Below are 51,177 nucleotides of genomic sequence, written 5' to 3'. Positions count from 1 at the left end.
GATGTCTTGGAGTGACAGACCTCTTCTACAGCAGCTCCGCTGCCTTGCTCCCCGGCCTTGACGAACAGCCCCCACGCCTAACTGAACGGCGTTGCTTCTAGAGCGCATCTGCGCGGCCGGGTAGCCGATTCGTTGCCGTGACGGAGCGCTTCAGTTGCCCAGGGAGCGTTCGAGTTGGCCGCTTGAGTGTTGTGCGTCGATGGCTTGGCTGTGACTCAGCACGCCAACTGTCGTGTCAGCACGGCATCTGTCGTCCTTGACGGCGAGGGTGCGCGATGCCGGCATGGAGCCGACCTGGTTAGGCTTCGCTCATGCCGAGCCGGCACCGATCGCAGGCCCAGTGCACCGCACTCCTAGTAGGGTCCTGGCGTGCCGCTTTCTACTGCCCCGAAGCAATCCACGTCTCGGGCCATGCTCTCGTTGCTGCCGCGACCGCGTACACGTCGCCAGCGGCTCACCACCGCCATCGGAGCCAGTCTCGTCGTGATCGCCGGGGGTACGTGGCTTCTGCTGGGCACCGGGCCCCAACCCGGCGACCACGCCACCATGGTCATATGCGCCGTCGACGGCTTCACCTTGCGCGCCGACGTAGACGCGGACGGACACCTGGACGAGATCAACGAGGGCACCACCTCGGTGGTCTTCCAGAGAGACGATCACCAGACCACCGTCAGGGTCGACGATGCCCGCGGGTTTTGGCAGAAGCTGCGAGGCGCATCGAAGGACGACATGGCGACGCGGGGAGCCTTCGGCGACTTCGACGGCGACGGTTACCTCGACTTGGCCATCTTCTACAGTCAGCGCGACGAGGGCGACTCAACGCGAGACAACATGGTGGTGCACGAGGTGCATTACGGGCCTCTTGCGCGCGACCTGAGCAGCGACCGGACCGGCACCATCCGACTTGGGTCATCATCGTTCGTGCACGAAGCACGGGCCATCGACACCAGCCACGACGGCCGCGCCGAGCTGGAGGTCTTCCAGTCGGGCGGGGACGGCTCCGTCTCCCGCTACATCGGCCGGCAGGACAGGGGCGGCGTGTCCGTAAGCCGTGAGAAGACCGACTCCTATGGGGTGTCGGACCGGCCCTACCGCGAACCCAACGCCCTCGCCTACCGCACCTGCGACGATCGCTAGTGCGCCAGTTCACCCACTGAGCGGTGTGCACCGCGAAGTTGCAGGTCACGGGTCTGGTGTGCGCGGGCTTCGGGACACTTGGGCTGGTCGCGCGCGTGTCACTTCCGTCAAGATCGTCGGTCACCGGGAGACTTCGCGGTTCGTCAGGACCAGCAGTGCTCTGACCGGCGCGGTCGCCCACCTGGGGTCGGTGCGCACCTTGCCGAGCACGCGCCAGTTCTTGAGATGGGCGAAGCCGTGCTCGACCAGCGCCCGGACGGCTGCGAGGGCCTTGTTGGACAGCTTCTGCCCCCGTGTCAGAGGCCGGTTGCGGGCGGCCTTGTAGCCAGTGATCACTGCCGGGTCGGCGTCGGGATCGCTGTCGTCGAGTCCGACGAAGCCCAGGTCGGCGATCGCGCCGAGGCCGGCCGGCCGCAGGTGGGCGGTGAGCTTGTCGTGACGGCAGGCGGTGATCTCCGAGGTTCTTCCGGGTCTGGCCGCGGAGACCCACAAAGGCCGGCCACGATCGTCGGTGAGTGCGATGACGAGCAGGCCATGACATTTGTGCTTGCCGGAGTAGTTCTTCCGGTTCTCCCCTCCGGTACGTTGCTGGGTGCGGATCAGGGAGCCGTCCAGCAGCATGATGCCGCCTCCCTTTCGGGTGATCTTCTGGAGGGCCCGGTCCAGGCGCGGGGCGCGGGCGGCCAGCAGGCCGACGACTTCCCTGACCCACCGTGTCACGGTGGTGCGGTGTATCCCGTTGCCGCCCGCCAGATCGCCCGGCCGCTGGTCACAGCGCAGTACCGCCAGCACGATAGTGGCGATCTTCCCCGCGGGCAGGGCCCGCCAGGGCGAGCCGATCTTCTTCAAGTGACCGCGGATCAGGTCGGCGAGATAGTTCAAGGTGGCGCTCGACAGCGGCAGGCGGGCGGTGTAGATCTCCCGGCGTACCGGCCCGGTCACGGATCGTAGGAGCGGCGCTGCGACGAGCGCAGCAGAACCCGAGAACGGCTCCGGACCGCAGGTCAGACGATCTTCACCGCGGACACCCGCCGACCACCAGCGCGAGTATCACTCTCACCCCTCACACCAGACCAGTGACCTGCAACTTCACGATGCACACCGCTCATTGCCCCCTTGTCCGTGGAGCGGACGGTGTTGTCAGTAGCTCGGGATACGGTGCACAGCGCGGCATCCAACGCGGGGGAGTGACAGCCGTGTCCACACCGCCACCCCCGCGTAGCAGAGCCGTATTCGTCGTCAAACGTGGTCCCGCGAGCGCGGAGGAGCTCGGCTGGCCGGGGACCTTGACCCATGTGATCGTCATCGGGTGATGATGGCCCATGACCCGCGCCCTCTCGACGCCATCTGTCATCCCCGCCGGCACTCTCGCCGCCGCCCCGCAGCCCGTGCTCCCTGTCGCCGGCGGCCTGTTGCTGCGGCCCTGGGACGCCGCCGACGCCCCGGTGTTCCTTGCCGCCTACCAGGACAGCGGGATCCGTCGTTGGCACACGCGCCGGCCTGCATCCGAGAACCAGGTCCGCGAGTGGTTCGACGGCTACCGCCGGGACTGGGCGCAGGAGAAGGCCGGGCACTGGGCGGTAACCCGCGACGACGGCGAGGTACTGGGCCGCATTGCGCTTCGTGGCATGGACTTCGATGACGGCATCGCCGAGTGCGCGTACTGGGTGCTCCCGGCCGTCCGTGGCGCAGGGGTTGCCTCCCGTGCGCTCACAGCCCTGAGCACCTGGGCCCTGGACGAGACCGGATTCCACCGCCTGGAGCTGGACCACTCGACCCGTAACGAGGCGTCCTGCCGGGTTGCCGCCAGGTCCGGATTCGTCTTGGAGGGCACCAAGCGCAGCGCTGCCGTCCACGGCGACGGCCGGCACGACATGCACCTGCACGCCCGCATTCGGGGCGACGAGCAGCGCGCCTAGGGTCTGCTGACGAGGGGCGTGGTGAATCACGCTCAGGCGATAGGCCGCCATGAACTCTCCCATGCCGAGCGGGAGTTCAACCCGCAGTCGCTGCCCCACCCCTTGCCCGGGCGGAAGCGCTCGGACGGTCGAACGGTCCTCGCAAGACAGCACCAGCACACGCCCCGGGCACCGCTCGCCGACGCCCGGGGCTTTGTTCCGGTGCGCGCGGGTCCGACTGATCCAAGTGATGCGGCCCAGGCCTGGCTGCACCGCGCCAGGTCCGGCGGGCTCCCCTCCTCCAAAGAGTGCAACTCCAGTGGCTCGGACACCGTCCGCGTTCCCGCCGCACCTGCACGGTCACCGAGCCTGGTGTGAGGTCGGAGAACTCGATGGCGTGGACGGTACGCCGCCCGTCCGCCATCACGCCGACGTCCTTCACGCGAACCGGTTTCCCGTTGCACGTGACGGACTCCACCGTCTGGCGCTCGGCCCCGAGATCGAGGTTCCATCCCGTGGCCATCATGTGGACCAGTGGCACGAGCCGGGGTTCCTCCCTCACCGGGGGCGAGTTCGGACGAGTGGCGCAGGCGACGGATGACGACCAGGTCGCATTGGCGGCACCGTGGCAGAACCGCTTGTCCGCCGTCTCCCACGCGCGACCGGGGGCGTGCCGACTTCGTGGAGGCCGACCTCGACGGTAGCGCGGGGGCCTCCCGTGAGCTGGCGCAGCGGGCAGGTGAGGTGCTGGGCGGCCGCATCGACATCCCGGTCAACAACGCCGGCATCTACCCGGCTGCCACCACGGCCACCACGGACGAGGAGACCTTCGACGAGGTCTACGCGGTGAACGTCAAAGCGCCGTTCTTCCTGACCGCGGCCGTCGCCCCTGCCATGGCGCAGGCCGGCGGCGGAACCATCGTCAATCTCGGGTCGTGGATCGCCCGCCTGGGCGTTCCGGTCGGCGCTCTCTACAGCTCGACCAAGGGCGCCATGGAGACCCTCACCCGGGCATGGGCGGCCGAGTTCGGGCCGGCCGGGGTGCGGGTGAACGCGATCTCGCCGGGCGTGATCCTCACGCGTGCCGCGGGGGAGAGCGAACCCCACCCGGCCGAGATCATGATGAAGGGGACTCCGGTCGGGGATGTCGGTGGCCCGGACGCCATCGCACACGCCGCTGTGTGGCTGGCGAGTGACGAAGCTGCGTTCGTGCACGGCACGGTGGTGGACGTCGACGGAGGCCGCACCGGAGTCGCTGTCATCGCCGCGTGATTCCTGCGTGCCCGGGCGGTGCCGCCGGCGCCGCGCTGCCCCGGCGCCAGGGGCACCGGTGGCGGGCAGCGCGAGGGCCGGGGCCGCGGCCGAGCCGGCCGCACTTGTCCGGCGTGAGCTTCTGCGGTTGCCGTGGGGCAGCGAGTACATGGATGGCTGATCGGCGGGTCGGGGCAGGCCCGGGTGGCGGCTCCCGAACCGGAGCGGTACATGGCACAGAACGTGCGCACGAGGTCCGGGCCAGGTCCGGGTCCGGGTCCGGGTCCGGGTCCGGCGGCGCCGACTGCGACCCGTACGGCACCGCTTCCCGGCCGAGGTCTGTCGTCGGGGAGCGGTCAAGGCCGGCCGTGGAACGCGACCGGAGAGCACGCCAGGGCATGGGACGGGGGCGGAGTCCGCCCGCGGGCTCCGCCCCCGTCATTGCGTTCGGTTCCCTGGTGAACTGCGCTGATCAGCGCTTCGTGTAGGTGGCGGTTACCTCGACCTCGACCAGCCATCCCTTCACGGCCAGCGAGGCGACCTCCATCGTCGCCCGTGCGGGACGGGCCTTGTTGGCGAGCAGCGGCGACTTGGGAGCGGACGTTCCCAAGGGCACGGGCACGACCTTCTGCGACGTCAGGTCGATGTTGGCGAAGTACTGCCGGTACGCGCGGTTCCAGCCCGCGTAGTCGGCGGTCTCCGCGTCCGGCGGCTTCATCAGGTAGCACTTCATCGTGATGACGTCGGCCGGAGTCAGGCCCGCGTCCTCGAGGTTGGTCCTGATGTTGCGCAGCACGACGAGCGCCTGCGCTTCGGTGACCGTGACGCCCTCGGCCCCTTCGGTGAGGGCGGGGTCGGTGTAGCGTTCGGGACTGCCGTCCGGTGCACCGGGGTTGAGCGCGGACGGTCCGAGGCCGCTGCTCTGGTAGACGGCCACCTGCCCGCCCATCGCCACTCCACTGGCGATGGCAGGGTTGGACTGCCCCTCGGGCAGCATGACGCGTACGTCCTTCGGGCCGGGCCACCAACCCCGGGCCCCGGCCAGGGCGGTGCCGCCGGTGAGCAGTGAGGCGATCAGGACCGTGCCCGTGAGTACCGTCGTACGCCGCTTCATGCGGCCATCACCCTCTCGTGGATGTCGGTGACGACCTTGCGGGCCGAGGTGAACGCGCCGTGCTGCCAGGCGATGACATGGCTGAGCCAGTCGCCGGCGAAGTAGACGTGCCCTGCGGGCTTGTTCAGCAGCGCGTACTCCGGGCCGTTCTGCGAGGGCCAGCCGACCCACCCGCCCTCGACATCGGGCGTACGGTGCCAGGCCACACTGAAGGAGCGGTCGAGCTCGGTGCGGTACTTGTCGCCGTGGATCTTCACGCCCTGGCTCACCGCCCGCTCCACTCGCGCCGCGTGCGGCAGGTTGCTGTACGCGACCGCGTTGGCGCCGAAGTTGTAGTAGCCGATCAGCGTTCCGCGGCTGCCCTGGTAGCCGTACGAGGGGTACCAGATGGTGGCCAGGTCCGTGTCGGTCGGTGTGATGCCGCCGTAGATGTGCTGGTCCGTCTCCCACCAGCGGCTGCGGTACTCGAGCCCGATCTTGCCGACGGGCGTCGCGACGGGGTACTTCAGCGCCGCGGTGATGTCCGCGCCCAGGTTGTGCTTGACCCGTGCCATGACCATCGGCGGGATCGCCGCCACGACGAAGTCGGCGCGCCGGGTGCGGGTGCGGCCCTGGGCGTCCTGGTGGACGACCTCGGCGCCGTCCTGGAGGTCGTTGACCTCCAGGACATTGGCGCCGTACGTGATCCGGTCCCGGCCGATGGCCTTCGCCAGCGCGTAGGGGATCGCGTCCATCCCGCCCACCGGCTGGAACATCAGCATGGCCTGGTCGTAACCGAACTCGAAGGAGAAACGCTGCCCGACGCCGCTCGCGATGACGTCCGACAGCGACGGCACCGGGCCGAGGACCGTGCCCTCCTCGGACGCCGCACCCGGCTCGACCGTGTAGCCGCGCCGGTCGGTCCCCGTGTAGGCGAAGCCGTCCGCCTTGCCCTTGATGGCGCCGAAGTTCTGCAGGAACGCGATCAGCCGCTCCTTGTCATCGGCGGTGAGCTCCCTGTCCAGGGCCCCCCGGTCGGTGGCCTTGGCGAGCAACTCGGAGACGTAGCCGTAGACGTCGGCCTTCGCGGTGCGCCAGCGCATGGGCGTGCCCGCGAGAGCGGCGCCCTTCTCGTGGTAGATATACGCGTTGGCGTTCAGGTTGGTGAACACCTCGAGGGGAACGTCGAGTTCGCGACAGTACTCGAGCGTGACGTGTGACTGCGGCAGCCGTGCCGGTCCCGCGTTCATGTACTGGCCCTTGGAGAACGAGGCCGTCTGGGTGCGCCCGTCCAGGTCGGTGAGCGTCGTGCCGCCGCGGACCGTCCAGTTGCGGCCGCCGGGGCGGTCCTTGGCCTCCAGGATCTGGCACTTGTAGCCGGCCTTGCCGAGCTCGTACGCCGTCGCAAGACCCGCGATGCCGCCGCCAAGTATGAGGACAGTCTTGCTGTTGCGTCCGGTGAGCGTGAAGTCGCTCCTGCGGGGCGCACGGTATTCCTCGGCTCGTACGTCCGGGACCGGTGCCAGGCCCAGCGCGCCCATCGCCGAGTACAGGACTCCGGCGCCGCCCGCGATCCCGACGGATCTCAGGAAATTACGGCGGGATGCCTCTGCAGCCATCATTCTCCTCCTCACGCGCAGCCGCGGCACGAAGAATCGGCCGGGGCGGATCGTTTGATCAACCCGGTCACGTGGAGGGTGAGTTACTGGTGAGACCGGAGGTGTTTTCAGAGCCTCCGTCAGGAGTGTTACAGGGCCATGGCAATGGCGTATCCATGGCATGAGCATGGTCGCGTGCTGCCGCGACCCGAGCCGAGAAGGGGAACGGAGGCTTCTGCGCCCGGGCGGAGGCGGTCGCGTCACGAACCCCGGTGAGCGGTGGGGCGTCGACTTCGACTTCGACTTCGACTTCGATGGGCTGGATGGACATCACGCCCACCGAGCTGCCTGCTCGCCCACAGGGTGACGGTCGAGTGGCAGACTCAGGCTCCGGTGATCTGCCAAGGGCACGGCAGCCGGACCCACGGCTGTCCCGGACATGTCCGGACGAGTCGCTGACCAGCCTGGACGGTTCCCTCCCTGTCCGGGACAGCCTCTCGCCGTTGCGGCCCCGGGTCGACGGCAGCAAGCTCTGGACCGCCGTCGAAGCACGACAGGGGTGCCGGGCACGAGAAGTCCTGACCCTCAGCAGACAAGGAGTCACACAGTCCTGACGGCGCTCAGTAAACGCGTACCGGGTCAGGCCTCCCGGGAGCCGTACGGCCGGAGAGTCGCAAGGCAGCGGGTCAGGGCTTTTCGTGCCAGACCATTGCAACTGGTGGTCCGCCTCTTCTGCGGACACCGGCTCTCCAGGCTTCCGCGGTACCTGGGCGGCGGCCTGGATCCGCTCCCGTGCCCGCAGCCAGGCATCCGTCCGTCACTCATCGCCGCACGCCCTGATCACCAGCTGCGGACGGGGTAGAGATCATCGTGCCGAGATGCGCAACCGAACAACGGGCGCAACCTGGGCAGGTTGGCTCCGCAGCCCGCACGAGCCGGACGGGCACATGAGGTGCGCCCCATGGCTCGGGGCTCGATCGCGCCGCCGTAGCGTGTCGAGATTCCCCCCACAGCCGCCGTCCGGCGCGACGGCCGGGAACACCGAGTCCTGCCCGAACGCTGATTCAGTCATGACCTCACACTCACCTCAGACAGGGCCCGAAAGCCGGAGCAGGGGCCACCGCATCACCGTCGAGCGAGGAACCGAGCACGTCCGCGTCGTACGGGACGGCCGGCTGCTCGCCGAAAGCCGGCAGCCCCTGGTCCTGCGCGAGACCGGCTGCCCGGTCCGGTACTACCTGCCGCCCGCCGACGTACGAACCGATCTGCTCATCCCGTCCTCCGCGACCTCCCACTGCCCGTTCAAGGGTGACGCCTCCTACTGGTCGGTGCCCGGCGCGGACGACGTGGTCTGGTCCTTCCTCGATCCGAAACCAGTAGTGGCGGCCATTGCAGGCCACTACTGCTTCTACGACACGGAGGTGGTGAATTGAGGGAGGGCCCACGGCCTGGGGGCGCGTCCGCCGCAGAGGACTTCGACGCGGTGGGCGCGCGCTACGAGGAGGTGTTCGCCGACGTGCCCGGACAAGGTGCGGCCCTGGACTGGCTCACCGGCTCCCTGGCCGTTGTACGGCCTCCTGGTGACACCGATCGCGGAACGGATCTTGCGGATCTTCCGGTCCTTCACGACCTTCTTCGACCGCGAATCGATGCGTGCCTTCCTGGTGGCGACGCTGTTCGACGGCGACCGGAGGGATGAGGACGCCGCTCCCGCCGCCCTGGAACGGACGGGGACGACCGCCAAGGCCTGCCGGTCAAACGCCCTGGGCCGCGGGCATCTCCGATCACTCGATAGCCGTTGCTCTCTGGTGATGGGCGGTCCCGCCGTGTAGCGTCATCGGTAGATGTCGTGGTTCGCAGTACCTGCCCGCGCTCCGGCGTGGGCGCTTTGCTGTGCAGTGCCTGAGGACCAGGGCGATCACCTCCGGATCCGCGCGGTGCGGATCCGTTATCGACTGAGAGGCACCGGCATGGCCAGCGGAACCGTCAAGTGGTTCAACTCCGAAAAGGGCTTCGGCTTCATCGCTCAGGACGGCGGCGGACCCGACGTCTTCGCGCACTACTCCAACATCAACTCCAGCGGCTTCCGCGAGCTCCAGGAAGGCCAGGCCGTCACCTTCGACATCACCCAGGGCCAGAAGGGCCCGCAGGCGGAGAACATCACTGTCGCCTGATCCGGCGCCAGGCACTGCCGGGCCCCTGGAGCGCACGCTCCGGGGGCCCGGTGCATCCCGCCGCGCTGTCGCGAGGTCGGACTGCCGGTGCACCGGCCGTGACGACTGTGCACCGGCATCGACTGCATCGGCTTCGAACCAACTCCGACCGGGCGGCCTACAGACCGAGCAGCCGGAATGGTGAGTGAGTTCTTCAGCCGGCATACCGGTGGCCTGTTGGCGGATCTGAGGGGTTCACTTCGCGGGTGCAGCAGCGCGCGTCTGCGTGCCACGGCTCACCGGGTTCGTGGACGGCCACAAGATCGTTGAGTGGAACACTCCACGTCGGCGAGGCAGGCTGTACCCATGGGGTCGCTCCTCCGCCCGCCTCCTCGACCAGGAGCGGGCGGTCATAGCAGGGTCCTGTTCAGGCTGGCGCAGTGTGTGCCCTTCGCGATCGCGCTGGGCGTGCTGGGTATCGAGTTTTCGCCCGCACACGACCTGGTCACCGGCCCTCTCCTCACCACGACGCCGGCACTGGCCGCGCTGACGATGGGCCCGGTGGGCACCCTCTCCGCGGCAGCGGTCGCTCTGGGCGTGAATGTGACCACCGCGACCTTCCACCAGGCATGGGGCACCCAGCTGGTCTTCGGCAACTTCCTGGGGCTGCTCGTGGCGTCCGTGGCCAGTGTCATTCTCAGTAACGCGGCGCGTACGCGCAGGCAGAGCGAGCTCGACCAGATGCGCCGGATCGCCGTGGCAGCTCAGGAGGTCGTCCTGCGGCCCATCCCGGAGCGGCTGGGCCCGGTGCGGGGGGCCAGTCTGTGCCTCGCGGCCGGGACGGGTGCACAGATCGGCGGCGATCTGTACGAGGCTGTGCACACGCGGTTCGGCGTCCGGCTGATCGTGGGGGACGTCCGGGGCAAGGGGCTGTCTGCCGTGCGGGCGGTCGCGGTGGCGTTGGGCGCGTTTCGGGAGGCCGTGCACTACGAGGACGAGCTGGCGGAGGTCGTGAACCACTGCGCGGCTGCTCTGCGACGGGAGGCCGCCGTACCGGGTACGTACTCTCAGGCAGAACTTCCCGAGGTTCTGATGGAGGGGTTCACCACCGTACTCGTGGCCCAGGTGTCCGACGAACAGGTGGTGCAACTGGTCAACCGTGGCCATCCGCCTCCGCTGATGCTGCACCAGGGCAGGGTTGAGGCCCTGATGCCCGCTTCGCCACAGCCGCCTCTCGGGCTGGAAGAACTCGTCACCGGCCCTCTGGCGAAGCCCGAGAGCTATCCGTACGTACCTGGCGACCGACTGCTGCTGTACACCGATGGCGTGATCGAAGCCCGCAATCGCGACAACGAATTCTTCCCCCTGACAGAGATTATGGAGGGGACACGCGCAAGCACCACTCCGTCGGAGGTCCTGGAAGAAGTGCACCAGGCATTGATCCGCCACACCGAGGGTCACTTGGCGGACGATGTGGCGATGATCCTCGCTGACCGGCTCGACGAAGAAGCCGGCAAGCAGACCGGCCCAGCCGCGTCATCCTCGAGCGACAGGCCGCAGTGACTACCTCCTGCGATGCCCTTGGCGGCGGCTTGCTGGGCTCTCACTGCTACACCCTGAGCACAGCTCCTGGCGAAGTTCGCCGACTGAACGGTTGTGCACGCGCCTCTTCGGCGCCTACGTCTGAAGGCGCCTACGTCTGAAGAGGGACGCGGACGCCGATGTACGCAAGGCTTGCCGGAATGGGCAGTTGTGGGAGCACGCCGCAAGTGCGGGGCCGGCCACTCGTTCTCCGGCTTCGCACCGGCCATGTGCACCCGCTTCCAGGCCGTTCTGCTCGACCCCGAACGGATGCAGACACTGCGCGAGTTGATGCGCGAACCCGAGGTCAAGGCGCCGCGAGCCGGGGCCATCCCGCTGGAGGGCATCGGGGAGACGGTCCGGGCGATGCCCCCGGACCGGCCACCTGTTCGCGGGTGCGGCGTGCGGCGCCGAGTTGACCGCACCCGTGTCGCAGATTGCGCTTCCCGACCATGCCCGCCACGGGTACGGGCATGTCCTGCTCCCCGCGCTGATGGAACCGGGGACGTTCGCCGTCGGCCCGGAGCCTTCCGGGCCGCCGTGGCGGCCATGGAGCGAGATCGGGGTGGACGAAGCGGAAGCCCAGGGTGTGTTCGCGCCGGTCTACGCCCTGTCCTTCCGGGCACGGGGAGCGATCGTCGTCGCCCCGGGGAACACCCGCGGTACGACCTCGTCCCCGAGCGATGCGGCGGCTACTGCATAGGGCTGGACGGGAGTGACGGTCCGAACCTGGCATGCGCGCAATGCGGTCGGGCGGTGGCGACCCGCATCGACGACTGGTCGTACGGGCACGCGGTGTGGCTCGCCCCGCACGCCGTGCGCCGCCTCCCCACCGACGATCCCGCCCGGCCGGCCCGTCGACCGGGAGGCGCTTGCGCAGGACCGGCGGAGCACACCGCCGGTCGGTCCGGGAGCCGGTCCGGGAGATCGGCAGAGGACCAGCCGTCAGGGGCATGGAACCCACGGTGGGAGGCAGCCGTCGGGGCGGCGCCGGCCCACCTGCTGGCGGCCTCGGCGGGCGCACCCGTGGCCGTCCCCGACGGCCTCGTCGCGGACACGTTGGGCCGCGCGCTCGACGCGCTGTTCCCGCCGGGGCCGCCGGCGAGGAAAGCGGCCCTGGCCCGACCGGGTCTGCCTGCCGCTGCCCCCGTCCCCGACATCGCCCTGGTTCCGCGCCATCCGCAGACGGGCAAAGCATGGCAGCCGTCCGGCACCGCGGCCCTCGTCCCGTTGGCCGCCGACGTGTGGATGCATCTGGCCTTCCACCGCGAACGGTTGCCAGTTCCCGTGACAGGTGGAATGCCCGACGGCGTCTTCCGTGACGATCCGCTGCCGCTGCATCCATGGCAGCTGTGCCGGCCTGATTCGGGAGTGTTCCTCGACACGCTGGCACGGTTGCCCGCCGTCCGTCAGCCGTGGCTGCGCAGGATGCACGACCAGGCGAAGGAGCACCCGTACGCTCGCCCGTTCCACCTGTCCTGTTGCAAGGCCCTTGCGTGCGTGAGTCCACCCCGCGCGCAGGTCCTCCGGTGGCTTCTTGGCCTCCCCTCTGTGCCCCAGGGCGGTCTGGTCCGTGCTCGCGGTTGCGTGCAGCGCAGATGGGGGTTGCGGTCTCGGACGTCAGGGGATGCCGGCGCCAAGGCGTCCATCCTGGCGACCTCGTGCGCAGTGAGGACGCGGTCGGACGGCGCGCACGCTCCGCTCAGGTGGCGATGTTCCGCAGGGCCGCAGCGAGCACCTTGAGGTCCAGACCCACAAGGTGGTCGAGGAAGTGCCTGCGTACGGCGCCCAGGTTGGTTGGCCAGGCCTCCCTCAGGCGGTCGAAACCGGCGTCAGTGAGGACGGCGTTCCAGCCGCGGGCGTCCTTTTCGCTCCTGACCCGCTGGACGAGCCCCTGGCCTTCCAACCGGTGCACGACGCGAGTCATGCCGCTGAGCGACATTTCGCAGGCGGTGGCGAGATCGCTCATGCGCAGCTGCCGGTCGGGAGCCTCGGAGAGGTGCATCAGGGTCAGGTACTCGATGACGGGCAGCCGCTGCTCGCGGACCATGTCGGCGTCCATGGCACGGGGCAGGGCGTAGATGACGCGATTGAGACACCGGACCACGGCCTCTTCGTCCGGGCTCAGCGGCTGTACGCCTTCCGGGGCCTGCGCCGGCTGCGGTGTGGCGGTGGACATGACTGCATCCTACTTACTTGCTTGACGAAGGGTCCATAGGTAGGTGCTTCGCGTAACAAGTATTCGTGGCCGGGCCCGCTGGAGTGCCCGTCGGGCACGGCGGGTCATCCGGCGGCGCACCCCTTGCGTGCTGCCGTCGACCAGCTGGTCCGGGCCGCCGCGCGCCGTGCTCACCCGGATCCGGTCGGTGCGGCCACGACCGGGTCGGCGCCGAACCACGCCGCCGACGACCGACTTGAGTATCGGCTGCACCAGCACGGCCGTCCCGTCGCCCGGCTGGGCGTTCGAGGACGGGCGCAGGGGCCGTACCCGCCGGGCGGAGGCGAGCACGGTCTGCGCCGCGGCGGTGAACTCCTGCCGCCCCGGCACATCCAGCACCGACTCGAAACGCCCCGCCATGGAGGAGTCCTCGGTGTCCTCGTACACCGAGGAGGAGCGCACGACGACAGGACGTTCCTGGCCCTGTGCACCGGCCAGTGCCCGCCAGGTGGAGCGCACCGCCTCCGGCCCCGTGGGGGCCCCGGGCGCCCGCTCGGCGGGCACCATCACGAACCCGGGCAGTACGGGCGGTCCGGCCACGGCGGCGCGGGCCGGACGGGCGGCCTTCGCGCCGGTGACGGACGGGTCTGAGCGCCACATCCTGGGCTGCTTGCCGATCAAGCGGCACGACGCGACGACGGTGCCCGCCGCAGGGGCTTGGATTCCCATGTTGGTGTTCGCCTCACTTGGTTGACTTGTCAACTATAAGCGATGTGCTTGATGCGTCAAGTATGTGAAGGCGTGAGGTGGAAGGGCGCGGACCGCGAGCCCGTTCGCCGTCGTGGGCTTCGACGGCTTCGGGGGCATCGCATTGGACGGCGCCACACCGCCCGCCCGGCCGCCCGGATGGCCGGAGAGCCTTCGCCGGTTCGTCGAGGTCGAGGAGTGCGTGCCGGCCCGGGAGCCCGGGCCGTGCTTGTTCGGCTGGGGGCATCACCTCGAGCGGATGCCGCAACCGGCTCCGGATCCGGTGCCCGCTCCAGCCGACGCCCGGACCGCCCGGACCCGGCCGGGTCCGGTTCTTCGATGTCCTCGACGACGACCTCCCGGTCGCCGAGCCGGCCCAGCTCTCCGCGACGGGTGGCAGTTCCCGTCACGCGCTGGTCGTCGAGGCCCAACTTCGCCCGAAGTCTCCGTACCCGCGTGCGCTCGCGATTCCGACGTCGGTCTTCGCCGCACCCGAGGACTGGGGTACCGCGGCACTCGGACGGCGTATCGTGGCCTCGCGCCCGTCGTCGGTGATCTGGATCGTGCTGCTACCTGCAAGATCGTCACTTCTGCGGGCGCGGATCGCCGCCGAGAACAAGGTCGCCGAACTCCTTCATGTGGTTGCGGAGTTGCGCGCCGGCAACCCGTCCTCTCGCATGGGGCGACGCTCGTGAGCGCCGCGTCCGACCGAGACCGACGAGCATGCCGCGGGCGGTGGAGCCCGAGGGCAGCGGCACCGAACACAGTACGCCGACGCATCGGGACCTGCCCGGCCGCCGGACGGGGCGTGGGCCCGAGGAGCGACGGCCAGATTCAACAACACGGCAGCCCTTCGTGCTGGGAGAGAGCGGAGCGGATCGGTCACCGAAGCTGCCACGAACGGTGGAGAACCGTGATGGGATGGCGCCGTGAGCCGCGCTGCAGAAGACACCAACCGCCGCATGCTTCGGGCACGGGATGCGATGGACCGCGCCTACGCACAGCCGCTGGACGTCCCTGCCCTGGCCCGGATCGCCCTTGTGTCGGAGGCACACTTCACGCGCACCTTCCGAGCCACATTCGGCGAAACGCCGCACCGCTACCTGCAGCGGCGTCGTGTCGAGCGTGCGATGTTCCTGCTCCGGGAGACCGACCACAGTGCGACGGACATCTGCTTCGAAGTCGGCTTCGGAAGCCCGGGAACCTTCAGTCGCACGTTCCGCGCCATCGTCGGCCGGTCACCGAGGGCGTACCGCAAGGAAGCGGTGGCCGCGGACGTACCGACGTGCTTCACGATGGCGTGGACGCGGCCGCGCGCCTGACCGTCCGCACCACCTGCACCGTCCGTCGGCCGAGCAGTTTTGGATAAGTTTTCCTCCGGCTTGCCCAGTAGCGTGATGCACATGTTCAACGCCATCACGCACTCGCAGATCTATGTCCTCGACCAGGACGACGCCGTCGACTTCTACGTCGGCAAGCTCGGCCTGGAGGTCAGTGCCGACGTCGACCTCGGCTTCATGCGCTGGCTGACCGTCAGCATCCCCGGTCATCCGGAGCGCCAGATCCTGCTGGAGAAGCCGGGCCCTCCGGCGATGTCCGATGAGACGGCGCAGCAGGTCCGTGAGCTGGTGACCAAGGGCGCGATGGGGGGCTCGCTCATCTTCAGCACGGACGACTGCCGCAAGACGTACGAGACGCTGCTGGGCCGGGGCGTCGAGTTCACCGAGGAACCCACCGAGCGTCCGTACGGAACCGACTGCGCCCTTCGCGACCCCTTCGGCAACAGCATCCGCTTCACCGAGCCGAGGGACTGAAGGCTGTCCTGCGGGTGACGAGCGGAGCCAGAGCCGGATCGCTGCAACGGTGACGGTGCCGTGAAGACGCATGCCCGCTCGCGGAAGCGGTTCGCCGGCGCACGGAACCGGGCGTGGAGCCAGACTCGTTTGTCACCGTTGCTCCGGCCCTGGTCGGAGCAACGGCCTGCTCCGGTCCTCACCCGCCGGGTCGAATCGGGGCCGAATCGGGTGGCCAGGTCGCCCCACGGGCCAGCACACCCTCGCGCCACGATGGTTGGCCTCAGGTTGGCCGGAGTCCGGCACGCCAAGGGCGTCCGCGGTCGACGGCGTGCTCCCGGCGTCGTCGGCCGGACCGAACGATGAGCCGAACGCCGTCTCGCTTACGCCTTGGTCAGTTCGCTGCCGGGTCATGCGCGCGGCTCTGGGCAAGTGAGACGTGGGTCAACATCCGGCCGGCGGGGCGGACATGCCCGTGATTCCGCGCTTCTTGTAGGACCAAATCTGGCCTGGTTGAGCCCTGGTGTCGTCACACCGCGATGACCTGCAGGAAGGGGCGAGAGCGATGGAACACACTGCACCCGAGGGCTACACCAGCGTTGCACCGTGGGTGGTCACCGACGACACCGGCGCACTGCTTGACTTCATCACCGCCGCGTTCGGCGGCAAAGAGCTCGCACGGGTACCGGTCGAGGACGGCAGCACCGGCCACGGCGAGATCCGAGTCGGCGACACGGTCGTGTTGGCCTTCGACCGACGGCCTGACTGGCCTGTGATGCCGGCGCTGCTGCGGGTCTACGTTCCGGACGCCGACGCCGCCATGGCCACCGCTGTCGCGCACGGGGCAGAGGTCATCACCGAGGCTGCTGACAGCGCGTGGGGAGATCGCGGCGGCCGGGTGCGTGACCCGTTCGGCAATATTTGGTGGGTGATGAGCCGGCTCGAGCACATTGCGCCGGACCGGGCCTGGCAGCGAATGTCCGAGCCGAAGTACGCTGAAGCGCTGCGCACGGCCCAGGAGACTCTCGACGCCGCGCTGAGCGGCCGGGAGTCAGGGGTGGCAAGTGCCCCGCAGCCTCCGACCTGCTGAGCACATCTGCCAACCTGACTGCGGCTGCCGGACGTTGAGGATCGCAGGATTGCAGGATTGCAGGATTGCAGGATTGCAGGATTGCAGGGACATGCCGAGCTATTCCCAAAAGGTCGGCATGGCACGCCGGTTGGGACACACTGGGTGATGTGAACGACGAAGCTCCTGGTAGACGGGTTCACGACCAAGATCCGCCGTTCCGCCAAGAGCTTCGCGTTCTTGTCCACCCATCGACGATCGAGCTGTCCAGCACGCACCCGCGTCACCGTGCGGTGGTTCTTGCCGATCCCGACACCTGAACGCACGGGCCCTCCTCTTGGACGGAGAGCGGAGTCCGGGACGGACACGGACGGATCGCACCTCACGCGTGGTGCTGCCGTAGCCTCGATGACGTTCCGAACGAGGCCGGCGAGCTGCTGCAGGGACCCCTGGGGCAGGCCTGTGGTCGGTCCGGCGAAGCCGAAGGCAGCGCGCGCCCGGTCGCCTTCATGGTCGGCGAACAGCGCGCGGTGAGTGCGCTGTTCGCCGACGTACTGGTGCAGCACGACCGCTGCGCCCAGGCCGAGTACGGGGCTGCGCGGCAGCCGGTGCACCGGCAGGACATCACGCTGCGCGGCGGCGGAAAACCTCACCGGGAACGTCGATCACCCGCATGGAGGACGACGGGAAGAGACCGGACGGACTTCCGTCGCAGACACCTGGACGCATGCGGTCGCCGGCTTCAACGAGGTCGAACGTGCGTCATCGGATCGGTCCCGGAAATCGGCCCGGCAGGACCGACGCCCAGCCTCACGCTCCGACCGGCTGCTTTCAGCCACTGGCGATCCTGACCCGTGCCGTGCGCAGCCGCTGCGCGACGAGCGCAAGCGCACAGAGGGCCATGACAGTCGCGCTGTAGACGACCGACGTCTCGTGCAAACCCACGCTTGTGGTGGCGACCCCAGCGACTACGGCTGGAATGCTGAAGGCGAGGTAGGAGATCACGAACGCGACGGCGAACAGTTCGCCCCGCTCGGCAGGCTCGGCGATCCGGGCCAGCGTGCCGAAACTGGCCAGGGCCGAACCGCCGAAGCCGATGCCGGCGAAGACGGTGCCGAGTGCGGCGATCGTGAGCGAGTTTGTCTCCACCCCGGCCAGACCCACTGCCGTCCCCACCAGCAGGAAGGTCGCTCCCAGGGCCAGAGTGCGCTCGTTGGGCCAACCACGCAGCGCGAATGCCGTGACCGAGGCAGCCCCGCAGAGCAGGGCGACGACGAGCCCACCGATGACGTGGCTGGACAGGCCGAACAGGTCGGCGGCCACTGATGACCCGAGTGACAGGTACAGTCCGCCAAGGGCCCAGCTGGCTATGAGAATCGGCACCAGCCCGACGAAGTCTGCGCGCAGCCGCGGAGCGACCCTCAGGCGAGGCTGCAGTGAGCGGACCACCCCGGGTCGGCGCTGTGCCGTCTCGGGCAGTGCCGCGATGAGCAGACCGGCGAGGATCAAGCCCGCGAACAGCAGCGCGTACACCAACCGGGTCGGGTGTGGCCCGTACTGCGCGAGGACTCCGGCGCCCAGCGCCCCCAGGCCCAGTCCGAATGTCGGGGCCGCACCCGTGATGACGCCCGCGCGATGTGGCGCGTGCGGCGGGTTGAGATCAACCAGGGTCGCCCCAAGTGTCGTCATCGCCACGCCGGTGGCGACACCCTGCACGAAGCGGGCCGTCAGCAGTATCGAGACGTCGTTGGCGACGATGAACAGTGCCATCGCCACTGCCTCGAGGACGATCGCCGAGGCCAGGACCGGTCGGCGGCCGATGTGGTCGGACAGCGCCCCGAGCACCAGGAGCGCGCCGATCATGCCGACGACATACACCGCGAAGACGAGGGTCAGTGTGGTCGCCGAGAAGCTCCATTCGTGCTGGTAGACCACGTAGAGCGGGGACGGAGCACTCGAAGCGGCCATGAACAGGACGAAGATGCCCGCGATGGCGGCGAAGGCGACCGGCCGGCTCAGGCCGTACCGCCCTTGGCCGGCCGGTGGGGCACCTGTGGGTGAGGCGGACGGGGTCTCCTTGCGGAGCGTGAGTGCGTCGGGCATGCCCTCTCCGAATGCAGTGATCAATGCGTTAGCGACTTCCGCGCTAACGCAGTGACCGGTGCGATAATTTCCCCTATGACCCAAGCAACAGCCCAGGCCCGTCCCGGCGGCCGCTCCGCGCGGGTGCGGGCGGCCGTGCATCGCGCCGTCGGGGAGATGCTCGCCGAGGGGCCTGTCGAGGCAGTGACCATCCCCGCCATCGCCGCACGTGCCGGCGTGCACCCGACCACGGTGTACCGGCGCTGGGGGTCGGTGGCCCAGCTGCTGACCGACGTCGCCACCAGCCGGTTCAGCGGTGACGTCGTGGTGCCCGACTCCGGTTCCCTGGCCGGTGACCTGGAGCGCTGGATGGTCGACGTGGCCACCGACCTCGCCGACCCGGACGCCCTCGCCCTGATGCGCGCAACGATCGGATCGGGTCCGGAAGGCGGCAGCGCCTGCATAGCCGACCGGCAGGCCCAACTCGGAGCGATCATCGAGCGGGAGCGAGCCCGAGGCGGCAAGGTACCGAGCCTGGAGCGGGCCATCGATGCGCTGCTGGGTCCGCTGTACTACCGAGCCGTCTTTGGTGGCCAACCAGCGCCGACCGAGTGGGCGCGGGGCCTGGTGGCGGCGTTCCTCGCGGCGATCTAGCCAGCCGGCTTGTGCGGTGACCGGAAACGATCACCGGCTCGTCGCTGTGGATCTCGCTGCAGGTGAGGCTGGTGTGGTTGCCGACGGGGAGTGGATGCGGTCGAAGCCGGTCGGGTAGCGGCTTTCGGGGTGGGCGACACGACCGTGGGTCCTTCAGCCGCCGCCGTGCGGGACACAGCCGAGTTTGTTCAGGTGACGTGGATCAGCTCGCCCGGACGTTCACCGCTCGTAGCGGCAGGGTTGATGCGGGCAGGCCGAGCATCGGGCCGATCCGGGCCGGGCCGGTCATGTCGCCCTTGCGGCACAGTGCCTGACCGCCAGTGTTGATGCCGCAGACGACGCGGCGTCCTTCTGGGGCCGTGTGGGGTCCAGGGCTGGGGGGCGCTTTCCGCAGGAGTGAACCTCACATCGTCCGCCGGGACCACGGTGTTCTGGTCATCGACGAATGCCACGCGCGCCGGGCGTCCGGCGCCCGCCGAGCGTCGCAGAACGGTCGGCCCCGTGGCCGGTGCCCGATTCTCGTCGCCCCACTGCTGGAGCGCGGCCAGCACCAGACGCAGCTGCTCGCCGGCGGGAGTCAGATGGTAGCTGTGGCGGGTCCGGGTGCCGGGCTCGCGGTAGGGCCTTCTCTCCATGACGCCCGCGTCCCCAAAGACGCCCAGGCGGTTGGTGAGGACGTCGGGAGCGCGACATGGCGGACTACGTCGACTCCTCCGACAAGGTCGACCCCGCCTGGGTGGCCGGCCTCGCCCTGGACGCCATCCAGGCACGCGCTCCGGAAGTTGTGGCCGACGAGGGGAGCCGCAACGTCCGGTCCGCACTGTCCGGCGGACTCGACCTGCTCTACCCGGGCCTGTCCGCAACAGGCCGACGCCGAACGCGATGCGCCACGGGCAGGCCGAAGAGCCTCAGGCACGTGGCAGTTGATGCGGCCGGAGCTCCACACCCCCTGGGCCACGGTCCGAGCGACGGCACGTCCAACGCCTCTGCCACGACCTGTCAGCCCTGACGGGTAGAGCGCGGGTGGCCCATGGTCGCTCCTTTCCTCGCGCGGGCTCGGTCGACGCACCACGCGCCCACGCCCACGAGCACGGCAGCCCCGGCCGCGTACACAGGCAGCCACTGGGTCGTCGTGGCTGCCAGACAGTCGGCAACGGCGTCGTGGCTCTGAGCGTCCCGGGCGTAGGCCAAGGCGGCGCTGTCGCGGTCGGCCAGGTCCGCCAGCGCGGCCTGCGCCCGGATGGCCTCGTACGCACCCAGCCCGATGCAGCCCTCGCGGGTGCCCGGCATCGGGAACAGCCGCGACCAGCGCTGGAGCACGGGGGCCAGGGCAATGGCCACGCACAGGCCGACGACCAGCGAATACGCGACCAGATTCCACAGGTAGGACGACCGGACACCGGGCGTCCACGCAGGCAGTCGGTAGAACGAGAAGATCACCGCAAGAAGCGTCACCCCGATGTACGTGGAGAACCACTGCCAGGAACCCTCGGCGAGCGCGGCCGTGAGCACGGCGGCGAGTGCGATGCCGATGACGCCTGGCCGACCGGCGGTGTCATGGCCCGCGCCGATGGACACCGATGTCGGGGTTCCTTGAGGGCTGCGGTCGTTCACGGGCCTCTCCTGCAGGTTCGGAGAAGATCAGGATCCGGCACCTCGCGCCCCCTGCATGGCGGCATGCCGAACGCCCGGCACACCCCGCCCGGTCGGCGGGGGCACCCCCAGGCCGGGACTGCCGGCAATGGCCGTGGAGGAGCCTCAACAGCCTCACCGACGGTGGACGAGCCGGCACACCCGAGGCGATGCGGGGCCGCGGCTTTGCAGAAGGGCATCGATGCGAGCCGGTTGGCCCCGGCCCGGTCCGTATCGGTGGGTTTCGGGGACGGCGTCGTGCTCGCCACCCGCGGCTGCGCCCGACTCTGTTTCCCGCCGACTGTGCTGAGGAGCCGGGGCAGCGGCCGGGGCCGGCCGAACATTCCACAGCTCCGAGCGCTGCGTAGCGTTCGTCGCGGTTGTTCCTGGGTAGGGCGACAGTGTGAGTTATGTGAGTCCCGGCGAGGAGTACTCGCGCGACAGCCGGTACATCACCACCCGGATCACCGCCGACGGACGCGACGGCTTCCCCGCGGAGCCCGGCCGCTACCGTCTGGTGGTCAGCCGTGCTTGTCCGTGGGCAAGCCGGGCGGTGATCGTGCGGCGGCTCCTCGGGCTGGAGACGGCGCTGTCGATGGCGATTGCCGGGCCCACGCACGACGAGCGCAGCTGGACGTTCGACCTCGACCCGGGCGGCCGTGACCCGGTGCTCGGCATCGAGCGGCTGCAAGAGGCGTACTTGGCCCGCGACCCCGGCTACGACCGGGGCATCACGGTGCCGGCCATCGTCGACGTGCCGACAGGCAAGGTGGTGTCCAACGCCTTCGCGCAGATCACGATCGACATGTCGCTGGAGTGGAGGCCGTACCACCGCGACGGGGCACCAGGGCTCTATCCGCCCGCGCTGCGGTCGGAGATCGACGCCGTGAACGAGGTGGTCTACAGGGACGTGAACAACGGCGTCTACCGGGCTGGGTTCGCCGGGTCGCAGGAGTCCTACGCCGAGGCCTACGAGCGCCTGTTCGCCCGGCTCGACTGGCTCTCCGAGCGGCTCGAAAGGTCCCGCTACCTCGTCGGTGACACGATCACCGAGGCGGATGTGCGGCTGTTCACCACGCTCGTGCGCTTCGACGCCGTCTACCACGGCCACTTCAAATGCAACCGGCAGAAGCTGTCCGAGATGCCGGTGCTGTGGGCGTACGCGCGGGACTTGTTCCAGACGCCCGGCTTCGGCGACACGGTCGACTTCGACCACATCAAGCGGCACTACTACGCCGTGCACCGCGACATCAACCCGAGCGGCATCGTGCCGACCGGCCCCGACCTGTCGGGCTGGATCAAGCCGCACGACCGTGCAGCGCTGGGCGGGCGACCGTTCGGCGACGGTACGCCGCCCGAGCCGGTCGCGCCCGAGGAGGCTGTGCCCACCGGCCACACGCCGCTTGCTGCCTGAGGCGGCGTCCTGAAGCGGCGTCCTGAGGCGGCGTCCACGAACGGGCGGGGTCCCGGTGAACCGGGGATGTTCGAGGATCTTGCGTTCTGGCAACGCGACCGAAGCCCGGCCCCGTGGTTCTCATCCGCCGTCAGCGAGGCGGTCGGCCGGGAGAGTGCCGGAGGTGACGCCGTCGGCCTTGGCTGCGTCGGCGAGGGCCTCCGCGGCGGCTTTTGCGGCCTGCACCGCGTCGTCGGCGGCCTTGTCGGCAGCCTTGTCGCCGGAGGTCCTCTCGCGAGTGGCCGGTGACTGTGGCAGCGCCTCGCTGAACGCGCGTGACACACCCTGGAGGGCGGACGTGACCTCGCTGGGGATGACCCAGAGCGTGCTGCCCGGACCCTGCGCGAGTTGGGGCAGTATCTGCAGGTACTGGTAGGCGAGGAGCTTGGGGTCGGGATCGTTGCGGTGCACGGCCTGGAACACCTCGTCGATGGCCCGGGACTGGCCCTCGGCCTTGAGGATCTCAGCGGTCCGGTTGCCCTCCGCACGAAGGACAGCGGACTGCTTGTCGCCTTCAGCGGTGAGTATCTGTGCTTGGCGCTGTCCTTCGGCCCCGAGGATCGCGGCCCGTTTGTCCCGCTCGGCCCGCATCTGCTTCTCCATCGCGTCCTTGATGGACTGCGGGGGGTCGATGGCCTTGATCTCCACCCTGTTGACCCTCAGCCCCCACTTGCCGGTGGCCTCGTCCAGCACTCCACGGAGCTGGTTGTTGATGGTGTCGCGTGAGGTGAGAGTCTGTTCCAGGTCCATCGACCCGACCACGTTGCGCAAGGTGGTGACCGTGAGCTGTTCGACCGCCTGAAGGTAGTTCGCGATCTCGTAGGCGGCGGCTCGTGGGTCGGTGACCTGGAAGTACACGACGGTGTCGATCTCGACGACCAGGTTGTCCTCCGTGATGACTGGTTGCGGTTTGAAGGAGACGACCTGTTCCCGCAGGTCGATCTGCGGATGGACGCGGTCGATGTAGGGGATGATGACGTTGAGTCCGGGTTTGAGTGTGCGGTGGTAGCGGCCGAGCCGTTCGACATTGCGGGCGCGTGCCTGGGGCACGATGCGCACCGCCCGCAGCACGGTGAAGACCGCGAAGAGTGCGACGATCAGGCCGGCGACGAGGAGCGCTGAGGCTTCCATGGTTCACTCCCGGGGGTAGACGAGTGCGGTGGCGCCGCTGATCTCCATGACTTCGACGGTCGTCCCGGGAGGAATCACCAGGGTCTCGTCATAGGCGCGGGCCGTCCATTCCTCGCCGCCGATGCGGATCCTGCCGTCCAGGCCCGTCACCTCCGAGACGACGTAGGCGGTCCTGCCGACCAGCGCGTCCACGCCGAATCGCTCCACCTGGGGTTGGAGCGTGCGGCGCAGTACCGCGGGGCGGACGAACAGGACGCTGGCCGCAGCGACGACGGTGAACACCAGGAACTGCAGGGGCAGCGGAAGGCCGAGCGCGGCGGATCCGGCCGTGACCAGCGCGGCCCCGGCCAGCATTCCCAGCGCGGCGGTGAGAGTGAAGACCTCTGCCGCAGCCAGGATCGCGGCAGTGATCAACCAGATCAGCCATGGATCCATTGGCTCCTCCTGACGGGCGCGGGTGGGCGAATGGCTGGACGAGGGCCCTTGGCCGCCGATACGGGGGCTCTGTGCACTTCCTGGAGGGAGACCTCCCGCGAAGCGGAGCTGTGCCGGTGTACCGCGCCCCAGGCGACTACCTCACAATTCTCTATAAGGGGTCTACCCGTACCAAAAGCAGAAATAGGGGCATTTACATGCAAAGCTGCAGTTTTTACGCCGATTCGTTGCCGGCTGTCGGCACGCCCATGGCATGCGGCGTCAATGTTTTGTGCCGTTCTCGATCATCGCCGGCACTGCCGTGACAGCCGCATCTCGGTGTGAGCCCGTCAAGCCGGCGCTCAGTCGCTCAGGGGGCGGTGGAACAGCCGGGCCAAAGGCTGGAAGTGCCGCTCGCCGAGTGATCCCGGTCGCTGCCCGCGACACCTCCCGCCCTTGCCCTGAATACGGGCACGTCGCGCAGGAGAACCGCCCCACACAAGAGAAGTTCGAGTGCACCCGGTGCGGCTTCCTCGCGAACGCCGACCACGTAGGCGCGCTCAATGTGCTCAACAGGGCCGGGCTGGTCCTCTGCGCGGAGGTTTAGCCCCTCTGACGCAGGAAGCCCGCGATCTTGGTCGTGGGCGGAGTCACGAGGTTCCATCAGGCGGCGGGCAGGTCACCTGGGTACGGCAGGTACCGCGGCATGTTTCGGTAGAATCGTCGGCCGTCACCCGCCTCAGGGCTCAAGCGGGGCTGATCGGGCATGCGTTGGGATCCGACAGGAGCCAGTGGACCCGAACGGGCTGTCGTCTGCTGTCACCCGCGCACGCGCCATGGCAGCTGCCGTCAACCTCGGCCACTCCAGGCCGGCGTGATACCCACAAGCCGGTCGGGCGACATGCCCGGCCCAAACGCCCTTCGAGCAGGTGCTCTTGACCCTCGCATGGATGCCTGCAGTGCCTGACATGATCCGGGTCCATGAGTGAGCGTTCCTTGTCGCAGGCGTGGCTGTCGTCATGGGCGACTACGGTCGCAGGTGCGCTGGACAGGATGACCGAAGGCTTCGAGGGCAAGCACGGCTTTCCCCCTGGGACCAACCAGGGGAACTGACGAAATGCGGTTCGTGGAGTGACGAAAGGCCGCCCGGCCGTCAGCCGGCCGGGCGATCGCGCTCATGGACTTCGAGATCCCCGAGCCGGCACCGCTCTCGACGACGAGCAGCGCCCCGGGCCGGCAGATGGTCGTCTTCTTCGGCCACCACCGCTGGCTGTGCCATGGGGCCGAGGTGGCCTTCGAGGATGGTCTGGGTGATCGGGGGGCGGTTCCAGAGAGCGAGGAGTTCGTTGGCGAGGGCCACGATCGGCGGCGTGCCTGCGCGGGCCGGGGCAACGCGTCCCGCCCCGACGATTTCGACAGCCGTCACTTCGTCACCGCCGACCGCCGCGGCGGCCCGGGGCGTGTCGACGCGGCGGCGTACGCCTCGGCGGCCCGGACATCCTCGTTCGCCGCACGGGAGATACCTGCGCTACGCACGTTCTGGGTGACTTGCCGCGCTTCAGGCGATATGCGATACGTGGAGTGAGGCCTTTCAACGCTCGCCGGGGACCCCCTGTCGGCCGTCCTGGAAGAGGGGAGCGCCGTGACAGGAGCGAACGAGGCCGCCGGGCGTGTGATCACCGGGCGCTATCGGCTCCTGCGTCGTCTCGGCGCCGGCGGCAAGGGGCGGGTGTGGCTGGCCTACGACCAAGAACTGGCGTGCGAGGTCGCGCGCCGGGCCGCCCCTGGGACCGCTGCCGCGCAAAGGCGACGAGGCCCGGCTGCCGCCCCACCCGCCGCGGCCCAGACACCGACGGGCCAGGTTCATTGCGGGGGTGGTGCTGGTGGCGCTGGCCGCGGCGGGCGGCGGCATCTACCTGACACAGTGCCGCTCCCCGGGGCCTGAGCCCCCCGCACCGACATCCGTGCTCTCGATCCGGGTCGGCGACTCCCCGCAGGGGGTGACGGTGTCCCCGGACGGGCGCCGGGTCTACGTGGCCAACTTCGCCTCGGGTTCGGTGTCGGTGATCGACGTCGCGACGAACCGCACGGTGGGCAGTCCCATCCCCGTCGGGGCCACCCCGGAGGGGGTGGACGTGTCGCCGGACGGGCGCCGGGTCTACGTGACCAACAGCTCCTCGGGTTCGGTGTCGGTGATCGACGCCACGAGGAACCGCACGGTGGGCAGTCCCATCCCCGTCGGCGACACCCCGGAGGGGGTGGACGTGTCGCCGGACGGGCGCCGGGTCTACGTGACCAACGCGAGCTCGAGTTCCGTTTCAGTGATCGACACCGCGACGAACCGCACGGTGGGCAGTCCCATCCGCGTCGGCCGCTTCCCGGAGGGGGTGGCGGTGTCGCCGGACGGGCGCCGGGTCTACGTGACCAGCCTGGGCCGCCCGGCCTCGGTGTCCGTGATCGACACCGCGACGAACCGCACGGTGGGCAGTCCCATCCCCGTCGGCTCCCGCCCGGAGGGGGTGGCGGTGTCCCCGGACGGGCGCCGGGTCTACGTGACCAGCTCGGGCTCCGACTCGGTGTCGGTGATCGACACCGCGACGAACCGCACGGTGGGCAGTCCCATCCCCGTCGGCTCCCGCCCCGCGGGGGTGGCGGTGTCCCCGGACGGGCGCCAAGCCTACGCGGCCAACGCTGATTCGAGTTCCGTTTCAGTGATCGACACCGCGAGGAACCGCACGGTCGGCAGCCCCGTCTCCGTCGGCTCCCGCCCCGCGGGGGTGGCGGTGTCCCCGGAAGGGCGCCAGGTCTACGTGGCCAATGGGAGCTCGAGTTCGGTATCGGCGATCACGTTCTAGTGCACGTCCGAAAGCCGGGGCTGCGCCCGGCCGATTCGGCGGACCAGCAGCATGGCCATCGCCCGGAAAGGGAATCGTCTCTCCGGACGCGCGACCGACCCGCGCGGGCGTGGGGCGGTCTTTGCCGGGTGGCCTTCTCGGCCGGGGCCTCACACGGCGTCTTGCCGGGTACAGGCCCGGACGGTGACGGCCTGGGCCGGTTCGCTGTCCGCAGACAGGGACAGGTGTTCGGCGCAGTCGCTGCGCAAAAGGTGCGCCAGGACCTTGGCGCCCAGGTGGTCCGGACTCATACGGCTCAGGGCGTGGCGGTCGTGGTGGCGGGTGGTCAGCAGGTTGATCACCTGGACGGAGCGGCCGGGTGGCGTGCAGGCAGGCGGTCGGCAGGGCGACAAGGAAGCGGCCGACAAGCCGGCCGATTCCGGGCGCGCAGCCGCGCAGAGCGGAGTGACCGCGTAACCGGGTAGCAAGACCGACGCGCCCAGCAGCTGCCCGCCGTGGCAGTGGTGCCGACGGGGATCGGCTCGCGAGAGTCGTAGCACGCGGCGCATCGGAATCGTGCCGGTGCCCTTTCCTCGCAGCCGACAGAGCTCTTCGACATCGGGTTCTGTTGTTGCAGGTCAGGTGCGCCCTCTCGGACATGCGGTCACATCTGGGGCACGCTCTTCGGCGCAGCGTGAAACTCCTGGTCAGTAACAAGACCCGGTCAATTTATGGCGGTGTACAGCCCGGCGGATCCCAGATGCGATTGTGGTTCTCGTCGTAGTGGTAACCCGTGCAGGAATCGAGTGGTGCCGCGCTTGACGATTCCGCCGTGGCCTTCGTTGTCTGAGGCACCGCCTCGGCGCTCGCCACGCCCACCGTTCCGGCGAGCAGCGCAGCCGTGCATGACGCTCCGACGAGGTGCCGGATGCGCTTCCGGGTGCTTATCGCCATAATGATCTCCTTTTCGGTCGGTATGTCACCTATGAACCAGCGTGGGAGCTGGCCCTGACGGTGTCAAACGGCCACCGAGGAAGTTCCCTCCTGAAGTCGCAGATGGGAGGTGAGCCGGCCGAGCCAACCCCCCGCCGGGCGCGGCGTCCTGCGCCCGCAAGGGCGGCGGTTGGCTTGCCCTGCTCGGCGGAGGCTGTCAGGTGCGGGAGGAAGGCGGCGATGACGTTCATGAGGCCGGTGATGTTGAGGTCGATCTGCCGCTGCCACTCATCGACCTTGAGTTCCTCGATGCTGGAGACGAGCTGGACGCCGGCGTTGTTGAACACGAGGTCGGCCTTGCCGAAGCGGTCGGCGACCTGATCGGCGGCCGCCTGGACGGCGGCGCGGTCGGTGACGTCGACCGCCAGGGCGAGAGCGGTGCCGCAGGAGGCCTCGATGTTCTTCACGACACCGTCCAGCTTGTCCTTGCGACGGGCGAGCACGACCACGGTGGCGCCAAGTTCGGCGAGGCGTTCGGCGGCGGCTGCGCCCATGCCATTGGAAGCGCCGGAGACGACGGCGACACGGCCCCGCCAGAGGGGAGCCGGAGAGGAGAGCAGACATGACAGGTTCCTTCGAGTGTGTGGTGGAAGTGGCGAACGCGGAACCGGCGGAGGCGGATCCGTAGCGGGCCAGGGATGCCCGGCCGGGCCGGGGGAGTGGCTGACCCAGCCGGGCTGTCGTGAGGCTCCGCGCACATGGGCGACGCATGTACCCCGGCGCTCAGGGGACTTACGCGGCGTCGTCGTGTGCGGTGGCCGCGGACTCCTCGCGCCAGGGGGCGAGGTCGTTGTTGATCTGCCGGAACTTGACCTCGAGGCGCTCGAGGGTGTCGCGGCCCAGGTAGAGGTGGGTGGGGAGCTTGTCGCCGGAGGTGACCTCGACGATGAGGGCGGCGCCCTTGACGGGGTCGCCCAGCTGGGCGTGGTTGGCCTTGTCGATCCAGTCCAGCGTCACGTGGGCGGGGGTGTCGTCGTAGTCGGCGATACGGTTCGCGGCCAGGGACAGCGAGCTGGTGTCGAGGAAGTCGGTGCGGAACACGCCGGGTTCGACGACCATCGACTGGATGTCGAACGGTGCTATCTCGGCGGACAGGGCCTCGCTGATGCCGGCGACCGCGAACTTCGAGGCGGAGTACATGCTGACGCCGGGCTCGCCCTCGAAGCCGGAGCGGGAGCCGATGTGCACGAGCTTGCCGGAGCCCTGCTTGCGCATGACGGGCAGGACGGCGCGGGTGACGTTGATCAGGCCGAAGACATTGAGCTCGAAGAGCGAGCGGGCCTTCAGGCGGGCGATGCCGAACATGGGGTGGTGGACGCCGTCGCCTTCGAGACGGCGGAATCCCAGGCGCGGCAAGGGGGCGGTGCAATGCCGGTCGAGGGCACCGGGACCGGGGGAACGGCACAGCATTCGGCCGGGGCATCGGAGCTGGTCAGCGACATATTGCGGACCCCGGCCGAAAACACCGGCCGCAGGTAAAGTGGAACCAGCCTGGCAGACGCTTGCGCGCAAGCGTCTGCGTGCCGGGAACGCGGCGGTACTGGATGGCCGGTATGGGTGCTCCCTCGAGAACTCGTTCCACAGCAGCAGACACCCCTTTGGGACCGTCGACCGCCGTGATCGTGGTCGACGACGCAGGGGTGGTACGGGGATGGAGCGAGGGGGCCGCGAAGCTTCTCGGCCACTCGACACCAGAGGCGCTCGGCAAACCGTTGTCGGACCTCTTCCTGCCGGTGCAAGGTGCGGCGCATCAGGCGGGCACTCCTGGCCTTGCCACCCGGCTCGGGTCACAGCAGGGCTGGGACGGCCTGCAGGCCGTACGCCATCGGGACGGCCACCGCCTTGACCTGGAGATCAAGATCCTGCCCGTCCAGGCCTCCGGCGAACGCTCGATGCGCCTGATCCTCGCCGCCGACATGGCTCGTACATGGTGGTCGAGCGCCAGCCGCTCGCTGCTGGAAGGGATCACCCGCACCGCGCCGGTGGGCATGGCCATGTTCGACACCGAGCTGCGGGTCATCTGGGTGAACGACACCATGGAGCACCTGTCCGGCGTCCGCCGCGAGCAGTTTCTCGGGCGGCGCCTGGGAGAGGTCCTGCCGGACCTGGATGTGGAACACACCGAAGCGGAGATACGCCAGGTTCTGGAGACCGGCCGCCCCTCGATGGGCCGTGAGTACTTCGGCCACGTCCTGTCGGAGCCGGATCAAGTCGCCTACTCCACCTCGTGTTTCCGTCTGGAGAGCGAGGACGGGGAATTGCTGGGCGCCTGCTTCATCGTCCTCGACACCACGGACCACTACCGCGCCCGGCAGAAGCTGACCCTGCTGAACGAGGCCCGCAAGCGCATGGGCAGCACGCTGGACATCCCGCACACGGCACAAGAGCTGGCCGACGCGGCCGTCCCCGGGCTCGCCGACCACGTCACCGTCGACCTCCTCGACTCGGTGCTCCGCGGCGAAGAGCCCTCACCCGGGCCCGCCGATGCCACCATCGCGGCCACCCTCTGCTGCGCCGGACACCGCGCCCTCCGGGGAGACGCCCCGCCGCCCACCCCGCTGGGTGAACCATGCGGCTACCCCGCGTCATCGCCCATCGTGCGCGCTCTGATCGACGGCGCCGCCGCACTGATCCCGGTACTGGACCCCACCGATCCTCACTGGACCGCCGACGACCCGGCCCGCAGCGCGCATCTGCGCGACCTCGGCATCCACTCGCTGATGATCGTCCCCATCCGCGCACGCGGCACCACCCTGGGAGCGGCCATCATCGGCCGCCGGCAGCCCAGAGGGCCCTTCCAGCCCGATGACCTGGTCCTCGCGGAAGAGCTGGTGGGACACGCCGCGGTCTGCATCGACAACGCCCGCCGCTACACCCACGAGCACGCCGCGGCACTGGCCCTCCAGTGCAGCCTCCTCCCCCGGGAAGTGCCCGAACAGAACGCGGTCGAGGCCGCGTACCGCTACCTGCCCGCCGACACGGAAGCCGGCGTAGGAGGCGACTGGTACGACGTCATCCCGCTCTCCGGAGCCCGCGTCGCCCTGGTCGTCGGCGACGTCGTCGGCAGCGGCATCCACGCCGCCGCCACCATGGGACGCCTCCGCGCCGCCGTCCAGACCCTCGCAGGCATCGACCTCGCCCCCGACGAGGTACTCGCCCACCTGGACGACATGGCCGGCCGGATCGCCGAGGAGGCCGGCGACGAATCCGGAGTGACCGGAGCGACCTGCCTCTACGCGGTCTACGACCCGGTCAGCCGCCACTGCACCCTCGCCCGCGCAGGCCACCCTCCACCCGCAATCGTCACTCCCCCCGGCACCGCCCGGCTCGTGGACCTCCCCAGCGGCCCGCCCCTCGGCCTCGGCGGTCTGCCCTTCGAATCCACCCGGATAACGGTTCCCGAGGGCAGCGTCCTCGTCCTCTACACCGACGGCCTCATCCACAGCCACACCCTCGACGCCGACCAAGGCGTCCAGGAGCTACTGGACACCGTCGCCGACCCACGGACCCCGCTGGAGGACCTCTGCGACGCCGCGGTCGGAAACCTCTGGGCCGACCGGGCAGGACCACGAGACGACGCGGCACTGCTCCTGGCCCGCACCCACACCCTGGGCGAATACCACGTCGCCTCCTGGGACATCACCAAAGATCCCGCCGCCGTCGCACCGGCCCGCGCCGAGGCGGCCCGGCAGCTCACGGAATGGGGGCTCGAAGACCTCGCCTTCACCACGGAACTGGTGGTCAGTGAACTCGTCACCAACGCCATCCGCTACGCCTCGGACCCCATCCGGCTACGCATGATCCGCGACCGCGCCCTCATCTGCGAGGTCTCCGACGGCAGCAGCACCTCCCCCCACCTGCGCCACGCCCGGACGACCGACGAGGGCGGCCGTGGCCTCTTCCTGATCGCGCAGTTCGCCCAGCGCTGGGGCACCCGCTACGCTGGGAACGGCAAGACGATCTGGTCCGAACAGCCCCTCCAGCCCACCGGACTGGAGCGCGACTCCAGCCTCGGCGGCCTCGACGCCTTCGCGGACCTCGACGCCTTCGCAGACCTCAGCGGCCACGACCTCGAGGGCACGAGTCCCAACGGTCGGCTCGACAACCCCGCAGAACCCGGGACAATCTGATGGGATTCAGCCACGCCGCGATACGGTGCTACGCGGTCCGCAACCGGCCCGCACCGAACCCGGCGCAATTTCCGGCTGAAATCCTCGAGGTCGCCGCATGATGCCGATCCGATCGAGCAGTCGTGGCTGACGCAGCCTCACGCGCAGCGCAACGGGTCACACGTGTGCGGGACGACGCGGCCGGACGCTACGCGCTGGCGCGAGAGTTCTACCAGCTCGCCATGGGCCCCCGCCACCAGTACGGCACAGCCGAGCTGAGCTTCATGCGCTGGTCACTCACCCGTGGCGTACTCGCGCCGGAAACCGCCGACCCGCCGGGCAGCCCCTGGTGGCGTGCTGTCAACGAACGGCTGCTGCGGGACAAGGCCGAGGCTCGCCTGCTGGCCACCGAGGCCACAGGTACAGCCAGCGCCCGCAGCGTCGAGCTCTGGGTCGACTTCATCCGTACACCGGAGCCCGGCCGCTGGTACCGCGCGCACAACGCCAGCATCGTCGCCGGCTACCTGCAGCACGAGGATCTGGCCGCCACGGAGCTGCAGGTCGAGCGATTCATGATGAACGTCGCACTGCTCCGCGTCCTGTTCACCCACGCCATGCTCGTGCAACCGCGACTCGCGCTCGGTCGGCTGGCCGCCCTCGGTCCCCTGTTGGCAGACCCCCGGCACCGGGCCGTCCAGATGTTCCTCGACCTGGGCCGGTCCTTCCCGCCCGAATACCCGGTGACCGCGCCCGTCGAGGACACCATCCTCGACGAACACGCCCTCGCCCGCATGCTCGACTACGGCGTGATCGCCCCACGGCTGCCCGCACTCTACGAGTTCTCGGCCGCGTCACTCGACCAGCCACGGCTGACAGACCTACTGGACGACGGGGTCCCGGCCTACGCATGGCCGCACGCCGACCGGCCGATCTGGTACATCGGCAACACCGGCCCGCACCTGCGTGCCATCGCCCGCGCCACCGGCGTACGCCTGCTCTGGGAGCGGTCACCCTCGGCCCCCGGCCGCCGCGGCCCGCACAGGTGACGGCGCAGCGCCGAAGAGCGATCCATCATGTGCCTCGCACGAGTTCCTGGAGACCCAGGGCCGAACCCGCGCGTGCACGGCCGGACATTCGGGCGTGCGGGAGCCGTCCGTCGTTCCCGGCCTGAAGGACTCTGCTGAGAATTCCGCGAATTGGGTTGTCAGGTGGCGAGTATGAGGGCTTCGAAGCGGGAGGTGCGGGTGTCGCCGAGCGGGGTGCCGGCGGCTTCGACGGCCTTGTACCGGAGTGTCACGCCCGCGGCTGAACCGCTCGGTGATGTCCTGCTGCTCTGGCGGGCGGCCGACCCTCTCGGAATCAGCAGCGCCGTTCGCTTCGGCAGCTCGCCGAACCGGGCGCGGCGCCGATTCGGCGGGCTCGGGGCTCTGCTGCGCAGGGTAGGTTGCATGTGCATCGTCTCTTCACGAGTTTGGTGACGGCTCCTGGTCGGTTGCGGGTCGTTAGGCCAAACAGGGCCGGGGCTCCGCCGTGGTAGCCGCCCAGGGGGTGCTTCTGTGGCGAGCGTCTGGGGCCGGCCGGAGCGGTTCAGCGGAGGTAGAAGTCCTTCCGGGCGGCCACGAACGCCTCGACCGATTGCGCAGGTACGCCCGTCACGCGCTCGACGTCGTCGGAGGCGCGGTCGTAGCGGTTCTCGCGGTGCAGTCGGGCCATGGTCGCGATGTGCTGTTCGGTGTGCGGCGGCAGGCCCACCTTGGCGAGCACCTCGGTCCGCCACTGGTCCAGCGGCACGTCCACGTAGGACACCGGGCGCCCCAGCGCCCGTGAGAACTCCTCGGCCATCTCCGTCATGTCGACCGTGCGCGGCCCGGTCAGTTCGTAGGCGTGTCCAATGTGCGGGGCCGGGTCGCGGAGCACCGTGGAGACCACCCGGGCGACGTCGGCAGCGGCGATCGGCGAGGTGCGGCCGGTGCCGAATGGGAGCGCGATGGTGCCGTTCTCCTTGATCGTCCGGGCGGGCAGCGCGGTGAACAGCGGGTTGTCCAGGAACGACGTCGGCCGGATGTGCACCACCGGCAGGCCCGACCAGTTCAGTACCTGCTCCGCCAGCCAGTGCAGCCGCTGCTGGTGCGACTCCGCGGTGCTGGTGGCGGTCATCTGGGACACTGTCATCTGGGACATGCCGACCAGGCCGTCCAGCTCCCCGTGCTCGCGGGCCACGCTGGCCACCACGGCTGTTGCCAGCAGGTGGTCCGGCGATACAGGCATGGCGAAGTACATCCTTGCGACACCCTGCAGTGCGGCCTCGACGCTCTCGGGCCGGGTCAGGTCGCCCACGACGACCTCTGCGCCGAGCGCCCGCAGCTCAGCCGCACGATCGTCGTCGCGGCGGACCATCGCGCGCACCGGCACGTCCTGAGCGCGCAGTTGTTCGAGGACGGTGCGGCCCACGCCACCGGCGTTCGCGATGAGAACAAGCTTGCTGGCAGCCATCGATCGATCTCCTTGTCGGGAGCTGAGCGGAGGTGTGATCACAGGTGCGTGTGGTGGGTGAAGGTTTCGGGACGTGCGGCCGAGTGGCTGGGTCGGATTCGCGGGATGCCGTGTGGAGGGGCCGGCCGCGTGAAGCGCGATCAAACGGTTCGGGCTGTGGTGTGCGGCGTTCCTTTGTGTCGTGGAAGTACCGATCGCCGCGCCGCACCGCCGCGTCTCTGGGACCGAGGTGCCAGTTCCTGTCCTCCCAGCCGCGGCCGAGGGACTTCGGGTCGGTTACCGGGCGCCGCGCGGTCGTGACCTCTTTCCTCAGCCTAAACTCGATGCCGGCTTCGAGCCCTGGGCCGAGTAGGGCGCGACTCTCCAAGCGTGACAGAGAGTGAACCTCGATCGTCCGGAGCCACCCAGCCCCCGCGTCACCTGCCGGCCGCGGCGGACCCCGCCCCTCGTGACGTGGCTGCTGCCCTGGTCGGGCGCATGGGCAGGAGGAGTCGCGGAGAGCAGAGGGCAGAGGAGCGGACGGCTCCCTGGCGGCAGTCGCCTCTCGGCGTCCGGCCCTGACCGGCGGCGCGTTGATCCTGGGGCCTGTACCGGGGAGATCCGCAGGGCGGCGCGCGGTCGATGCCGGTCCTGTGGCATCTGGACCGCCTGGTGTGGAGCGCACCTCCGCCCGGCCCAGCGGTCCTGCGCCCAAGGGCTGAAAGGGCGGCCGCCATGCAGGCTGGTCGCGGCCCGTTGCACCCCTGGGTGACTGACGTGTGTCAGCGGCCGGGGAACCGCTGCTTGATCTCCTGGAGCACCCAGCCGTTGTCGTCGGGGTCGCTGAAGGTGGCGAAGGAGCCGTAGGAGGCGCGGTCGGGGTGCAGGCCGGCAAGCCGCCCCTGTCCCTCGACCTGGTGGGTGACCTCTCCGGCCTCGTGGCCGTGGTACAGGAGTCCTCCGGCGTCGTGGAACACCTCGCTCACCTCGATGCCGCGACCGACGAGCTCCGCGCGGGCCTCCTCGATGTCGGCGACGATGAGGTACAGGCCCTGCGCCGAGCCTGGCGCGGCGGAGGTCATCCCGGTGCCGAACATGATCGAGCACTCGGAGCCGGGCGGCGTGAAGTGCACCGCGCGCCAGTCCTCACTGACGGCCTTGTCGAGATCGAGACGGAATCCCGCTGCCTCATAGAAGGCCTTGGCCCGGTCGACGTCGGAGACGGGCAGAACGATGACTTCGAGTTTCAGATCCATGAAAATGCCCCTCTTTCTCGCATAAGTCGCATAGTGGACCAGTCTATGAATGGGCCGTTCCGTTTGCTCCAGCGTCAGCGGCGAAGCCGAGACCTGGGCGCTTAAGGGCATATACTCGTATTTGCGATGTGCTAAGGATGCACCCCAACGCAGGGCGCGGCCGACATCGGCCGGAGGGGGCGAGCGGCACCGATGCACGGCAGGCACCTGAGCGGCGCCTGTGGAGTGCTCTCCGCGAGCCTCCGTTTCGTTCGGTGGAGCCAGGCCCGGGTGTGGGGCCGGCTCCACCGCGTCATCCTCGATGGGCTTGGGGCCCGAGGAGCGCTGGACCGGTCCAGATGCGCCGTCGATCGACTCGGTCAGCGTCCGGGCGGCGGAAGGGGCGGCTGACGGGACCGAATCCGCCCGACCGCGGCAAGAACAGATCGTAGATCCACCTGGCCGCCGACTGGTATGGACTCCCGCTGTCTTTCAGTACCTGCGCTGCCGATCTTCGTGACGGTCAAGCCCTCGCGCTCGTAGGGCTATTCCTCGTCTCGGCAGAGGCAGAACGGGTGGCCGGCCGGGTCGAGGAGGACTCGGACGTTCTCGTGCGGTTGGTGGCCGGCCACCGAGGCTCCCAGGGCGACCGCCTCGGCGACCGCGGAGTCGAGGTCGCCGACCTGAAAGTCGAAGTGCATCATGGGACGCTGTTCCCCGTCGGCGGGCGGCCACGTGGGGGCCTTGTAGCCGGTTGCCTGCTGGAACACGAGATACATGGGTCCACCGGGGGCGGCGAGTACGGCCGTTCCCGGTTCCTCGTGCCCGATGGGCCAACCGAGCAGCTCGGAGTAGAACTTCGCCAAGGCACTGGGGTCGGGCGCTTCGACAGCGGTTCCCCACCACATGCCATCCGTCCGAGATCGCACGGTTGCAGTGTGTCGGAGGGCCTCGGCGATGTCCATGAAGGGTTGGCCATGCCGCGTTGAGCGTGGCAAGTCGCTCCGTGAGCTGTGACGTACCGTCATCACCACGCCGCTGCCAGGGGGTTGTCGCTGCGCGCGAGCTTGGTTGGGTGGCCGGGTACCGAGCCGGTCGTGCCCCCATGGGCATGCGGACTGTCCGGCGTGGAACGCTAGAGGTCGAGGACAACTTCGGTGGTCGGTTGGCTGCAGCACGCCAGGATGGTGCCGGGCTCGGGGGGCTCGAGGGGCTGGGGGATGTAGGTGATGTCGCCCGAGACGAGGGGGGTGATGCAGGTGTGACAGACGCCCGTGCGGCACGACCAGCGCGTGGGAATGTCGCAGGCCTCGGCGAGTTCGAGGAGTGATGTGCGGGCGGCCGACCAGCGGGCGGCGATGCCGCTGCGGGCGAAGGTGACGAGCGGGCCGGTGCCTGTGGGACCAGGTGGCTGGTGCGGTCTGACCGTCGTGGTCGGTGTGATGCCGGGGTTGATGGCGGGGAGGGCGCTGAAAGCTTCGGTGTGGATCTGCTCGGGGCTCAGGCCGTGATCGCGCAGGTAGCGGCCGAGGTTGTCCATGAAGGCGGGTGGTCCGCAGACGTAGGCGTCGGCGTCAGGGGGAACGCCCATGGCCGCCAGTGAGTGGGCGGTCAGACGCCCCTGACTGATGTGGGGCTCGTCGGCGTGCGGGGAGGGTTCGGCGGGTGCGGTGTAGGTGATGTACTCGCGGGCGTTGGGGAGCTGTGCCACGAGCGCGCGGGTTTCGTCCGCGAAGGCGTGGTGGGTGCGGTCGCGGGCGGTGTGGATCCACCACACCGGCCGTGGGTCTTGTGCCGCGGTGAGGTGGTGGAGCATGGCCAGCACGGGCGTGGCGCCGATTCCTGCGGAGATCAGGACGACGGGGCGGGTGCCGTCTTCAAGGACGAAGGTGCCGCGAGGGCTTGCGATCTCCACGAGATCCCCGGGGTGGACGCTGGTGTGGAGGTAGCTGCTGACCTGCCCGTGGGGCTCGTGCTTCACGCTGATGCGGTAGTAGGTACCGGCACCGGGCGCGGAGGACAGGGAGTAGCTGCGCACCGTGGGGGCGGCGTGATTCGTGGTGAGGCGGATGGACAGGTACTGGCCGGGGCGGGCCTCGGGCAGCGGCGCGCCGTCGGTGGGCTCGAGGTAGATCGAGGAGACGGTGGGGGTCTCGGGGACGATGCCGGCTACGCGCAAGGTCTTGAAGCCGGGCCACTCTGGTTCCTGTGTCGGCTGCTGGGCGCTCGCGAGTTCGCGGAAGGACTGCTGCCAGCCAGGGCTGAGGGCGGGGATGTTCAGTGCTTTGCGCAGCTTGGCGGGGTCGCGGTCGGGGAGGTAGAGGAGCGCGTCGGTGTCGGCGACCGTGAGTTCTTCCGGGCCCTTGCGGGTGAGGGTGATCTCGTCGCCGGATCGGACGTGTCCCTCGGTGATGACGCGCAGGTAGAAGCCGGGGCGGTGGTGGGCGACCAGGAGGGACGCCATGGCGGGTTCGCCCAAACGCATGCCGACGCGGTAGCAGGTGACGCGGGGCTGGGTGACTTCGAATTCGGCTTCGCCGACGCGGTAGCGGTCACCGATGCACACTGCGTCGTCGGGCAGCCCGTCGACGGTGAAGTTCTCCCCGAAGATGCCGAAGGTCAGGTCGTCGCGGCCGAGGTGCTTTTGCCAGTAGTGATAGGACTGCAGTTGGTAGACGAGGATGGCGCGCATCTCGCCCCCGTGCCCGGCCAGGTCTCCTTGACCGTCGCCGTCGATGTTCAGCCGCCGCACCATCCGGGGGCCCTGCACGGGGGCCTTCCACACGCCGGTGTGCACGGTTCTTCCCTGCCAGGAGACGTCTCTGGGCATTCCTACGTTGACGGACAGCAGCGTCGCCATTGCGATTCTCCTGTGTGGGTGGCCGACGGGGGTCGGGCCCCTTACGCCGCCGAGATCTGCGTGCTGCGGCCGATCCTAGTTCTTGGCCGGTGCCGCCGCTATCTCGCGATCATGAATCTTCTGAGGCATGGGCCGAGATATTCCGAATGGTCGAGACGGGCGTGGAAATCGGGTGGAGCCATTCGCGTTTCCTCGGCTGATCAATTGATATCGCGCATGGTGCGGGGTGGTGCCGCGCTGCATCAGAATGATCACATGGAGTGCAAGTTCGAGGTCCTTATCCTGCCCGTGAGCGATGTCGACCGTTCTTCGACCTTCTACACCGAGCGGCTCGGCTTCCGGCTCGACGTCGACTACGGACCCAGCGCCGGCTTCCGCGTCGTGCAGCTGACGCCTCCCGGCTCTGCCTGCTCGGTGCAGTTCGGGGTCGGCCTCACGGATGCTGGTCCGGGCTCGGTGAAGGGCCTGTACCCGGTGGTCTCCGATCTCGAAGCTGCACGAGCCGAGTTGGTGGTCGCGACGTGCGGGGGAAGGACGGGGCGGCCGTCTGCGGATCGCGTGCGCGGAGACGATGACGGCCTGGCTGCTCGTACCGGTGCTGTGGCACTGGCGGACGCGCTGGCCCGAAGTCCAGCTGGACCTCGTGGAGTTCACCAGCGCGGACCGCATGATCGAGCACCTGATGGCCGACGGCACCGACCTGGTCGTGGTGCCTGAGCCGACCGCCACTTCCGCACATGTCGAGGTGCTGGGCAGTGAGGAGATGGTGGTCGCCGCGCCCGCCCATCCCTTCGCGGACCGGGAGTCCGTCGCGGTGCAGGACCTCGCAGGCGAGCCGTTTGTGCACTACGACCCTGATAACGGCATGGGTGTGTGGATCGACGAACTCGTCGCGGCCCGACAGGCCGCTCTGACAGTCGTGTTGAGGACGCGCCGTCCGGGGCCCAGCCGGCAGGGGCCGGGACGGGGGTGACGATCGCGGCGGTGTCCGCGCCGTCGGGTCGGCCCTCGGCCGTGGTGCGTCGTCTGGAACCGCGTGTGCACCGCGACATCCTTGCCGTCACGATGGTTCCCTCCGACGCGCTGGTCCGCAGATTCATCGCCGACCTGCGGCTGCGGGGTCTGCCCAAGGTCGACACGGCAGCGGGGGGCCGGCCGGAGGGAGGCGCTGCTGCGAAGGGCCGAGCCCCGCCGCCCGCCTAGGGACTGCCTACTGGCTGCGTGAGGTGCTACCCGGCGGCGTTGACGCGGGTGCGCTGGTAGTGGCGCCTGGCCTTCATCCTGTTGCCGCACACGGCCATCGAGCACCAACGAGCCTTGTTGGTCTTGCTGCGGTCGAGGAGGAAGCGCCGGCACTCCGGGTTGGCGCACGGCCGCAGCCGGCCGGGCGTCGCCTCTTGCAGCGCGCTCCAGATCATCACCGCCTCGACCGCCATCCGGCGCTCAGCAGGGGCGTCGATGTCCCAGGACACGCCGGTAGGGGAGACGTGCGGGCGGGAGGTGACGCCCTTGAGGAGCGGGGTCAGCGACGTGGCCGGCCGGCTGCCGCGCACCACACCCTGCAGGGCGTCGCGAGCCTCCAGGAGGTGCCGGCGCTCGTCCGCGGTGCCGCTGCCACCGTGTGCCTGCTGCCAGGACCTGGCCGCTTCCGAGTCCGCCAATTGGTCCTGGACGACCCCATTGACCACCGGCGTGGTGTTGAGGAGCTCCAGCAGTGCGTCCTGCTGCACCCGTTCTGCCGCCATCACACTTCCTAACCAGATCAATTCCCTTGACAGGTTACATGAACCCATTCATTCTAACCATAGAAACAAGTTTTAACGGTTCCTTTCCTCCTTGGCTGGGGTGCTCGCACCTGTCGGGCGGGCGGCAGTTGCAATGGGAAGGGTCGGACCCGTGATCGCGCGCCCGGCGATGCACTTCAGGGGTGGCGGCAGGAGCTGTTGTGTCTGGTGGCGGCCGCAGGCGAGGCGGCCACGCCGGCCGGCCGGTCTCCGGTGGGGGCGGGCGTGATGCGCGCCGCGGGGCACGCCTCGCGCGGCTGCGAAGGGGGCGAGGGCTCGCTCCCGGCCGATGTCCGATAGGGGTTCCGCGTCCCGCGTCTCGCCGTACGTCGGTGCCTGGCCCGAGGGTCCGCGGCTTCGCCGGTGCCGGGTGCCGGTCGCCTCCGGCCGGTTGGTTTTGGAGGCTCGTGAAGCCCGGCGGTGTGGCGCGGATGGCGCGCGAGGTGGGCGCGGCCGGCATCGGCCGGCGGGTGCGCTGACGGCCGACGGCTGCACTGGTACGCGGTCGTCCGCGAGCGGAGGCTTGAGTCAGGCCGCCGCCCCCGTTCCTGCCCTGGAGACCGCTTCTTGGGCGGCGGCGAGAGCATCCCGACCTGGCCCGGCGGCTCGAATCCATCTCGATCTAACCAGTGACGATTACTTGACAGGTTAGGTTGGGCGTGGTCGACTGGTCATACAACCGATCAAGACTTGTAGAAAGGTTAGAGAAATGGTCCCCGCAGTTCACCACCGCACCGCCACCGTCAATGGGCTCGAGGTCTTCTACCGGGAGGCCGGCGAACCCCAGGCACCCACCGTGGTGCTCCTCCACGGTTTCCCCACCAGCTCGCACATGTTCCGCCACCTGATCCCGGCGCTCGCCGACCGGTACCACGTCATCGCCCCCGACCACATCGGGTTCGGGCAGTCGGCGATGCCCGCCCTGCAGGACTTCCCGTACACCTTCGAGGCCCTCACCCAGGTCACGTCCGGTCTGCTGGAGGACCTGGGTGTCGACCGGTTCGCGATGTACGTGCAGGACTACGGCGCCCCCATCGGCTGGCGGCTGGCGCTGCAGGACGCGGACCGCATCACCGCGATCATCACCCAGAACGGCAACGCCTACGTCGAGGGCTTCGTCAAGCCCTTCTGGGACGGAGTGTTCGCCTACGCCCAGGCACCGGGACCGGACACCGAAGCCCCCATGCGCGGCGCCCTGACCGCCGAGATCACCCGCTGGCAGTACGTGAACGGTGTCGCCGACCCCAGCCTGGTCAGCCCCGACAACTGGGTCCACGACCAGGCACTGCTGGACCGGCCGGGCAACGACGAGATCCAGCTCAAGCTCTTCCGCGACTACCCCACCAACGTGGACCTCTACCCGCAGGTCCACCAGTACTTCCGCGACTCCCAGGTCCCGCTGCTGGCGGTCTGGGGTGCCAACGACGAGATCTTCGGCCCCGCAGGCGCGGAGGCATTCAGCCAGGACCTGCCCAACGCCGAGATCCACCTGCTCGAGTCCGGGCACTTCGCCCTCGAGAGCCACCTCCCGGCCATCACCGAGCACATCCGCGACTTCCTCGGCCGCGTCCTCGCCTGACGGCCACGGGCCGATGCGGCGGCTGCGGCGGCCACGGACCGCACAAGCCCTTTCTGCCGCAGTCGGCAAGGAACCCGCCATGCAATACCTCACCCAACACGCCTTCACTCCCCCAGACCGTGCGCACCGCCCGCGCCTTCGCGATGCAGGTCCTCGAGTCCCGGGGCGGGTGCCGACGCCGCGACGACATCCGGACATGCGTCTCGGAACTCGCGGGCAACGCTGTCCGGCACGGCAGCCCGGACGGACACAACTACCTGGTCCGTCTCGTTCGGCACACCCACTGCCTTCACCTCGAAGTCCATGACAGCGCGCGCCGCTTCAGGGGCCGTATCCCGCCTCCCTCGATGACCGGGGAGGCCGGCCGAGGCATGTGCATCGTCCAGGAGCTCTCCGGCCACTGGGGAGTTGAGGCCGGAGGCGTCGGCGACCGAAAGGGCGTCTGGACCTGCTTCCGCCGCCCCGAGGTCCAGATTTCCCGCTGCTCCTGCAAGCCCTGAACGGGCACCCTCAACAACCCACTCGCACCCCCGGGGTGCAGTCTCGACGCACCCGAGAACCGGAAGGAACACGCCATGGGACTGTCCTGGCAGCAAGGGCCCCTTTCCGCGAACGCGATCGGGCACTTCCTCACCTCCGATCCGCTGCCTCAGCGCCTGCTGTTCGTTGAGCGGCTGCGCCGCCGCATGCGCGTGAAGTTCAACGGCACCTGGATCGGCGACAGCGAGAACGTCATCCTGATGCACGAGCCGGGCCGCTACCCCGTCGCCTACTTCCCCCGCCAAGACGTCGACGAGCAGGCCCTGGTCGCAAGCGACAAGGTCACCCACCACAAAGACCTCGGCGACACCGCCTGGTACACGGTGACGGCCAGCGACCGCACCACCGAACGCGCCGCCTGGGAATTCACCGCGCTGCCCGGGCACGCCGCCGACCTCCAGGACCGCATCGCCTTCGCCTGGCGCGCCATGGACGCCTTCTACGAAGAGGACGAGCGCATCCTGGGGCACGCCGCCGACCCCTACCACCGCATCGACATCCGCAACACCTCCCGCACCCTGGAAGTCCGCCTCGGCGACACAGTGGTGGCCCGCTCCGAACACCCCGTCGTGCTCTACGAGTCCGGATTCGCCCCGCGCTGGTACGTCCCGCGCGCCGACATCGACGAGAGCCGGCTGCGCACCGTCGACGGACAGACCTTCTGCCCCTACAAGGGCCTGTGCGACTACTACGACATCGACGGCGCGCACCACGCCGCCTGGTCGTACCACAACGCCTACCAGGAGGTCGCTCGGATCGGCGACATGGTGTCCTTCGAGCCGGACCAGGTCGAGGTCTACCTCGACGGCGAGCGCCTGGAACTCGAGCCCGGACAGAAAGTCATCCCCCACGGCGTCGACCGCGGCCTGGACGTCGACGAGGTCAGCGCCCACTGACAGCTGGGCGCCACCCATGGGCGGCGCTCGCTCGAACCGGGCCGAAACGGCGCGTACTCCCGACGCCTCCATCAGGCATTGGCAAATGATGGGACACGGGGTACCCGCCGCCGCAGACATGGGCCGACTGCGCATCACCGCCAAAGCGCTCGCCAGGCACCACGACGAGCCGGACGTCCTGCTCGCCGAACTGGACGCCTTTGCCCAGGAAGCGGGCATCGAGCTGGCCACCTGTCTGTATCTGCTCTACGACGCCAGGAGCGGCCGGGCACGGATCGCCAACGCGGGCCACCCTCCGCCGCTGGTGCTGAATCCCGACGGTTGGCTCGAGGCGGTCGACGAGGTTCTGGGCGTGCCGCTCGGGGTGGGCGGGCATCCGTTCGAGACGACCGAGGTCGACCTGCCCGAGGGCGCCGTACTCGCCCTGTACACCGACGGTCTCATCGAAGCGCGCGGCCGGGACATCGACCAGGGCGCGGCCCGGCTCCGCGCCGAACTGGCAGATGTCTCGGGACCTTTGGAGTACGCCGCGGGCCGCATTCTCGCCCGGCTGCTGCCTGGCCCTCCGCACGACGACACGGTCCTCGTCCTCGCCCGCGTCACCAGGGCGGCATGAGGGTCCTTGAGCCTTGATGTGCGGAACGGGCTCGGCCCGGGTCGCGCGGCCCGGTGGAAGCCCGTCGATCAGGCCGCGGAGCGGCTCGCAGAGCGGACGCAAGGGACAGGCAAGGACAAGCAAGCGGCCGGGAAAGGGGCCGGGGGTCGACGGGGCCCGCCCGTGCGGACCGGAGCTGCTGCTCGGGTCACTCAATTGTCGACGACGGCTGCGGCCGGAGCGATCGGTGCACGCAGGTTCGGCCAGGGTGCTGAATCGCCCGGCGGCGATTCGGCGTCCCCTGTCCCGCTACGCGTGAAAGCCGCGTGCGTCCCCGGCCTGAAGGCCGGGTCATTCACCGGTTCATCCGGTGAGCGGTCACTGGGCCGTGTGACCCATACCCCCGTTGATCCAGCGCCGGGCCGTGCCCATCGGCCCCGAGCGTGGTGGCCCCGCCCCGGCGGCCCGTGCATGAGCGGCCACCCCTCACACCACCATGAGCCGATCAGCCTGCCGCTCGAGGTGCTGTTCCGACGGCCGTGATCATAATGCCGGCCGTCGGCTGCCTACAGCTGGTTCGGTTGGGCGAGACGGCGTGATCCGCAGGGTCCGGAGCCGATGGCGTACAGGGTTCCTCCTGGCTGGACCCTTGTGCCGGAACCGCCGCAACACGGCCGTGCCGACCTCCACGTGCTCCGTCGGCGCATACTCCTCGCGAGCTGAGCCGGAGTCGTGGGACAGCGGATCTCGAGTGATTGCCACGGCAGTTTGAGTGCCCAGCACTGTGTCTGGCGGGTTCAGCGGCAGAGCTCCATGATGGTGTCGTCGAAGTCGGGGAACTCCCAGGTGGCTTGCTCGATCACGGCAGCGGCTGGCCGACGCCGGCCCGGTGCGAACCGTTCCGCGAGGGCCGTCAGCTCCTGGTCGGGGCGTGGCACGCGGTCGCGCTCGTACGAGGTGGCTGCTTCCCAGGGGCCAAGGCCGTCGGCCGGCAGCCACAGGAAGTCGCCCAGGTCGCGCGCGACGACGCCGGTCTCCCCCTCGGATCCGAGGAAGACGACAGGCTGGTCGATGAGTGCCCGGTTCGGGCGGATCAGCCAGAACGCCGCGTACCCACCGGAGCCGTCCTGGCCGAATACGCGAAAGTCGTCGCCGCTCAGCTCTCCGTTGCCAGTCCAGGCCCGCAACCAGTCGGTGGTCTCCGCGGTGGACAGAAAGGCTGGGAAGGGCTCGAAGTCGACCCCGTCGTCGCCGTTGTAGTCGAACGGAAGTGCCATCGCGGCGGCGAGCGCGGCAGGGAGCTGTCGATCATCGGTGGGCGTCGCGGGCGCAGGCTAGCGACCGGTCAGCCTTCGGCGGCAAGCGGTCAACCCTCCATGGGGCCACGCAGACCGCCCGCTGTTCCGGCGCCGTCGGCAAGGTGATGGAGACGGGCACGCACGGCACGGACGGGACCAGCGGCGCAGCGTCCATGTCCGGCGGCGGTGACGGGCAGAGTCCTCAGCCGCGGACCCAGGACGACAACGCCACCGGTCACGACGGCGAGCCGGGAGTGGAGGTGGAGGTGGGAGAAGTGGGGCAGGGGGAGGTGGCGTCGGTCTGCTACCCGCCGCCCGCCCCGTACGCAGCCCGGTTCGCGGATCTGCCCCGGCAGCAGCGGGACTTCGCCGCCGACCACAGCGGTGTCATTCACCTGAATTCTCCCAGGAGGCCCCGGCCTTCAGGCAGGGGAAGAATGGGTCCTTGGAGCGGAGCCGCGAAGCGGCGGAGTTCCTCCGTGTCTGTCGTGACCTGCGCTTTCGGTAGCTGTCAGTGGTGGCGGTTAGGTTGAAGGGGTGAAGGTCGTGGTGCAGGTGAAGCTGCTGCCGTCGCCCGAGGTGGCGGCGGCTTTGGCGGCGACCTTGCGCGTGTGCAACCGGGCGGCTGATGCCGCATCGGTTTTGGCGTACGAGCGCGGCACCACCACCCGCAACGAGCTGCAAAAGCTCGTCTACGCCCGCTTGAAGTCGGAGTTCGGGCTGGCTGCCCAGCCGGCCGTGCGCACGGTGAAGAAGGTCGTGGACGCCTACACCACGTTGCGTGCGAACATCCGGGCGGGGAACCTTGGTCCGGCCGGGTCGAAGCGGCGCAGCCGTGCGGAGTCGAAGCCGATCGTCTTCCGCCCCGATGCGGCCCAGCCCTATGACGACCGGATCCTGTCCTGGCAGCACGACGCGCAGACCGTCAGCATCTGGACCGTGGCCGGGCGGATCAAGGACGTCCGGTACACCGGGCACCCCGGCCAGTTGGCGATGCTGGCGAAATACCGGCGGGGCGAGTCGGATCTCGTGCACCGGGACGGCATGTGGTTCCTGGTCGCCACCTGCGAGATTCCGGAGGTCCCGCTCAACACCCACCCGGTGGACTGGGTCGGTGTGGACCGGGGCATCGCCAACCTCGCCACCACGTCCGACGGGGACAACTACCAGGGCCGCCGCCTTGGCCGCTACCGGCGCTGGCACGCCCGCAAGCGGGCCGAGTTGCAGGCGAAGCAGACTCGGTCCGCTACCAGGCGGGCCAAACGCCGGGCGCGCCGCGAGGCCCGGCACGCTACTCATGTCAATCACAGGATCAGCAAGGAGATCGTGGCCGTCGCTGGGGGTGCCTCCCAGGCGAAGCTCTGGGGGAGCACCGGACGCGGCATCGCCCTCGAAGAACTGAGTGGCATCCGTGACCGGGTACGGCCTTCACGCGACCAGCGGGCCACGCTCTCCTCCTGGCCGTTCCACCAGCTCGAAGAGCACATTCGGTACAAGTCTCGGTGGGCCGGGGTGCCGGTGATCTGGGTGGACGCCCGCTACACCTCGCAGATGTGTCCCAGATGCGGGCACACGGCAAGAAACAACCGTCCCGTCCGGGACATCTTCTGCTGTCGTCGGTGCGGGCTCGCTGGCCCCGCCGACCACGTCGCCGGGGTCAACGTGCGCAACCGCGCACGCTCGGCGTGGGTTCTCGTCAACGGACCCGTACCACAAAGGACCTGAACACCTCCTTTCGCTGGTAGATGCGACCCGTGACCGCCCTGTCGTAGGGGGCAGTCGGGAGCGCGACAAGGTGTAGAAGACCGAGCCAGCAGGCTCGGTCGTTTACGGCCGAGAAGTTGACAAGGCATTCCGTGGAAAGGGTGATGGGCGGTGTCATCAGGCCCTTCGTTCCTCATGGACGAACGAGCAGATGCAACTCGAAGCTGTACCGCGACGCCCGGTAGAGATGGCTGGCGTACTCCACCACGCGCCCCGTCACGTCGTAGGAGATGCGCTGCATGCTGAGCAGCGGTGCGCCCTCCGGCTCCTCCAGCAGCGCGCCCTCCTCGGCGGTGGCCACGCGGGCGCCGATCGTCTGACGGGCGCTGTGCAAAGTGATCCCCGCGCCGCGCATCAGCCGGTAGAGGCCGGTCTTCTCCAACTCCTCCCCACGGTCGTCCAGTAGCCCTCCGGGCAAGTGGTTGCGCATGACGGCCAGCGGCTCGCCGTGTGCGAACCGGAGGCGCTCCACCAAGGTGACGCCGGCGCCCTCCGCGATCCTGAGCGCCGCGGCGACATCCGCGCTCGCCTCGACCGTTCGTATGCCGAGCACCCGCGTTGCGGGACGCTGCCCGGCCGCCTCCAGGTCGTCGTACAGGCTGCTGAGCTCCAGCGGCCGTTTGACCTGGCTGTGCACGACCTGGGTGCCCACGCCGCGGCGGCGTACGAGCAGGCCCTTGTCCACGAGAGCCTGGATCGCTGTCCGGACCGTGGGCCTGGACAGGCGCAGCCGGGCGGCGAGTTCGATCTCGCTGCCCAGCAGGGAGCCGGGCTGCAGCCGGCCCTGTTCGACAGCTGCCTCGAGCTGCTGTGACAGCTGGAAGTAGAGCGGAACGGGGCTGGAGCGATCCACACCCAGCAGCAGGTCTGCCGGTTCGGCTCTCTCGCTCGTCATGTGCCGCACTCTAGTGGCGCGTTACTCAAATGTTAAGACATCAGATCTTCACGTCGTCCTGTCCTCGTGGAAACCTCCAGGGGCACTTGACCGAGGGAGACCCATGAATGTGCTGACCAGACGTGCAATGGCGCTCACTGGTGCCATGTCCCTTTCGTTCTTCCTTGTCGCGTGTGGCGGCTCGGGAGACGACTCGAGTTCCTCCAACACGCTGAAGATCTCGGCCAACGCGATCTCCGGCGGCAAGAACGCCGCACAGGCGGACTGGATCCAGAAGTGGGTCATTCCGCAGTTCGTCAAGGCGCAGAAGGCCAAGGGCGTCGACGTGAAGGTCACGTTCCAGCCGAGCGGCGTGGAGGACGAGCAGTACAAGACCAAGCTGGCCCTCGACCTGCAGTCGGGGTCGGGCCCCGACGTGTTCGACCTCGACGGCATCTGGGTCGGCGAGTTCGCCGAGGCGGGCTACATCAAGCCGCTCGACAGCGTTGTCAAGACCTCTGGCGACTGGGACGGATGGAAGCAGATCCCCGAGGCGGTGCAGCAACTGGCCTCGTTCGACGGCAAGCGCTACGGCATCCCCGGCGGCACCGACGGGCGGGTGATCTACTACAACAAGGAGCTGTTCAAGAAGGCTGGCATGCCCGAGAACTGGCAGCCCGCCAGCTGGGACGAGATCATCGAGGCCTGCAAGAAGCTGAAGTCGCAGGACGGCGTCACCCCGGTCCAGCTGAACGCCGGCACCGCCATGGGCGAGGCCACGACCATGCAGGGAGTCCTGCCGCTGCTGGCCGGCACCGGTGAGCCGGTCTGGGCGGACGGCAAGTGGACGGGCGCGAGCGCGGGCGTCAAGGAGGTCCTCGGCCTCTACCAGCGGATCTACTCCGAGAAGCTGGGAGACCCGCTGCTGCAGAAGGAGGCCCAGGGCCGGGACAAGTCCTTCCAGGAGTTCGCCGATGGCAAGATCGGCATGCTGCTGGAGGGCGACTACTTCTGGCGCAGCGTCATCAACCCCAAGGGCGGCGTCGCGCCGATGGCCGACCGCGACAAGACCGTGGGTTACGCCAAGATCCCGGCGATGGCGCCGGGTCAGGGCGTGAAGGGGCAGGACTTCGTCTCGTACTCCGGCGGCGGCGTGCAGACGATCAACCCCGCCGGCAAGAACAAGGACCTCGCCTTCGATCTCATGGCCTTCATGAACTCCGCCGAGGCCATCAAGGCGCAGCTGGCCGGCGAGGCCCGGATCACCGCCCGCACCGATGTCAACAACGAGGTGCTCGCGGGCGACCCGATGCTGGGCTTCATCTCGAAGGAGATTCTCCCGCTGACCTCCTACCGCCCGCCGCTGGCCGCGTACACGCAGGTCTCCACCGCGCTGCAGGAGGCCACTGCTGCGGTCGTCGACGGCAAGGACCCCCAGGCGGCCGCGAACGACTACCAGAAGAAGCTGGAAGGGGCAGTGGGCGGTGCCGGCAACATCAAGTCCTGAGCTCGACGCCGGTGCGCCGAGCAAGGACCCGGAGGGGCGCCTGACCGCAGGCGCCTCCTCCGCCCCCGTCCGGGCCGGCGGCGACGCCGCCGGCCTGGGCCGGGCCCGCGCCGCGGCCTTTGTCATCCCGTCCCTGCTGCTGATCGCGGCCTTCCTGCTCTTCCCCGCGCTGTGGACCATCTACCTGGGACTCACGGACTACCGGCTGACCGGACTGGCCGCCGCCGACCCGCAGTTCGTCGGTCTCGACAACATGACCGCCGCGCTCAGCGACGACCGGTTCGGCAACTCGCTCTGGCTGACCGTGGAGTTCGTCCTGGGTTCGGCCGTCATCGGCCAGTCCCTGCTCGGCTTCGCGATCGCCTGGTCGATGCGCGAGCGGCGCGGGGCGCTGCGGCGGCTCGTCGAGGCCCTGGCGCTGCTGGCGTGGGTGCTGCCCAGCTCGGTCGTCACGTTCCTGTGGATCGCGCTGCTCGACAGGGACGGCGGCTCGCTCAACGCGCTGCTGCACACGCCCGGTACGGGCTGGCTGCTCGAGTACCCGATGGCGTCCATCATCGTGTTCAACATCTGGCGGGGCGCCGCCTTCTCGATGATGCTCTACGCGGCCGCCCTCGGGAACGTGCCGCCGTCGCACATGGAGTCGGCGCGGCTGGCCGGTGCTTCGACCTGGCAGCAGTTGCGCGACGTGGTGCTCCCGCGGATCAAGGGGCACATCCTGACCAACCTGCTGCTCATCAGCCTCTGGACCTTCAACGACTTCACCCCGTTCCTGCTCACCGCGGGCGGTCCCGAGGACAAGACCGAGATCATGCCGGTGTTCATCTACAAGCTCGCGCTCAACAGCGGCGAGCTCGGCTTCGGCGCGGCGATCTCGGTACTGATGCTGCTGTTCAACCTGGTGATCGCTCTGTTCTACGTGCGGATGCTCAGGCAGCGGAAGGACGAGACCGCATGACCTCCACCGAAACCGCCCTCCGGCCGGGCGGCAAGGAGCGCGCGGCGCGGGGCGCGGAGCACGCGGCCGGCCTGCTCCAGGCCCGGCGCGCGGCCGCCACCGTCGGCTTCTACACGTTCGTGTGCCTGCTGATCGCGTTCTTCGCGCTGCCCCTGCTGTGGCTGGCGTGCGCCCCGTTCGACGAGGCCCCGAGCGTCACCGCCTCGCTGCCGGACTTCACCCTGCGCAACTTCCAGGTGCTCGCGGACAACCCGTACGCGCTCACGTCGCTCGGCAACTCCGTGGTGCTTGCGGCCGGTACCGGCGCCCTGACGGTCGTCCTCGCGGCCCTGGCCGCCTACGCGCTGAGCCGGGTGCGGCTGCCGGGACGCGACGTGCTGCTGTACGTCATGCTGCTGCTGTCCTCGATCGTGACCGGGACGGCGGCCATGGTGCCGCTGTTCAACCTGGCCTTCGAGCTGCACCTGATCGACTCCCAGCTCGGCGTCGTCCTCGTCATGACCGGCGGCCTGCTGCCCAGCGCCATTTTCATCCTGAAGGACTTCATGGACGGCACGCCCGTGTCGTACGAGGAGTCCGCCCGCGTGTTCGGCGCCTCGCCGCTGCAGATCGTGCGGCACATCGTGGTGCCGATGGTGCGCCCGGGCCTCGCGACCATCGCCGTCTGGGCCGTGGCCCAGGTGTGGGGCAACTTCCTCGTCCCGTTCCTGCTGCTGCGTACGCCGGAGAAGTCCCCGGCCGCCGTCGTGATGTACACGTTCTACACCGAGGGCGGACAGCCGAACCTCGCGCTCATCTCCACCTTCTCCCTGCTCTATTCGCTACCGGTGATCCTGATGTTCCTGTTCGTCAGCTCCCGGTACGGATTCCGGTTCCACGGAGGTATCAAGCGCTGATGGCATCCATCACCATGAGCGAGCTCGTGAAGGTCTACCCCGGCGGGGTCCGCGCCCTGGACTCGGTCGACCTGACCGTCGAGGACGGCGAGTTCTTCGCGCTGCTCGGTCCGTCCGGCTGCGGCAAGACCACACTGCT

The 51,177-nt window shown here is 69.2% G+C and carries 51 protein-coding genes and 3 pseudogenes (1 of these 54 cut by a window edge); 34 read left to right on the top strand and 20 right to left on the bottom strand.

The genetic code is table 11. From position 1 onward, the window contains the following. The first annotated feature begins 411 nt into the window (after positions 1-411). Complete coding sequence (locus ACWCP0_RS31395) at positions 412-1,137, top strand: FG-GAP repeat domain-containing protein (protein WP_451082141.1); 726 nt, start codon at positions 412-414, stop codon at positions 1,135-1,137. 120 nt (positions 1,138-1,257) lie between these two features. Here ACWCP0_RS31395 and ACWCP0_RS31390 read toward each other — a convergent pair whose 3' ends face one another. After that, a complete protein-coding gene (locus tag ACWCP0_RS31390; RefSeq protein ID WP_451082140.1) occupies positions 1,258-2,079 on the bottom strand; it encodes a transposase family protein in 822 nt (273 codons plus the stop codon). Between the two features lie 380 nt (positions 2,080-2,459). On the opposite strand from ACWCP0_RS31390, the gene ACWCP0_RS31385 reads away from it, so the two are divergent. Both ACWCP0_RS31385 and ACWCP0_RS31380 read left to right on the top strand, forming a co-directional pair. After that, complete coding sequence (locus tag ACWCP0_RS31385) at positions 2,460-3,056, top strand: GNAT family N-acetyltransferase (protein ID WP_451082139.1); 597 nt, start codon at positions 2,460-2,462, stop codon at positions 3,054-3,056. Positions 3,057-3,701: 645 nt separating this feature from the next. Further along, positions 3,702-4,307, top strand: a pseudogene (locus ACWCP0_RS31380) (SDR family NAD(P)-dependent oxidoreductase); the annotation flags it as partial. A gap of 451 nt (positions 4,308-4,758) precedes the next feature. Here the strand turns inward: ACWCP0_RS31380 and ACWCP0_RS31375 are convergent. Further along, complete coding sequence (locus ACWCP0_RS31375; RefSeq protein ID WP_451082138.1) at positions 4,759-5,400, bottom strand: Rid family hydrolase; 642 nt, start codon at positions 5,398-5,400, stop codon at positions 4,759-4,761. Next, the gene (locus tag ACWCP0_RS31370; protein WP_451082137.1) at positions 5,397-6,998 is read right to left on the bottom strand and encodes a flavin monoamine oxidase family protein; all 1,602 of its coding nucleotides are present in this window, start codon (positions 6,996-6,998) and stop codon (positions 5,397-5,399) included. Before ACWCP0_RS31370 ends, ACWCP0_RS31375 begins: the two co-directional genes overlap by 4 nt. Positions 6,999-8,047: 1,049 nt before the next feature. Between ACWCP0_RS31370 and ACWCP0_RS31365 the strand changes: the two genes are divergently transcribed. From ACWCP0_RS31365 to ACWCP0_RS31345, 5 genes are all read left to right on the top strand, one after another. Then, positions 8,048-8,410 carry a DUF427 domain-containing protein gene (locus tag ACWCP0_RS31365; RefSeq protein WP_451082136.1) on the top strand — a complete coding sequence of 121 codons (363 nt, stop codon included), beginning with the start codon at positions 8,048-8,050 and terminating at the stop codon, positions 8,408-8,410. A gap of 147 nt (positions 8,411-8,557) precedes the next feature. Next, a complete protein-coding gene (locus ACWCP0_RS31360) occupies positions 8,558-8,809 on the top strand; it encodes a hypothetical protein (protein ID WP_451082135.1) in 252 nt (83 codons plus the stop codon). 138 nt (positions 8,810-8,947) lie between these two features. Then, positions 8,948-9,151 (top strand): cold-shock protein, encoded by a 204-nt coding sequence (locus tag ACWCP0_RS31355; RefSeq protein ID WP_037693306.1) that lies wholly within the window; start codon positions 8,948-8,950, stop codon positions 9,149-9,151. Between the two features lie 423 nt (positions 9,152-9,574). After that, positions 9,575-10,693, top strand: a complete 1,119-nt coding sequence (locus ACWCP0_RS31350) for a PP2C family protein-serine/threonine phosphatase (RefSeq protein WP_451082134.1) — start codon at positions 9,575-9,577, stop codon at positions 10,691-10,693. Positions 10,694-11,138: 445 nt separating this feature from the next. Then, positions 11,139-11,414 (top strand): hypothetical protein, encoded by a 276-nt coding sequence (locus ACWCP0_RS31345; RefSeq protein WP_451082133.1) that lies wholly within the window; start codon positions 11,139-11,141, stop codon positions 11,412-11,414. Positions 11,415-12,413: 999 nt separating this feature from the next. On the opposite strand, the gene ACWCP0_RS31340 is transcribed toward ACWCP0_RS31345, so the two are convergent. After that, positions 12,414-12,890 carry a MarR family winged helix-turn-helix transcriptional regulator gene (locus tag ACWCP0_RS31340; protein WP_451082132.1) on the bottom strand — a complete coding sequence of 159 codons (477 nt, stop codon included), beginning with the start codon at positions 12,888-12,890 and terminating at the stop codon, positions 12,414-12,416. A 9-nt stretch (positions 12,891-12,899) separates the two neighbouring features. After that, positions 12,900-13,598, bottom strand: coding sequence for a PEP/pyruvate-binding domain-containing protein (locus ACWCP0_RS31335; protein WP_451082131.1), 699 nt, complete (start codon positions 13,596-13,598; stop codon positions 12,900-12,902). Positions 13,599-14,545: 947 nt separating this feature from the next. Between ACWCP0_RS31335 and ACWCP0_RS31330 the strand changes: the two genes are divergently transcribed. The 3 genes from ACWCP0_RS31330 to ACWCP0_RS31320 all read left to right on the top strand — a co-directional run bounded on the left by ACWCP0_RS31330 (position 14,546) and on the right by ACWCP0_RS31320 (position 16,499). Continuing rightward, the gene (locus ACWCP0_RS31330) at positions 14,546-14,938 is read left to right on the top strand and encodes a helix-turn-helix domain-containing protein (RefSeq protein WP_451082130.1); all 393 of its coding nucleotides are present in this window, start codon (positions 14,546-14,548) and stop codon (positions 14,936-14,938) included. Between the two features lie 81 nt (positions 14,939-15,019). Further along, complete coding sequence (locus ACWCP0_RS31325; protein WP_451082129.1) at positions 15,020-15,430, top strand: VOC family protein; 411 nt, start codon at positions 15,020-15,022, stop codon at positions 15,428-15,430. Between the two features lie 544 nt (positions 15,431-15,974). Continuing rightward, complete coding sequence (locus ACWCP0_RS31320) at positions 15,975-16,499, top strand: VOC family protein (protein WP_451082146.1); 525 nt, start codon at positions 15,975-15,977, stop codon at positions 16,497-16,499. 810 nt (positions 16,500-17,309) lie between these two features. Here the strand turns inward: ACWCP0_RS31320 and ACWCP0_RS31315 are convergent. After that, positions 17,310-18,581, bottom strand: coding sequence for an MFS transporter (locus ACWCP0_RS31315; RefSeq protein ID WP_451082128.1), 1,272 nt, complete (start codon positions 18,579-18,581; stop codon positions 17,310-17,312). A gap of 75 nt (positions 18,582-18,656) precedes the next feature. On the opposite strand from ACWCP0_RS31315, the gene ACWCP0_RS31310 reads away from it, so the two are divergent. Then, positions 18,657-19,214 (top strand): TetR/AcrR family transcriptional regulator, encoded by a 558-nt coding sequence (locus ACWCP0_RS31310; RefSeq protein WP_451082127.1) that lies wholly within the window; start codon positions 18,657-18,659, stop codon positions 19,212-19,214. A 188-nt stretch (positions 19,215-19,402) separates the two neighbouring features. Here ACWCP0_RS31310 and ACWCP0_RS31305 read toward each other — a convergent pair whose 3' ends face one another. Beyond that, on the bottom strand, positions 19,403-19,984 hold the full coding sequence (locus ACWCP0_RS31305; protein ID WP_451082126.1) for a winged helix-turn-helix transcriptional regulator: 582 nt from the start codon (positions 19,982-19,984) through the stop codon (positions 19,403-19,405). Between ACWCP0_RS31305 and ACWCP0_RS31300 the strand changes: the two genes are divergently transcribed. Continuing rightward, complete coding sequence (locus ACWCP0_RS31300; protein ID WP_451082148.1) at positions 19,906-20,223, top strand: hypothetical protein; 318 nt, start codon at positions 19,906-19,908, stop codon at positions 20,221-20,223. The genes ACWCP0_RS31305 and ACWCP0_RS31300 overlap by 79 nt on opposite strands. Here ACWCP0_RS31300 and ACWCP0_RS31295 read toward each other — a convergent pair. Continuing rightward, entirely contained in the window at positions 20,214-20,828 is a 615-nt protein-coding gene (locus tag ACWCP0_RS31295; RefSeq protein WP_451082125.1) for a hypothetical protein, read from the bottom strand. The two genes, ACWCP0_RS31300 and ACWCP0_RS31295, sit on opposite strands and share 10 nt — an antisense overlap. Before the next feature lie 430 nt (positions 20,829-21,258). Between ACWCP0_RS31295 and ACWCP0_RS31290 the strand changes: the two genes are divergently transcribed. Next, on the top strand, positions 21,259-22,260 hold the full coding sequence (locus ACWCP0_RS31290; protein WP_451082145.1) for a glutathione S-transferase family protein: 1,002 nt from the start codon (positions 21,259-21,261) through the stop codon (positions 22,258-22,260). Positions 22,261-22,380: 120 nt separating this feature from the next. Here ACWCP0_RS31290 and ACWCP0_RS31285 read toward each other — a convergent pair whose 3' ends face one another. Together ACWCP0_RS31285 and ACWCP0_RS31280 are read right to left on the bottom strand one after the other, a co-directional pair. Further along, on the bottom strand, positions 22,381-23,430 hold the full coding sequence (locus ACWCP0_RS31285) for an SPFH domain-containing protein (RefSeq protein WP_451082124.1): 1,050 nt from the start codon (positions 23,428-23,430) through the stop codon (positions 22,381-22,383). Between the two features lie 3 nt (positions 23,431-23,433). Next, positions 23,434-23,865: an NfeD family protein gene (locus ACWCP0_RS31280; protein WP_451082123.1), complete on the bottom strand. Its 432-nt coding sequence runs from the start codon at positions 23,863-23,865 to the stop codon at positions 23,434-23,436. 253 nt (positions 23,866-24,118) lie between these two features. Here ACWCP0_RS31280 and ACWCP0_RS31275 point away from each other — a divergent pair, with 253 nt between their 5' ends. The 4 genes from ACWCP0_RS31275 (at position 24,119) to ACWCP0_RS31260 (ending at position 26,699) form a co-directional block, all read left to right on the top strand. Beyond that, complete coding sequence (locus ACWCP0_RS31275; protein WP_451082122.1) at positions 24,119-24,451, top strand: zinc ribbon domain-containing protein; 333 nt, start codon at positions 24,119-24,121, stop codon at positions 24,449-24,451. 374 nt (positions 24,452-24,825) lie between these two features. Continuing rightward, positions 24,826-24,957, top strand: a complete 132-nt coding sequence (locus tag ACWCP0_RS31270) for a hypothetical protein (RefSeq protein ID WP_451082121.1) — start codon at positions 24,826-24,828, stop codon at positions 24,955-24,957. Between the two features lie 64 nt (positions 24,958-25,021). Then, positions 25,022-25,429: a hypothetical protein gene (locus ACWCP0_RS31265; RefSeq protein ID WP_451082120.1), complete on the top strand. Its 408-nt coding sequence runs from the start codon at positions 25,022-25,024 to the stop codon at positions 25,427-25,429. A gap of 289 nt (positions 25,430-25,718) precedes the next feature. Further along, positions 25,719-26,699, top strand: coding sequence for a YVTN family beta-propeller repeat protein (locus tag ACWCP0_RS31260; RefSeq protein WP_451082119.1), 981 nt, complete (start codon positions 25,719-25,721; stop codon positions 26,697-26,699). A 149-nt stretch (positions 26,700-26,848) separates the two neighbouring features. Here the strand turns inward: ACWCP0_RS31260 and ACWCP0_RS31255 are convergent, their stop codons facing one another. The 3 genes from ACWCP0_RS31255 to ACWCP0_RS31245 all read right to left on the bottom strand — a co-directional run bounded on the left by ACWCP0_RS31255 (position 26,849) and on the right by ACWCP0_RS31245 (position 29,027). Further along, on the bottom strand, positions 26,849-27,040 hold the full coding sequence (locus ACWCP0_RS31255; protein ID WP_451082118.1) for a hypothetical protein: 192 nt from the start codon (positions 27,038-27,040) through the stop codon (positions 26,849-26,851). A 621-nt stretch (positions 27,041-27,661) separates the two neighbouring features. Continuing rightward, the gene (locus tag ACWCP0_RS31250; RefSeq protein ID WP_451082117.1) at positions 27,662-28,165 is read right to left on the bottom strand and encodes an SDR family oxidoreductase; all 504 of its coding nucleotides are present in this window, start codon (positions 28,163-28,165) and stop codon (positions 27,662-27,664) included. Positions 28,166-28,403: 238 nt separating this feature from the next. Continuing rightward, positions 28,404-29,027, bottom strand: a complete 624-nt coding sequence (locus ACWCP0_RS31245; RefSeq protein WP_451082116.1) for an SDR family NAD(P)-dependent oxidoreductase — start codon at positions 29,025-29,027, stop codon at positions 28,404-28,406. Positions 29,028-29,287: 260 nt separating this feature from the next. Between ACWCP0_RS31245 and ACWCP0_RS31240 the strand changes: the two genes are divergently transcribed. Together ACWCP0_RS31240 and ACWCP0_RS31235 are read left to right on the top strand one after the other, a co-directional pair. Next, positions 29,288-31,801, top strand: coding sequence for a SpoIIE family protein phosphatase (locus ACWCP0_RS31240; RefSeq protein WP_451082115.1), 2,514 nt, complete (start codon positions 29,288-29,290; stop codon positions 31,799-31,801). Between the two features lie 122 nt (positions 31,802-31,923). Beyond that, positions 31,924-32,826 (top strand): hypothetical protein, encoded by a 903-nt coding sequence (locus tag ACWCP0_RS31235; protein ID WP_451082114.1) that lies wholly within the window; start codon positions 31,924-31,926, stop codon positions 32,824-32,826. 541 nt (positions 32,827-33,367) lie between these two features. Here ACWCP0_RS31235 and ACWCP0_RS31230 read toward each other — a convergent pair. Then, entirely contained in the window at positions 33,368-34,273 is a 906-nt protein-coding gene (locus tag ACWCP0_RS31230) for an NmrA family NAD(P)-binding protein (protein WP_451082113.1), read from the bottom strand. 761 nt (positions 34,274-35,034) lie between these two features. Continuing rightward, positions 35,035-35,508, bottom strand: a complete 474-nt coding sequence (locus ACWCP0_RS31225) for a VOC family protein (RefSeq protein ID WP_451082112.1) — start codon at positions 35,506-35,508, stop codon at positions 35,035-35,037. A 213-nt stretch (positions 35,509-35,721) separates the two neighbouring features. On the opposite strand from ACWCP0_RS31225, the pseudogene ACWCP0_RS31220 reads away from it, so the two are divergent. Next, positions 35,722-36,020: pseudogene (locus ACWCP0_RS31220) on the top strand (IS5/IS1182 family transposase); the annotation flags it as partial. A gap of 12 nt (positions 36,021-36,032) precedes the next feature. On the opposite strand, the gene ACWCP0_RS31215 reads toward ACWCP0_RS31220, so the two are convergent. Beyond that, on the bottom strand, positions 36,033-36,416 hold the full coding sequence (locus ACWCP0_RS31215; RefSeq protein WP_451082111.1) for a VOC family protein: 384 nt from the start codon (positions 36,414-36,416) through the stop codon (positions 36,033-36,035). Between the two features lie 206 nt (positions 36,417-36,622). Then, the gene (locus ACWCP0_RS31210) at positions 36,623-38,347 is read right to left on the bottom strand and encodes an MOSC domain-containing protein (protein WP_451082110.1); all 1,725 of its coding nucleotides are present in this window, start codon (positions 38,345-38,347) and stop codon (positions 36,623-36,625) included. Between the two features lie 111 nt (positions 38,348-38,458). On the opposite strand from ACWCP0_RS31210, the pseudogene ACWCP0_RS31205 reads away from it, so the two are divergent. The 3 genes and pseudogenes from ACWCP0_RS31205 to ACWCP0_RS31195 all read left to right on the top strand — a co-directional run. Next, positions 38,459-38,686 (top strand): annotated as a pseudogene (locus ACWCP0_RS31205) (hypothetical protein); the annotation flags it as partial. Positions 38,687-38,918: 232 nt separating this feature from the next. Beyond that, on the top strand, positions 38,919-39,320 hold the full coding sequence (locus ACWCP0_RS31200; RefSeq protein ID WP_451082109.1) for a LysR family transcriptional regulator substrate-binding protein: 402 nt from the start codon (positions 38,919-38,921) through the stop codon (positions 39,318-39,320). 65 nt (positions 39,321-39,385) lie between these two features. After that, a complete protein-coding gene (locus tag ACWCP0_RS31195; RefSeq protein WP_451082108.1) occupies positions 39,386-39,550 on the top strand; it encodes a hypothetical protein in 165 nt (54 codons plus the stop codon). Between the two features lie 26 nt (positions 39,551-39,576). Here ACWCP0_RS31195 and ACWCP0_RS31190 read toward each other — a convergent pair whose 3' ends face one another. Further along, positions 39,577-40,092, bottom strand: a complete 516-nt coding sequence (locus tag ACWCP0_RS31190) for a CGNR zinc finger domain-containing protein (protein WP_451082107.1) — start codon at positions 40,090-40,092, stop codon at positions 39,577-39,579. Positions 40,093-40,840: 748 nt separating this feature from the next. On the opposite strand from ACWCP0_RS31190, the gene ACWCP0_RS31185 reads away from it, so the two are divergent. From ACWCP0_RS31185 to ACWCP0_RS31170, 4 genes are all read left to right on the top strand, one after another. After that, the gene (locus ACWCP0_RS31185; RefSeq protein WP_451082106.1) at positions 40,841-41,710 is read left to right on the top strand and encodes an alpha/beta fold hydrolase; all 870 of its coding nucleotides are present in this window, start codon (positions 40,841-40,843) and stop codon (positions 41,708-41,710) included. A gap of 53 nt (positions 41,711-41,763) precedes the next feature. After that, complete coding sequence (locus ACWCP0_RS31180) at positions 41,764-42,210, top strand: ATP-binding protein (RefSeq protein WP_451082144.1); 447 nt, start codon at positions 41,764-41,766, stop codon at positions 42,208-42,210. Positions 42,211-42,285: 75 nt separating this feature from the next. Beyond that, positions 42,286-43,146 carry a DUF427 domain-containing protein gene (locus ACWCP0_RS31175; protein WP_451082105.1) on the top strand — a complete coding sequence of 287 codons (861 nt, stop codon included), beginning with the start codon at positions 42,286-42,288 and terminating at the stop codon, positions 43,144-43,146. Between the two features lie 85 nt (positions 43,147-43,231). Then, positions 43,232-43,762 (top strand): PP2C family protein-serine/threonine phosphatase, encoded by a 531-nt coding sequence (locus ACWCP0_RS31170; RefSeq protein ID WP_451082104.1) that lies wholly within the window; start codon positions 43,232-43,234, stop codon positions 43,760-43,762. A 776-nt stretch (positions 43,763-44,538) separates the two neighbouring features. On the opposite strand, the gene ACWCP0_RS31165 is transcribed toward ACWCP0_RS31170, so the two are convergent. Next, on the bottom strand, positions 44,539-45,018 hold the full coding sequence (locus tag ACWCP0_RS31165; protein ID WP_451082103.1) for an SMI1/KNR4 family protein: 480 nt from the start codon (positions 45,016-45,018) through the stop codon (positions 44,539-44,541). A 146-nt stretch (positions 45,019-45,164) separates the two neighbouring features. Here ACWCP0_RS31165 and ACWCP0_RS31160 point away from each other — a divergent pair, with 146 nt between their 5' ends. Continuing rightward, positions 45,165-45,572: a hypothetical protein gene (locus ACWCP0_RS31160; protein ID WP_451082102.1), complete on the top strand. Its 408-nt coding sequence runs from the start codon at positions 45,165-45,167 to the stop codon at positions 45,570-45,572. Between the two features lie 4 nt (positions 45,573-45,576). Continuing rightward, positions 45,577-46,764: an RNA-guided endonuclease InsQ/TnpB family protein gene (locus ACWCP0_RS31155; RefSeq protein ID WP_451082101.1), complete on the top strand. Its 1,188-nt coding sequence runs from the start codon at positions 45,577-45,579 to the stop codon at positions 46,762-46,764. Positions 46,765-46,936: 172 nt separating this feature from the next. Here the strand turns inward: ACWCP0_RS31155 and ACWCP0_RS31150 are convergent, their stop codons facing one another. Continuing rightward, a complete protein-coding gene (locus tag ACWCP0_RS31150; RefSeq protein ID WP_451082100.1) occupies positions 46,937-47,698 on the bottom strand; it encodes a GntR family transcriptional regulator in 762 nt (253 codons plus the stop codon). Between the two features lie 145 nt (positions 47,699-47,843). Between ACWCP0_RS31150 and ACWCP0_RS31145 the strand changes: the two genes are divergently transcribed. The 4 genes in view from ACWCP0_RS31145 to ACWCP0_RS31130 are tightly spaced (each overlapping or abutting the next) and all read left to right on the top strand, a layout consistent with a single transcriptional unit that may run on beyond the window. After that, positions 47,844-49,184 (top strand): extracellular solute-binding protein, encoded by a 1,341-nt coding sequence (locus ACWCP0_RS31145; RefSeq protein ID WP_451082099.1) that lies wholly within the window; start codon positions 47,844-47,846, stop codon positions 49,182-49,184. After that, complete coding sequence (locus ACWCP0_RS31140; RefSeq protein ID WP_451082098.1) at positions 49,162-50,142, top strand: carbohydrate ABC transporter permease; 981 nt, start codon at positions 49,162-49,164, stop codon at positions 50,140-50,142. The genes ACWCP0_RS31145 and ACWCP0_RS31140 overlap by 23 nt, the downstream gene beginning before the upstream one ends. Next, positions 50,139-51,038 carry a carbohydrate ABC transporter permease gene (locus ACWCP0_RS31135; protein ID WP_451082097.1) on the top strand — a complete coding sequence of 300 codons (900 nt, stop codon included), beginning with the start codon at positions 50,139-50,141 and terminating at the stop codon, positions 51,036-51,038. The genes ACWCP0_RS31140 and ACWCP0_RS31135 overlap by 4 nt, the downstream gene beginning before the upstream one ends. Continuing rightward, a protein-coding gene (locus ACWCP0_RS31130; protein ID WP_451082096.1) for an ABC transporter ATP-binding protein crosses the window boundary here: on the top strand, positions 51,038-51,177 show its 5' end (the start). It continues 949 nt past the right edge of the window; 140 of the gene's 1,089 nt are visible here — the first part of the coding sequence; it begins with the start codon at positions 51,038-51,040; the stop codon falls past the right edge of the window. The genes ACWCP0_RS31135 and ACWCP0_RS31130 overlap by 1 nt, the downstream gene beginning before the upstream one ends.

The organism is Streptomyces sp. NPDC001970 (genome assembly GCF_053594115.1).
Note: the sequence above shows the minus strand (reverse complement) of the source record. Positions and strands in the feature narration are given on the sequence as shown.

Bases quoted from the DNA above. Each gene is read 5' to 3' on its own strand.
- ACWCP0_RS31395 (WP_451082141.1), top strand. From the start codon at position 412: ATGCTCTCGTTGCTGCCGCGACCGCGTACACGTCGCCAGCGGCTCACC.
- ACWCP0_RS31385 (WP_451082139.1), top strand. From the start codon at position 2,460: ATGACCCGCGCCCTCTCGACGCCATCTGTCATCCCCGCCGGCACTCTC.
- ACWCP0_RS31375 (WP_451082138.1), bottom strand. From the start codon at position 5,400: ATGAAGCGGCGTACGACGGTACTCACGGGCACGGTCCTGATCGCCTCA.
- ACWCP0_RS31370 (WP_451082137.1), bottom strand. From the start codon at position 6,998: ATGGCTGCAGAGGCATCCCGCCGTAATTTCCTGAGATCCGTCGGGATC.
- ACWCP0_RS31365 (WP_451082136.1), top strand. From the start codon at position 8,048: ATGACCTCACACTCACCTCAGACAGGGCCCGAAAGCCGGAGCAGGGGC.
- ACWCP0_RS31355 (WP_037693306.1), top strand. From the start codon at position 8,948: ATGGCCAGCGGAACCGTCAAGTGGTTCAACTCCGAAAAGGGCTTCGGC.
- ACWCP0_RS31340 (WP_451082132.1), bottom strand. From the start codon at position 12,890: ATGTCCACCGCCACACCGCAGCCGGCGCAGGCCCCGGAAGGCGTACAG.
- ACWCP0_RS31335 (WP_451082131.1), bottom strand. From the start codon at position 13,598: ATGGGAATCCAAGCCCCTGCGGCGGGCACCGTCGTCGCGTCGTGCCGC.
- ACWCP0_RS31325 (WP_451082129.1), top strand. From the start codon at position 15,020: ATGTTCAACGCCATCACGCACTCGCAGATCTATGTCCTCGACCAGGAC.
- ACWCP0_RS31320 (WP_451082146.1), top strand. From the start codon at position 15,975: ATGGAACACACTGCACCCGAGGGCTACACCAGCGTTGCACCGTGGGTG.
- ACWCP0_RS31315 (WP_451082128.1), bottom strand. From the start codon at position 18,581: ATGCCCGACGCACTCACGCTCCGCAAGGAGACCCCGTCCGCCTCACCC.
- ACWCP0_RS31310 (WP_451082127.1), top strand. From the start codon at position 18,657: ATGACCCAAGCAACAGCCCAGGCCCGTCCCGGCGGCCGCTCCGCGCGG.
- ACWCP0_RS31300 (WP_451082148.1), top strand. From the start codon at position 19,906: ATGGCGGACTACGTCGACTCCTCCGACAAGGTCGACCCCGCCTGGGTG.
- ACWCP0_RS31285 (WP_451082124.1), bottom strand. From the start codon at position 23,430: ATGGAAGCCTCAGCGCTCCTCGTCGCCGGCCTGATCGTCGCACTCTTC.
- ACWCP0_RS31280 (WP_451082123.1), bottom strand. From the start codon at position 23,865: ATGGATCCATGGCTGATCTGGTTGATCACTGCCGCGATCCTGGCTGCG.
- ACWCP0_RS31275 (WP_451082122.1), top strand. From the start codon at position 24,119: ATGCGGCGTCAATGTTTTGTGCCGTTCTCGATCATCGCCGGCACTGCC.
- ACWCP0_RS31270 (WP_451082121.1), top strand. From the start codon at position 24,826: ATGAGTGAGCGTTCCTTGTCGCAGGCGTGGCTGTCGTCATGGGCGACT.
- ACWCP0_RS31265 (WP_451082120.1), top strand. From the start codon at position 25,022: ATGGACTTCGAGATCCCCGAGCCGGCACCGCTCTCGACGACGAGCAGC.
- ACWCP0_RS31250 (WP_451082117.1), bottom strand. From the start codon at position 28,165: ATGGGCGCAGCCGCCGCCGAACGCCTCGCCGAACTTGGCGCCACCGTG.
- ACWCP0_RS31230 (WP_451082113.1), bottom strand. From the start codon at position 34,273: ATGGCTGCCAGCAAGCTTGTTCTCATCGCGAACGCCGGTGGCGTGGGC.
- ACWCP0_RS31225 (WP_451082112.1), bottom strand. From the start codon at position 35,508: ATGGATCTGAAACTCGAAGTCATCGTTCTGCCCGTCTCCGACGTCGAC.
- ACWCP0_RS31210 (WP_451082110.1), bottom strand. From the start codon at position 38,347: ATGGCGACGCTGCTGTCCGTCAACGTAGGAATGCCCAGAGACGTCTCC.
- ACWCP0_RS31200 (WP_451082109.1), top strand. From the start codon at position 38,919: ATGACGGCCTGGCTGCTCGTACCGGTGCTGTGGCACTGGCGGACGCGC.
- ACWCP0_RS31190 (WP_451082107.1), bottom strand. From the start codon at position 40,092: ATGGCGGCAGAACGGGTGCAGCAGGACGCACTGCTGGAGCTCCTCAAC.
- ACWCP0_RS31185 (WP_451082106.1), top strand. From the start codon at position 40,841: ATGGTCCCCGCAGTTCACCACCGCACCGCCACCGTCAATGGGCTCGAG.
- ACWCP0_RS31175 (WP_451082105.1), top strand. From the start codon at position 42,286: ATGGGACTGTCCTGGCAGCAAGGGCCCCTTTCCGCGAACGCGATCGGG.
- ACWCP0_RS31170 (WP_451082104.1), top strand. From the start codon at position 43,232: ATGATGGGACACGGGGTACCCGCCGCCGCAGACATGGGCCGACTGCGC.
- ACWCP0_RS31165 (WP_451082103.1), bottom strand. From the start codon at position 45,018: ATGGCACTTCCGTTCGACTACAACGGCGACGACGGGGTCGACTTCGAG.
- ACWCP0_RS31160 (WP_451082102.1), top strand. From the start codon at position 45,165: ATGGAGACGGGCACGCACGGCACGGACGGGACCAGCGGCGCAGCGTCC.
- ACWCP0_RS31150 (WP_451082100.1), bottom strand. From the start codon at position 47,698: ATGACGAGCGAGAGAGCCGAACCGGCAGACCTGCTGCTGGGTGTGGAT.
- ACWCP0_RS31145 (WP_451082099.1), top strand. From the start codon at position 47,844: ATGTCCCTTTCGTTCTTCCTTGTCGCGTGTGGCGGCTCGGGAGACGAC.
- ACWCP0_RS31135 (WP_451082097.1), top strand. From the start codon at position 50,139: ATGACCTCCACCGAAACCGCCCTCCGGCCGGGCGGCAAGGAGCGCGCG.